The organism is Companilactobacillus halodurans (assembly GCF_009600985.1).
Taxonomy (GTDB): domain Bacteria; phylum Bacillota; class Bacilli; order Lactobacillales; family Lactobacillaceae; genus Companilactobacillus; species Companilactobacillus halodurans.
Genome location: NZ_VDFP01000022.1, coordinates 1 through 44009, shown reverse-complemented (window position 1 = coordinate 44009; position 44009 = coordinate 1). Strand labels below are relative to the sequence as shown.

General features: G+C 36.3%; 37 protein-coding genes and 2 pseudogenes. 15 read left to right on the top strand and 24 right to left on the bottom strand.

Annotation, left to right across the window (positions count from 1 at the left end; all coding sequences use genetic code 11):
• Positions 1 to 151: 151 nt before the first annotated feature.
• Positions 152 to 619, bottom strand: coding sequence for a hypothetical protein (locus FHL06_RS09880; RefSeq protein WP_153386186.1), 468 nt, complete (start codon positions 617 to 619; stop codon positions 152 to 154).
• A gap of 280 nt (positions 620 to 899) precedes the next feature.
• On the opposite strand from FHL06_RS09880, the gene FHL06_RS09875 reads away from it, so the two are divergent.
• Entirely contained in the window at positions 900 to 2303 is a 1404-nt protein-coding gene (locus tag FHL06_RS09875; protein WP_420360967.1) for an Nramp family divalent metal transporter, read from the top strand.
• 160 nt (positions 2304 to 2463) lie between these two features.
• The gene (locus tag FHL06_RS09870) at positions 2464 to 3237 is read left to right on the top strand and encodes a TerC family protein (RefSeq protein WP_153386182.1); all 774 of its coding nucleotides are present in this window, start codon (positions 2464 to 2466) and stop codon (positions 3235 to 3237) included.
• A gap of 14 nt (positions 3238 to 3251) precedes the next feature.
• Here the strand turns inward: FHL06_RS09870 and FHL06_RS09865 are convergent, their stop codons facing one another.
• From FHL06_RS09865 to FHL06_RS09850, 4 genes are all read right to left on the bottom strand, one after another.
• Positions 3252 to 4655, bottom strand: a complete 1404-nt coding sequence (locus tag FHL06_RS09865; RefSeq protein ID WP_162000285.1) for an amino acid permease — start codon at positions 4653 to 4655, stop codon at positions 3252 to 3254.
• Between the two features lie 120 nt (positions 4656 to 4775).
• On the bottom strand, positions 4776 to 6179 hold the full coding sequence (locus FHL06_RS09860; protein ID WP_153386178.1) for an APC family permease: 1404 nt from the start codon (positions 6177 to 6179) through the stop codon (positions 4776 to 4778).
• Positions 6180 to 6317: 138 nt separating this feature from the next.
• Complete coding sequence (locus FHL06_RS09855; protein ID WP_238334012.1) at positions 6318 to 7160, bottom strand: helix-turn-helix transcriptional regulator; 843 nt, start codon at positions 7158 to 7160, stop codon at positions 6318 to 6320.
• Positions 7161 to 7187: 27 nt separating this feature from the next.
• Complete coding sequence (locus FHL06_RS09850) at positions 7188 to 7547, bottom strand: DUF488 domain-containing protein (RefSeq protein ID WP_153386176.1); 360 nt, start codon at positions 7545 to 7547, stop codon at positions 7188 to 7190.
• A gap of 167 nt (positions 7548 to 7714) precedes the next feature.
• Between FHL06_RS09850 and FHL06_RS09845 the strand changes: the two genes are divergently transcribed.
• The gene (locus FHL06_RS09845) at positions 7715 to 8152 is read left to right on the top strand and encodes an Hsp20/alpha crystallin family protein (RefSeq protein ID WP_153386174.1); all 438 of its coding nucleotides are present in this window, start codon (positions 7715 to 7717) and stop codon (positions 8150 to 8152) included.
• A gap of 631 nt (positions 8153 to 8783) precedes the next feature.
• Here FHL06_RS09845 and FHL06_RS09840 read toward each other — a convergent pair.
• The 4 genes from FHL06_RS09840 to FHL06_RS09825 all read right to left on the bottom strand — a co-directional run bounded on the left by FHL06_RS09840 (position 8784) and on the right by FHL06_RS09825 (position 12802).
• Positions 8784 to 10265, bottom strand: coding sequence for a hypothetical protein (locus tag FHL06_RS09840; protein ID WP_153386173.1), 1482 nt, complete (start codon positions 10263 to 10265; stop codon positions 8784 to 8786).
• Between the two features lie 22 nt (positions 10266 to 10287).
• Positions 10288 to 11253 carry a LacI family DNA-binding transcriptional regulator gene (locus FHL06_RS09835; RefSeq protein ID WP_153386171.1) on the bottom strand — a complete coding sequence of 322 codons (966 nt, stop codon included), beginning with the start codon at positions 11251 to 11253 and terminating at the stop codon, positions 10288 to 10290.
• 225 nt (positions 11254 to 11478) lie between these two features.
• Entirely contained in the window at positions 11479 to 12183 is a 705-nt protein-coding gene (ubiE, locus tag FHL06_RS09830) for a bifunctional demethylmenaquinone methyltransferase/2-methoxy-6-polyprenyl-1,4-benzoquinol methylase UbiE (protein ID WP_162000286.1), read from the bottom strand.
• 10 nt (positions 12184 to 12193) lie between these two features.
• Positions 12194 to 12802, bottom strand: coding sequence for a histidine phosphatase family protein (locus tag FHL06_RS09825; RefSeq protein ID WP_153386169.1), 609 nt, complete (start codon positions 12800 to 12802; stop codon positions 12194 to 12196).
• 212 nt (positions 12803 to 13014) lie between these two features.
• Here FHL06_RS09825 and FHL06_RS09820 point away from each other — a divergent pair, with 212 nt between their 5' ends.
• Positions 13015 to 14340, top strand: a complete 1326-nt coding sequence (locus FHL06_RS09820; protein ID WP_238334011.1) for a uracil-xanthine permease family protein — start codon at positions 13015 to 13017, stop codon at positions 14338 to 14340.
• A gap of 211 nt (positions 14341 to 14551) precedes the next feature.
• On the opposite strand, the gene FHL06_RS09815 is transcribed toward FHL06_RS09820, so the two are convergent.
• A complete protein-coding gene (locus tag FHL06_RS09815; protein ID WP_238334010.1) occupies positions 14552 to 16438 on the bottom strand; it encodes a fructose-bisphosphatase class III in 1887 nt (628 codons plus the stop codon).
• Positions 16439 to 16576: 138 nt separating this feature from the next.
• Between FHL06_RS09815 and FHL06_RS09810 the strand changes: the two genes are divergently transcribed.
• Positions 16577 to 17461: an aldo/keto reductase gene (locus FHL06_RS09810; protein WP_153386165.1), complete on the top strand. Its 885-nt coding sequence runs from the start codon at positions 16577 to 16579 to the stop codon at positions 17459 to 17461.
• A 68-nt stretch (positions 17462 to 17529) separates the two neighbouring features.
• Here FHL06_RS09810 and FHL06_RS09805 read toward each other — a convergent pair whose 3' ends face one another.
• The 3 genes from FHL06_RS09805 to FHL06_RS09795 all read right to left on the bottom strand — a co-directional run bounded on the left by FHL06_RS09805 (position 17530) and on the right by FHL06_RS09795 (position 20635).
• A complete protein-coding gene (locus FHL06_RS09805; RefSeq protein WP_162000287.1) occupies positions 17530 to 18321 on the bottom strand; it encodes an FAD:protein FMN transferase in 792 nt (263 codons plus the stop codon).
• A 131-nt stretch (positions 18322 to 18452) separates the two neighbouring features.
• Complete coding sequence (locus FHL06_RS09800; RefSeq protein WP_153386161.1) at positions 18453 to 19229, bottom strand: FAD:protein FMN transferase; 777 nt, start codon at positions 19227 to 19229, stop codon at positions 18453 to 18455.
• A gap of 110 nt (positions 19230 to 19339) precedes the next feature.
• Complete coding sequence (locus tag FHL06_RS09795; RefSeq protein ID WP_153386159.1) at positions 19340 to 20635, bottom strand: nucleobase:cation symporter-2 family protein; 1296 nt, start codon at positions 20633 to 20635, stop codon at positions 19340 to 19342.
• 125 nt (positions 20636 to 20760) lie between these two features.
• Between FHL06_RS09795 and FHL06_RS09790 the strand changes: the two are divergent.
• The 8 genes and pseudogenes from FHL06_RS09790 (at position 20761) to FHL06_RS09755 (ending at position 32640) form a co-directional block, all read left to right on the top strand.
• Positions 20761 to 22196: pseudogene (locus tag FHL06_RS09790) on the top strand (C69 family dipeptidase).
• A gap of 205 nt (positions 22197 to 22401) precedes the next feature.
• Entirely contained in the window at positions 22402 to 23319 is a 918-nt protein-coding gene (locus tag FHL06_RS09785; protein ID WP_153386157.1) for a DMT family transporter, read from the top strand.
• Positions 23320 to 23750: 431 nt separating this feature from the next.
• Positions 23751 to 24743: a ketopantoate reductase family protein gene (locus tag FHL06_RS09780; RefSeq protein WP_153386155.1), complete on the top strand. Its 993-nt coding sequence runs from the start codon at positions 23751 to 23753 to the stop codon at positions 24741 to 24743.
• 114 nt (positions 24744 to 24857) lie between these two features.
• Positions 24858 to 25865, top strand: a complete 1008-nt coding sequence (locus tag FHL06_RS09775; RefSeq protein ID WP_153386153.1) for a D-2-hydroxyacid dehydrogenase — start codon at positions 24858 to 24860, stop codon at positions 25863 to 25865.
• A gap of 247 nt (positions 25866 to 26112) precedes the next feature.
• The gene (locus FHL06_RS09770; protein WP_153386151.1) at positions 26113 to 28533 is read left to right on the top strand and encodes a hypothetical protein; all 2421 of its coding nucleotides are present in this window, start codon (positions 26113 to 26115) and stop codon (positions 28531 to 28533) included.
• Positions 28534 to 29091: 558 nt separating this feature from the next.
• Positions 29092 to 30216: a 5-methyltetrahydropteroyltriglutamate--homocysteine S-methyltransferase gene (locus FHL06_RS09765; RefSeq protein WP_153386149.1), complete on the top strand. Its 1125-nt coding sequence runs from the start codon at positions 29092 to 29094 to the stop codon at positions 30214 to 30216.
• A gap of 237 nt (positions 30217 to 30453) precedes the next feature.
• The gene (locus tag FHL06_RS09760; protein ID WP_153386147.1) at positions 30454 to 30858 is read left to right on the top strand and encodes a YxeA family protein; all 405 of its coding nucleotides are present in this window, start codon (positions 30454 to 30456) and stop codon (positions 30856 to 30858) included.
• A gap of 406 nt (positions 30859 to 31264) precedes the next feature.
• A pseudogene (locus FHL06_RS09755) lies at positions 31265 to 32640 on the top strand (MDR family MFS transporter).
• A 61-nt stretch (positions 32641 to 32701) separates the two neighbouring features.
• Here FHL06_RS09755 and FHL06_RS14940 read toward each other — a convergent pair.
• From FHL06_RS14940 to FHL06_RS09710, 11 genes are all read right to left on the bottom strand, one after another.
• Positions 32702 to 32836, bottom strand: a complete 135-nt coding sequence (locus FHL06_RS14940; RefSeq protein ID WP_272950462.1) for a hypothetical protein — start codon at positions 32834 to 32836, stop codon at positions 32702 to 32704.
• 200 nt (positions 32837 to 33036) lie between these two features.
• Entirely contained in the window at positions 33037 to 34506 is a 1470-nt protein-coding gene (locus FHL06_RS09750) for an MFS transporter (RefSeq protein WP_153386145.1), read from the bottom strand.
• A 168-nt stretch (positions 34507 to 34674) separates the two neighbouring features.
• Complete coding sequence (locus tag FHL06_RS09745) at positions 34675 to 35478, bottom strand: metallophosphoesterase (RefSeq protein ID WP_337692551.1); 804 nt, start codon at positions 35476 to 35478, stop codon at positions 34675 to 34677.
• Between the two features lie 58 nt (positions 35479 to 35536).
• Positions 35537 to 35950: a PHP domain-containing protein gene (locus FHL06_RS14740; RefSeq protein ID WP_238334009.1), complete on the bottom strand. Its 414-nt coding sequence runs from the start codon at positions 35948 to 35950 to the stop codon at positions 35537 to 35539.
• Entirely contained in the window at positions 35919 to 36383 is a 465-nt protein-coding gene (gene hisJ / locus FHL06_RS14735) for a histidinol-phosphatase HisJ (RefSeq protein WP_238334008.1), read from the bottom strand. The genes FHL06_RS14740 and hisJ overlap by 32 nt, the downstream gene beginning before the upstream one ends.
• A complete protein-coding gene (locus FHL06_RS09735) occupies positions 36383 to 37390 on the bottom strand; it encodes an ABC transporter ATP-binding protein (RefSeq protein WP_153386143.1) in 1008 nt (335 codons plus the stop codon). Before FHL06_RS09735 ends, hisJ begins: the two co-directional genes overlap by 1 nt.
• 4 nt (positions 37391 to 37394) lie before the next feature.
• On the bottom strand, positions 37395 to 38171 hold the full coding sequence (locus FHL06_RS09730) for an ABC transporter permease (RefSeq protein ID WP_153386141.1): 777 nt from the start codon (positions 38169 to 38171) through the stop codon (positions 37395 to 37397).
• Between the two features lie 8 nt (positions 38172 to 38179).
• Positions 38180 to 38890 carry an ABC transporter permease gene (locus tag FHL06_RS09725; protein ID WP_238334007.1) on the bottom strand — a complete coding sequence of 237 codons (711 nt, stop codon included), beginning with the start codon at positions 38888 to 38890 and terminating at the stop codon, positions 38180 to 38182.
• A gap of 132 nt (positions 38891 to 39022) precedes the next feature.
• Positions 39023 to 40105, bottom strand: a complete 1083-nt coding sequence (locus FHL06_RS09720; protein WP_153386137.1) for an ABC transporter substrate-binding protein — start codon at positions 40103 to 40105, stop codon at positions 39023 to 39025.
• A 277-nt stretch (positions 40106 to 40382) separates the two neighbouring features.
• A complete protein-coding gene (locus tag FHL06_RS09715) occupies positions 40383 to 41312 on the bottom strand; it encodes a DUF7916 family protein (protein ID WP_153386136.1) in 930 nt (309 codons plus the stop codon).
• A 71-nt stretch (positions 41313 to 41383) separates the two neighbouring features.
• On the bottom strand, positions 41384 to 42028 hold the full coding sequence (locus FHL06_RS09710; RefSeq protein WP_153386133.1) for an SDR family oxidoreductase: 645 nt from the start codon (positions 42026 to 42028) through the stop codon (positions 41384 to 41386).
• Positions 42029 to 42247: 219 nt separating this feature from the next.
• On the opposite strand from FHL06_RS09710, the gene FHL06_RS09705 reads away from it, so the two are divergent.
• Together FHL06_RS09705 and FHL06_RS09700 are read left to right on the top strand one after the other, a co-directional pair.
• The gene (locus FHL06_RS09705) at positions 42248 to 42670 is read left to right on the top strand and encodes a MarR family winged helix-turn-helix transcriptional regulator (RefSeq protein ID WP_153386132.1); all 423 of its coding nucleotides are present in this window, start codon (positions 42248 to 42250) and stop codon (positions 42668 to 42670) included.
• A gap of 12 nt (positions 42671 to 42682) precedes the next feature.
• Positions 42683 to 43621, top strand: a complete 939-nt coding sequence (locus FHL06_RS09700) for a nucleoside hydrolase (RefSeq protein ID WP_153386130.1) — start codon at positions 42683 to 42685, stop codon at positions 43619 to 43621.
• Positions 43622 to 44009 lie beyond the last annotated feature (388 nt).

The window sequence follows — 44009 nt, the reverse complement described above, 5'->3', positions numbered from 1 at the left end:
ATTAAGCGTATCAATCTTCAAATTTTTTGGCTCCGAGCAAGCTCGTCAGCCAAATAAAAAACAGCTAGACCAATTATGATCTAACTGCTTATGTAAACTGCCATCAACTTAATTTGACGAACAGCCGCTTTTTTGATATCAAAATTTATATTTAAATTTGTCCAACTTCAACGGAAGCTTCATTAGATAATTTCTTTTGAAGATACTTTTGCATTTCCTTATAAGAAATATTGAAGTTCATTTCAACTTGTTGTGGTCTCTTCGTATTAAAAATCACGGCAACTTTTGGCCTGCGTCCTTGAATCTCAATGGGAATCAAAGTTACATGAACCACTTGGGCATAATCGAGGACACCTGAATAAAAGCCGTTTAAGACGATTTTCTTTTCGCCAACGCCGCCGACTCCATTCATGATATTAAGCAACATAAACAACGCTACCATAACGATATATGATAATTGTCCAGTTGGTGCCACTAACAACCAAGCGCCAATAAAGGCTGCAAAGATCAGTGACGAAATTTTATAAATCGATCTTATTTCAATTTGTGACTGCCAATAAACATTGAAGACAGCCCCGATTAGAAAGATGATATCAACAATTAATAGTATTACACTCATTTAACTCTATCCCTTTTCTAGTCATTATAATTAAGTAGCTTGATTTTTTCAAAATTAATTCTTACCTATATTGTATCGTACTCACGTATGAAAAACAGGAAGCTGGTCCGAAAGTATTGCCAATTATTATATCAATTTTGACGTTTTGGAGAATTCACGCTTCCTAAATCTATTAGAATATTGATATGCGCTTACATTAGCCTGATTGATTGGTTTATAGAAGACAATTGTTAGGGAGACTTAATTATTTAGTTTATTTCCTTTAAAGTAAGGCTCTAACATGATATTATATGTTGAGTTAAAAAAGGGGGATATAAACTTGAGTGATAAAAAGGAAAAACACGAAGGTCTAATCCATTATGCTAATGGCCCTTCATTGGAAGAAATTAATGACACCGTAGAAGTTCCGACTGATGCTGGTTTCTTTAAAACATTATTAGCTTATAGTGGTCCAGGCGCTTTAGTTGCCGTGGGTTACATGGATCCAGGTAACTGGGTAACATCGATTGCTGGTGGTGCCCAATTTAAGTACAAACTATTATCCGTTATCTTAATTTCTAGTTTAATTGCGATGCTCTTACAATACATGGCAGCTAAACTAGGCATTGTGACAGGACGAGACTTAGCCCAGCTTACTAGAGATAGAACTAGTAAAGTCGGAGGTTTCATTCTTTGGATAATCACCGAATTAGCCATTATGGCAACTGATATTGCTGAAATTATTGGTTCCGCCATTGCTTTAAAATTACTATTTAACATCCCAGTCCTCTGGGGTGTCATCATCACCGCATTTGACGTATTGCTACTATTAGTCCTAATGAAATTAGGCTTTAGAAAAATCGAAGCAATCGTTGCTGCACTTATTATGGTTATCTTAGCTGTTTTCTTATATGAAGTTATTTTAGCCAAGCCAAACATGGGACAAATGGTCGTTGGTTTCGTACCAGATCCAGAAATCCTTCAAAACCAAAGCATGCTTTATATTTCATTAGGTATCGTTGGTGCAACGGTTATGCCTCACAATTTATACTTGCATTCTTCAATTTCACAAGCTAGAAAATATGATCGTAATGATCCAAAGAGCGTTCACCAAGCCGTTAGATTTTCTACTTGGGATTCAAATATTCAATTAACTTTAGCTTTTATCGTTAATACTTTGCTTCTCTTACTTGGTGCTGCACTATTCTTTGGTACTAAGAGTGATTTAGGTCGTTTCGTTGACCTCTTCAATGCTTTACAAGATCCTAAAGTCGCTGGTTCTGTTGCCAGTCCTGCGTTGAGTATTCTGTTTGCCGTTGCCCTACTAGCTTCTGGTCAAAACTCAACTATCACAGGTACGCTATCAGGACAAATCGTTATGGAAGGTTTCATCCACATGAAGATGAAGCTTTGGGCAAGACGTGTAATTACTCGTTTGATTTCCATCATCCCTGTTATTACCTTTGCCATCGTCTTCCACGGTAATGAAGCTAAAATCGAATCGCTACTAACATTCTCACAAGTATTCTTGAGTGTCGCCTTGCCATTCTCGATTTTCCCATTGATTAAGTTCTCAAGTAACAAAGAACTGATGGGTGAATTTGCCAATGGTAAAGTTACCGAATACGTAGGTTACTTTATTGCGATAGTTTTGACCATTTTAAATATTTGGTTGATTTACACAACTATTGTTCCAGGTGCTTAAATATTTATCATTTTACAGTCTATAATCAAATTACGATTATCAGGCTGTATTTTTTTGAAAAAGAAAGCTTTTCGTTAAGTTTTTCAAGACTAATTGTAAATAGATAACACTATCTGTTATTATTTATTCAACAAAACAAATAGAAAGTAAGGAATATTGATTGAATGCACTTGTAAATATGTACGGCCCGTTCTTTGACCTTAATAACTGGGCAACCGTGATTGAATCGGGGGAAGATTGGCTAGTTATTTTATCATTGGTGGTCATGGAATGTATTTTATCTGTAGATAATGCGGTTGTTTTAGCCGCTCAGACACAATCATTGCCAAATAAAGTGGAACAGGAGAAGTCCTTATTTTATGGCCTCTTCGGTGCCTATATCTTCAGATTCTTGGTTATCGGAATTGGGGTCTACCTGATTGATTTCTGGTTGATCAAAGTCTTCGGTGCTTTGTATCTCTTCTATCTTTTCATCAAACACTTCTTCTTAGATCGCAACAAGAAAGTTGAAGTCCCTAAGGAAAGAAAGAAGCCTGGCAATGCGCTAGAAAGACATTTGCACATTTCTAATTTCTGGCAAGTAGTTATTTCCATTGAATTGATGGATATTGTTTTCTCAATTGATTCAGTTCTAGCTTCATTGGCTGTTTCCAGTAACCCTGTCATCGTCTTGATCGGTGGTATGATTGGTATCTTAGCCATGAGAGGTATCGCTGAACTTATCATGGGCTTGATGAACAAGATTCCTGAATTAAACGGAATGGCTTACTTCTTGATTCTATTCATCTCAATTAAATTGTTCTTATCGATTCCGGCAATTGATATTGAAATCCCTAATCTCGTCTTCGTTGGCGTATTAGTGGCAGCAATTATCGTTACCTTGATAATTCACCAAATTAATAATAATAAAGCTCCTAAAAGCAAAAAAAAGTAATCTCTTAATTGGGATTACTTTTTTTGTTGCAGTTTCGAATGTTTCAAACCATATGTAAAGTAGACGATTACTCCGATAATTAGCCAAATAACGACGGTGATTTTTGATGATTTAGGCAACATCAACAAGAAATACAAACTCGCTAAACCAGCAAAAATTGGTAAAACTGGATAAAGTGGCATTTTGAAACCGTCATTTGGAATATCTTTTCTTCTTCTTAAAGGAATGATTCCAAAGGATATAAAGATAAAAGCCAAAAGCGTTCCGGCATTGATTAGTTCAGTCAATTGCGTTAATGGAACAAGACCAGCAAAGAACGCTTGAACGACTGTAGCTACAATAATGGCGTTACGAGGGACGGAGTATTTCATATCGACCTCACCCATTTTTTGAGGTAACAAACCATCGCGGCCTAAAGCGTAAACTAGTCTGGAACCACCGAAGAATAACGTTAATAAAGCGGTAAAAATTCCGACTAAAGCGCCGATAGTAATCAACTTATTCCACATATTAAGGTGAATAGTTTTTAAAGCAAAGGCCGCTGGATCATCGACGTTTAGCTGTTTGTAATTGACTACTCCAGTTAAGACTAACGAAAATGCTACGTATAAAATAATCGCTATAACGACGGTCCCGATAATTCCTTTAGCAACATCTTTTTTTGGATTGATAGTTTCCGCTGAATTGGAAGCTAAGGCATCGAATCCGATAAAAGCAAAGAAAACTGTTGCTGCTGACGTCGAGAGTCCGCCTAAGCCAAAGGGTGAAGAATGAAATTCTTGGGGGTAAAAGGGAACATAGTTGCTCGACTTGATATAAAAGGCCCCAACAACGATAAATAAGACGATGATTGTAACTTTTACAACGACTGCAACATTTTCAACCTTCTTAGATAAGCTCGTTCCATGGGCGATGACAAAGGCAATAATCAAGACTATCAAGGTTGCCGATAAGTTGATGCCGCCACCTTCCATCGGCCCCGCTAAGAGAAATTTGGGCAGATGAATCCCAATCGCTCCTAGAATATTATTGTTGAAATATGAAGCAAAACCTACTGCTTGAGCTGATACGGACAAAAAATATTCCAAAATCAAAGCCCAGCCTAAAATCCAACCGACTGATTCGCCATAAATAACTGATCCAAACGAGTAAGCTGAACCGGCAACGGGCATGGCAGATGAAAATTCCGCATAAGCCATCCCCACAACTCCAGCTACAATTCCTGAAATCAAAAAGGCAATGGAAACTGCTGGTCCGGCGTGCTGAGCTGCTTCATGTCCTGGTAGGATAAAAATACCAGTTCCGATAATGGCACCGATTCCTAATGCCAATAAATCCCGAGCTGTCAGACTTTTGGTCAATCTGGCATCTGTTTTTAAATAGTTATCTACAGATTGCTTCTTAAAAATATCTCGCACGACAAGGCTTCCTCTCAAAATGGACTTACATTAAGTGAAAATTTTACTACTATTTTTCTAATAAAAAAAGAGATTTTCTAATAATAAAAAAATAGAGCTGGCAATCAATGATTGCTAACTCTATTTCCTATTCTGTAATTTTGAATGTTTTAGCCCATAAGTTAGATAAACGATGATTCCGATAACTAACCAAACTCCAACCGTAATCTTAGAGATGCTTGGCAGCATTAGTAAGAAATAAAGACTGGCTAAACCAGCAAAAATTGGTAGGACTGGATAAAATGGCATTTTGAAACCGTCGTTTGGAATGTCTTTACGTTTACGTAAGGGAATAATCCCAAATGAGATAAAAATAAATGCTAAAAGCGTTCCGGCATTGATCAATTCAGTCAATTGCGTCAATGGCACTAACCCAGCAAAAATTGCTTGAACGATTGTTGCGACAATAATAGCATTTTTAGGGACCGAAAACTTTTCATCGACTTCACCCATTTTTTCGGGCAACAATCCATCTCTCCCTAAGGCATAAACTAGCCGTGAGCCACCAAAGAACATGGTCAACAACGAGGTAAAAATACCCACTAATGCTCCAAGCGTAATCAGTTTATTCCAAGTATTCAGATGAACGACTTTCAACGCATAGGCAGCCGGATCGTCAACATTGAGTTGCTTATAATTAACGATTCCTGTCAAAACAAATGAGAAGCCTACGTACAAGATGACAGCGACGACGACGGTTCCTAAGACTCCTTTAACGACGTCTTTTTTTGGATTAACGGTCTCAGCTGAATTAGCTGCTAAGGCATCAAAACCGACGAAGGCAAAGAAGACGGTCGCTGTAGCTGTGGACAAGCCACCTAATCCAAAGGGCTTAGTTTGAAACTCTTTAGGATAAAATGGTACATAATTGCTGCTCTTGATATAAAAAGCACCGACAACGATGAACAAAATAATTATCGCTACCTTAACTAAAACAGCCACATTCTCAACTTTTTTGGAGAGACTGGCTCCATGAGAAATAATCACGGCAATCACTAACACAATTAAGGTGGCCGAAAGATTGATTCCACCACCTTCTAAGGGCCCGGCTGACAAGAATTTTGGCATTGTGACGCCAAAGGCCCCTAAAATATTGTTGTTAAAATATGAAGCAAATCCAACGGCCTCGGCAGAAACTGTCAAAAAATACTCCAGAATCAAGGCCCAACCAAGGACCCAGCCGACAACTTCGCCGTAGATAACTGCCCCAAAAGAATACGCTGAACCAGCGACTGGCATAGCTGAGGAAAACTCTGCATAGGCCATTCCTACTAGTCCCGAAACTAACGCCGCAATCAAAAAGGCAATGGCAACTGCTGGTCCGGCATGACGAGCTGCTTCATGTCCCGGTAAAATAAAAATACCAGTCCCAATTACAGCCCCAATCCCAAGTGCCAACAAATCACGTGCTCCTAAAGTTCGGGTTAGTCTTGAGTCAGCTTTTAGATAAGTATCGACTGACTCCTTTTTAAAGACATTTTTCATTAAAATCTCTCCTTAAAAATGCACAAAAAAGTTCTAAAGTACACTAAGTTTAAAGTTTACTACAATATTTTGCACAAAAAAAGTAATCTTCTAATATTGCTATCAAAGATTACTAGTTATAAATACCTATATAATTATTTATTTATTGCTTCCTGTTCGATACTTAGTGGGTGCGTACCCAGTGTATTTCTTAAACGTCTGACTGAAGTAGCTTAATCTCGTGAATCCTAATGCTTCAGAAATCTTTTGAACGCTTTTATCAGATTCCTTTAAAAGGAGCATCGCCTTTTGAATTTTACGTGCGTTGAGATAAACTGAAAAACTCAAACCAGTTTCTTTTTTGAATAATTTACTAAAATAATAGTCAGACAAATAAACCTTTCCTGAAACTTGGTCGAGCGTTAAATGTTTATTTAAATTATTATCAATATATGAAATCGCCGAAATAATTGAACTATTGGCAGTCGACATCCCTTTGATTTTTTGAAGTGCACAACCTTCACTTTCACTTAACTCGCTAATCGTTTCATTGACATTATAATGTCTAATAAGAAAATCATCGATTCCACGATCTTTAATTATTAATTTTGAAGCGCTTTCAATCAACTGACGCAAAAAAGCAGCATGTTTTTGTAAATGCTGCATCAAGCAAAGGTGTTCTGGACCCGTTTTAAATTTCACATCATGGGCTACGCAGACTTTCCCTACTCGTTGATTTATCGAAGCTATTCTTAAAGGCTCATCAGAATATTCGATATTATATTTAAATTTATTAATACTTAATTGAGATAAGTCAAATTGATCATTTATTTTTAGCAAGGTCTTTTTTTCTAATAAGTCGCCAAAAATATCCGTCTGCAAATGATCATCATTGCTCAAAACAAAAACGGCAATCTCATTTGTTTTAGCATAAGACTGCAATAGACGGATTAAAGTTTTATCATCACTAGATATTAGAGAACGTAGATCGAATTCTTCCATAACCATTAGCCAACCAATCTAAAATATTTAAATTTTTGAATTTAGATATTCCATCAGGACAACTGCATCATTGTGTTCCTCATCTTTGGCACTATATAAAATCAAAACATCTTGCTTTTTTAAAGCAGCAGTTATATCGTTTAAAAATTCTTCCGTATAAGGATTATCCTTAATTTCGGTCAAGTACTTTTCTTTAAACTCCGCATATTTATTTGGGTCATGACTAAACCACTTACGTAGTTCAGACGTTGGAGCAATTTGTTTTGCCCAAAGATCCAAATTGGCTCTTACTTTAGACATGCCTCGTGGCCAAAGACGATCTACTAAAACACGGTAGCCTGCTGGTAATTCTTTGTCATAGATACGCTTCAAAATCAATTTTGTCATTTCAAAACCTTCTTTATTCAATTTTAATTGTATCACACCAAATACCGTTATTTTTTACTTATTTTTTGAGGAATTTAGCACTCGACAATTAAGAGTGCTAAATTCTTGAACTTTCCATCTGAGGGGTCTTATAATGTATTTGTAATGAGGGAAAGGAAGTAAATAATATGGCAAATGATATTATGGATCGTAACAATTTGATGAGAAACTGGTTCAATAATGATTCTTGGATGAATGGTGTTCCATCCATATTTGACAACAATTTCCCAGAAGATTCAAATCTAAAGACTGATATTAAAGAAACAGATAAAGATTATGAAGTTCACGTCGATATGCCGGCTTTTGATAAGAAGAATATCGACATCAATTATGAAAACGATGTGCTCACTGTTAGTGGTCACCGTGATAGTTTCAATAATCATAACGACAAGAATGGCGATATGATTATGAGCGAACGTTCAAGTGGCCGTTTCATGAGACAATATCACCTCCCTGCAGTTGATCAAGAAAATATTCAAGCTTCATATGATAAGGGTGTCTTACAAATCACACTTCCAAAATTGGAAGATAAAAAAGATTCTGGACACCACGTTGATATCGATTAATTAATATCACGATAGATCCTATCAATTAAATATAGACTTACAAATATTCTAGAAAGCAGTATAAACATACTCAACTTTCCAAAGCTCCAATAGCCATGACGATTATTTTTAATTGTCATGGCTATTTATTTCTCTTAATTTTGGAAAGGCTTTTATTATTTCACAAAATCTTCACATTTTATAAATATATAATTCATAAAGATTAAGTAACATAGTATTTGTAGATGAGAGATATAAATAATCCCTTTTCTCATCCCCCCTATAACATATATATATTTAATCCCCTAATTAAAAAACACCTTTCCCCGAGGTGTTTTTTTTTATGTGAATTTGAGCATCTGTCGGTAGTAGTTGAATTAAAAATAAGCTATACTAATAGTTGCAGAGTGGAATATCTCTACTCTGATGGGATGTGGCATTTTGCCACAAAAGGACAAAGAATTTATAAAATTTAAAGACTTATCAAACTGGGCTATCCAGGTTTCGTATAGTTAATAATTAAAAATAAAAATTTCATGATAAGCCGGAAATATAAACTGTTAAGAGTGCAAGCTCTTTTCGTATCCCCCCTATAACAATATTTAATCCCCTAAAAAAGGACATCCTTCCCCAAGGATGTCCTTTTTGCTTGCTAAATTCTTTGTAAAACTTCTTGAACCGAGCTTTTTTTCAGATATTTAATCAATTCTAAAATAAAATTTAACGAATAGAAACTATCGATTTGATAGCCAAACTTCTCAATTTCCCACCAATCATCAGCGGCTTGGATTTCAGATTGATCTTTCACAAACTGATAAGCTGTCAATTCATCAGTAATCAATTTAGATTTTGCCTTTGGATAATTTAGACAAACTCCTAATTTCGTAATGGAATAAGATTGAGCATTACCAATCAACTCAGGAATTACTTTCACGTCTGTTTCAATATTTTCTAGCATTGTATCTAAGATAAATGGTGGCATCCTTCTAGCACTTTGGCGACCAACAGGAATCAAAACATTGTCCCAGTCGTCATCACCTAAAAATTGTTCAAAGAAAACTTGAGTAACTGCATTTACCAGCGAGGAATTTCCCGTTATTTTTTGATGACCTCTTTTTTGGAGTTTTCGATCAAGCATATTTAAATATTTTGAAGTTGGTTCATCGCTTGATCGTATTTTTTCAACACTATTACTTTCATTAATAAGTTCATTGTTAATCTTTTGAATGGCATGTGGCGTATATTCTTGTGTCCAAGCAGCTACACTGGCATATAACTCATCAAGCTCTTCTTCAGTATTTTTGGAAAAAATCTCATAAAAACTCTCAAGATAACCATCCAAAACGCCTAAGGCAATCTCACGATATAAATCTTTTATTTCATCATCGTCAGCATCGATACCATCTACCTGTTTGACTCGATTCAGAGTTTGACTTTTATTCAAATTGGAAATTTTAACATTCAAACGCCAACGAATTTTAAATAAATCAAAATTCATAATGCCTTTTTTAAAATCTGCCTTCTCAAAAGCTTCAGGAATATTTTGACTAGATGGAACAATAATTTTTCTATCTGCTAAATCTTCCACCACCTGCATGGGAAAATTTCCATAAGTTAACCTAAATGGTCCAAAGTCATCGAAATTATTAATTGAGAATTCTTCTAAAAGTGCCGCTAATTCAATTTTTCCTTTTAAATTAATTTTCTCATATATTACGGGTCTGATTTCTTGATACATTTTTTCTAAATCATTTTGAAAATCAATTCGTTTAGCCTGACAATTAGGGCATTCACAAATCGTATTATAATTATATTCTGCAAAAATTTGATGACCACAACTAGGACAAATCTTTGTCCCATTTTGAAGACTGCTGCTTCTCGACGGCAAACGTTGCAACATTTTGGCTTTATCATACGGACATGAAACATCTGTCTTAAAATAAGGCAGCGCCAGTGATAAATCACGAGCTCGCATATTTAATTGATGATAATTAATCACTGAAGAAACAGTCTGTTCCTTATCATAGTAATCACTTAACAATTCAATCAATTTATCATGTGGATAATTTTGGAGGGGACTATCATTTAAATAAATGAATTTACCATCGTCGATAATTCGTTTCAAATCACGCATAAATTTTTCTCTCAATCTTTTATTATTGTTGTTGGCTTTGCTTTTCTAAAATACCGCGTTCAATAAAATCAGACGTTATCATTTTTTTAACGATTCCTTTTTCAAAGACAGACCAAAAGGCATATTCACCTATTTCTGTTAGATGGTGGTCCACTGTTGAAAAATCCATGAGTTTGCTATAATCAAGATTTTCTTGACCTACTACTGGCAATTCAATATTCATTCTTTGAAATTGTCGAATCAAGCCTGCAGCGACTTGGTCACTATTCGCAAAGACAATTTCTAAATTGGGGTCTGCTTTTATCAACTGCTTAGCAGCATCGGCTCCCTTTTCAAAATCTAGTACCCCTTTAAAAAAATGATCTTTATCGACCTCTTTTTTAAAGACCTTGCAATAAGCTGATTTTGTCAGCCTAGTCGTTGGACTAGATTCTTCATTTCTACTAGCCGTAACGCCGATATGCCGATAACCTAAATCCTTGATGATTTGAAAAGCATTAATATAGGAGGATTCACGATTAGTGAAGGCGCATGAAATGGGATAATCAAAAGTATCTTCGCAACAAGTAATGTTGCCATATTGGCGGTATTCCAAAATTTTCTCAAATGAAATGGAACGAGAAGTAAAAATCAAACCATCAAAAGCCCGATGCTTCAACATTTCTAAATAATTAATCTCATTTTTCTTATTATAATCTGACGGTAATAAAGTTACTTGGTAATTCTCCTTAAAAGCAACTTTAGTAATCGCGGAAACCAACTTTTGGAAATAAGGGATGCTTATATATGGTAAAACTACTCCAACTGTATGAGTTTTGCCAGTACTTAGTGCTCTAGCCACATCATTTGGATGATAGTCGACTTGTTCCATGGCTTTTAAAATTTCTTGTTTCGTTGTCTTTGAAACATATCCACGGTGATTGATCACGCGTGACACTGTTGAAACTGAATGACCAGAAAGTTTTGCAACATCTCGAATATTTGACATTTAACCACCCCTATTTGACAATTGTTAGCTTGCTACAAATAATATTATCAATAAATATTAATCTTCACACTTTCTTCATATTTTCAAAATAATTGGTTCACACTTCTTAAGTATAGTATTAGTTGTAGATGAGAGATAGAAATTCTCATCTCATCCCCCCTATAACATATATATTTAATCCCCTAAAAGTAAAAGAACACCTTCCCCGGGTGTTCTTTTTTTATGCTATTTTTCTGCTGAATGGATGGCTGCGGCTTTAAACATCAAGTCATCAACTTGAATATTTTTAAAGCCAACTTCTTGCATCATTTCAGCTAATTGTTTGATACTGACGAATTTATTAACTGAATCATCCAAATATTGATATTCCGGCTTACTTTTAGCAAAGACTTTACCCATTAATGGCATTATTTGATTAAAGTAAACTTGCCAACCTAATTTAACGACTGGCGTTTCAACTTTGAAAGCCTCTAGGCAGATCAATTGCCCACCTGGTCTTAAAACTCGATAAATCTCACTCAATACTTGTTTGGCATCAGGCACGTTGCGTAAGCCAAATCCTATCGTTATAACGCTGAATTGATTGTCAGGAAAAGGTAGATTCATTGCATCGCCACTTTGTAAAATAACATTGGTGACTTGATTTTTACCAACCTTTTGTTGCGCAATTTTCAACATTTCAGAGCTGAAATCAAGTCCGATAACTTTTGCATGGAGATACCTTTTAGCTAACATAATCGTCCAGTCAGCCGTTCCACAACAAAGATCTAAAATTTCGTTTGGACCATTAACAATCCTTTGCGTAGCCTTTTGACGCCATTTTTGATGAGTGCCAAGACTCATGATCGAATTCAATTTATCATATTGATTCGCAATTTTATTAAAAGTTTTTTGAACATCTTTTTCTGGAACTTTATTAGTTAGACTCACATGTCCACCTCTAATCGATGTTGTTCACACGTCCATAGTAGTTGATATATTTAGTGCCGCTCTTTGAAATGGTGTATTTTGAAACTCCACCGTTATCAGGTTGAATGATACGTGAAATATCATCTGCACCAGTGACAACTTTTAAGAATGAACGACTAACGAATCCGTGACACACGACCATAATCTTCTCGTCGCCCTTTTTTCCCATATCGTCCATAAAATCTTCAACACGTTTGTAGACGTCAGCATATTCTTCGCCATTTTTAGCGTACTTCGTATAGCTTGGCAATAAATAGTTATTCTCATCGAAGGCATCAGGATACTTATCAACCAAGTCTTCTTCTCTAATGCCATCCCATGAACCGTAATCAGCTTCATAAAGTCGTTTATCTTGTTGGACTTCATGTACGCCTTGATTCAAAATTTCAGCAGTTTGCATTGCTCGTTTCAATGGACTTGAATAAACCTCATCAAATTTATTAATATCAAGATGCTTTTTTAATTCTTCAATTTGCTTGATACCATTGGCATTCAATGGCATATCTGTCGACATTCCGTTGATACGATTTTCATAATTAGTATCAGTTTCTCCATGTCTGACAATATATAGTTCGACCATAAAATTTCTCCTCTGTGTTAGCGCTTTAAAATTACAACTCTAAGTATTTCATTGTTGACTTTAGTTTGCAACTCAATTATAGTTAAAGAAATCAAATAGTCCTTTAAATCTTGGTCCCGTGAGGCTAATAAGGAAACACGTTCAGTCTTTTATTTCGCATACACGGGATAGAGGGCTATTTTTTTGCAATAAAACGTGGGGAGATGTTCATTTTGGACACAAATAATAAGCAGTATCGCAATCCAGATGCAGTCTTAGATGTCTATGAAAAACCACCACTTAGCAGTTGGGCCTTCTTATCATTACAGCACTTATTCTCAATGTTTGGTGCCACAGTCCTCGTTCCGCTATTGGTTGGACTAGATCCAAGTATTGCACTTTTTAGTTCCGGTGTTGGAACTATCATTCATATTTTAATTACTCATCGTAAGATTCCAGCTTACATGAGTTCTAGTTTTTCATTCATTGTGCCGATGGTCTCTTTGATGAAAACAGTCGGTTATCCAGGTGTTGCTCAAGGTACTATTGCCGTTGGGTGCGTCTACTTAATCGTTTCACTTATCGTTGGTTTTATCGGTTCTGATTGGATCGACAAAGCTTTGCCACCCATCGTCGTAGGACCAATCGTTATCGTGATTGGGATGTCAGTTGCTGGTTCAGCTGCTGATAACGCCATGATGAATGGGTCGCATTATGACATCAAATACTTTGGTGTCGCCATGTTCACCCTCTTTTTAACAGTTCTTCTCAACATGTATCTAAGAGGATTCTGGAGTAATATTGCTATTTTACTAGGTATCATTGGCGGATACGTTTTAGCATTAGCCTTAGGTATCGTCGACTTCTCCAAAGTAGTCTCCACGCCTTGGTTCAAACTACCAGCTTTTGATACGATGTTTATCAATTACATGCCCAAGAAAATTTATTGGGGCGCCATCCTGAGCTTTGCGCCGATAGCCTTTGTCACAATGGCAGAGCACTTAGGCCACATCATGGTGCTTGATGAATTGACCAACCGTGATTTCTTTAAAGATCCCGGCCTCCATAAAACTTTAGCCGGTGATGGTACAGCCTCAATCGTAGCTGCCTTCTTAGGTGGTCCTCCTGTCACATCATACGGAGAAAATATCGGCGTTATGGCCGTCAATAAAATCTTCAGTGTTTACGTAGTCTTAGGAGCAGCCGTCTTCGCCGCTTTGTTTGGATTCGTCGGCAAATTAAGTGCCCTAATCCAAACCGTCCCCGGACCAGTAATCGGCGGAATCAGTTTTGTCTTATTCGGAGTAATCTCATCCAGTGGTTTGAGAATCCTAGTAGACAACAAAGTCGACTTCAACGAAAAACGCAACCTAATGATAGCCTCAGTTATCTTAGTAATAGGAATCGGAAACGCCTATCTACAAATAGGAAGCTTCCAATTCACAGGAGTCGGAGTTGCCACTGTAGTTGGAATTATTTTGAACCTAATTCTACCTAAACATGCTTTATCAGAGAATTGGGACGAAGATAAAGACGAATGGAAAAACAAGAGAGCGTAAGTGGGGCGGTCAGCTCCCGGAGCCTAAGACAATTTCACAGCTTGGCTGCGTAGCAGACGAGATGGGAAATAGCCTTAGGTGCAGGGAGTTGCCCCACTGGAGCTCGTTTCCACTATAAAACATAGAAGCGTTCAGTTCACCGAAACAAAAAAGGAGGAACAATCCTCTAATCAATAGAGACCATTCCTCCCATAAATTAATCATAAATAATTCAATCATCCAACCGAGCAGATAGAAATTCTATCTGCTTTTTTATATCCTCGCCATATTCAGTATCGCCAATAGTCTTCCTTTCAGAAGAATACTCAACAACATCCCTGTCCTCAGTAATATCAGCCATATACTTAATGACTTCCTCACGAGAAGTAAATGGCTTAAGCGTCTCCAACAACATCCCATAAGAATCAATCAACAAAGCATAATTCTTCACATCAGCACCAACTTTTGACTCCGACATTCCGTTGACCATGATAAATTTTTGATTGGCCCGAACTGGCGGCACCTCTTTTGCAGGCGTATGTCCATTAATAATATGACCACGCCGACCTAAGCCGAACTCCTTTAATACTTTGTCTACGAACCATTCTTCATGACTTAATTTGAAAAATGGATTGTGATGTTCTTGCTGTAATTTGTCATCACTAATAAAGTAACGTTCAAAAGTTCTCATCTTGTCTTTAGCGAATAATGGAGAATTAGCGCCCTCCCAAAGATACCAGATCACGTCCGAATTCCAGCAATCGCCTGTTGTTGGATGTCTCAGTCCATCTTTCAAAATGAATTCAAAGTAATCACTCAATTCTTTACCAGAATATCTTTGGCCATCCAAAGTCATCTCTACAAAATTACCCTGATTATCAACTGGTATGCAGCCATGAAATAAAAGATTGTCGTTATGCTTGGCATACATCGAACCATTATTGGCCATAAAACGCATATCTTGATTTAATTTCTTTGATTGCGTGAACTGATTGATCAAATCTATCAAAACAACTCGTTCACTATTAGTGATTTGATAAGGCTTAGCTGGATTAACGGTTTGGAAACAACCATTTTCAATTGAATAACTCTTCCCATCTATCGTAACCTTCTTACGATCTGAACTCAGTTTATCTAAAAACAACCGATCATCCATTTTAAATTCTGGACGACGCTTGATGGCTTGACCTTCTAGCTTAAATTGCATGATAGCTGCCGCCTGCTGAACACAGTTATCAATATTTCTTTCATCGTCTGATTCACCATCAACGACCACTTTGGGTTCAAAGTTTGGCAGTGAAATATAACGATTGAGCGCATATCTAATCAATGAAGTTAAATCAATGCCATAAACGTTTTCTAGCAATCCCAAGTTATGGTAGCGCGCACTGATGCGAATCAAATTAAGCATGCATAATTTCGAACCGGCGACGCTTCCCATCCACAAGACATCATGATTGCCCCACTCGAAGTCAAAGTTTTGCCAACTATTACCTAACTGCTTAATTATCAAATCTGGATGAGGTCCAAAATCATAGACGTCCCCTAGAATATGAATCCGTTCAATAGCTAATTTTTGGATGGCGTGACAGATGACTAAGATAAAATCGTTAGAAACATTTAACTTAATCAAGCCCTTAACGATTTCTTGATAATACTGACGTTTATCCTCAGCATTCAAGTCATTAAAAATTAATTCTTTAACTAAATCCTTAAATTTTTTATCTAACGCTTCATTAATAATGTGCTCGGGATGTTTGTTAGAAACATACCTTAAGATTTGAATCAATTCGTTGATGGTACCAAAGTACCATTGTTCTTTATCATTATCTTCATTAAACTCAGCAATCACTTTTTTGAGAATTTCTTCAGGATAATAAATCAAAGAAACTAATTTTTTCTGATTAATTGTGGTCAATTGGCCATTAAAAAGTTCACTTACTTTACGACTAATATTTCCAGCACCACTACGAATGATATTTGAATACTTTTCATCATGTCCATGAATGTCACTAACATGGGCTTCGGTCCCCTTAGGCAATTTTAAAATTGCTGATAAATTTATTATTTCAGATTTAATTTCATCGTCATTTGTGAATTCTTTATCCATTTCCATCATTGTGTGATACACCTTCCCCCAAATACGTTAAAGTCCTTAACTGACAGCGTATACAAATAAACAATACCAAATACCAAGTTTATTTCCAAGTATCCCAATAATATTTGCGTTAAAATTATAATTATGGAGGGTTAGAATATGAATTTAAAATTGGATTCTACAGTAACTTTGAATAATGGCGTTGACATGCCTCAATTAGGAATGGGTGTTTGGAAAGTTAACAATTCCGGTGCATCCCAAGCTGTTCAATGGGCATTGAAACACGGATATAAAGCTATTGATACTGCTAAACAATACGGTAATGAAACTGGTGTCGGTGAAGGATTACAAAAAGGTTTTGCAGATAATGGTCTCAAACGTGAAGATATCTTTCTAACAACAAAAATCTTTAATGGCGACCAAGGCTATCAATCAGTTCTCGACAACTTCGAAGGCCAACTAAAGAGATTGCAAACAGACTATGTAGATCTACTCTTGATTCACTGGCCAGTTGATGGCACATACATGGACACATGGCGCGCTCTTGAAAAGATTTATAAAGAAGGAAAAGCACGTGCAATTGGTGTTTCTAACTTCAATATTGAAAGATTAAAGGATATCCTCAAGCACGGTTCAGTTAAACCAGCTGTTAACCAAATGGAATTCCATCCACTTTGCCAAGAAGTTGATATCAAGAACTTCTGTGATGAAAATGATATCTATCTTGAAGCATGGTCTCCACTTGGTGGCGGTTCTGTTCTTGGCGACAGTCGTTTGAAGAAGATTGCTGACAAATATAACAAGTCAGTCGCTCAAGTTATCCTACGTTGGGATCTTCAAAATGGTATCATCACAATTCCTAAGTCAGTTCACGAAGAAAGAATCGTTCAAAATTCCGATGTCTACGACTTTGAATTAAGTGACGCCGACATGAAAGAAATCAACGGTTTTGATACAGATAAGAGAAGCCTTTGGTATGGTGACTTCTTCTGGAGCGGTAATCCTGATGGTTACAAAGATGAAGTTGAAGACTGGGACGATTAATTTTACATATAAATAATTTTTTAGAACGTTAAAAGGCAGAACAATCAAAATTGATTGCTCTGCCTTTTTTATTTCGCCATTGATTCTGCTTGAACTATTGAACCATCATTGAAATTCAAAGTTTCATTTTCCTTATTAATCAATAATCCGGATAAATTATAGTGTTCGACAAAGGATATGAAATCCGAAGCCTCGCTAAAAGTGGCAACTAGAGCCCAAACTCCAGCTTCAACGGTATTATTTCCTACGATGATAGCTTGCTTGATATCACTTTTTTGCTTGTGTAGATTGCTATCAAAATCATTTTTTTGCTGCGATATAACGCCGTTTTGTAGATAATAGGTTGAAATAACCTCGCCACTATCTAAATCATGGACATCAATTGACCAATTGAAGTCACTTTCTTGTTTAGTAGCGACCTTAACTTGTTCGTCATTACTTAACCAGACGCCAAAAATTTCTGGATTCTTTAGCAACGGTACCAACTCATCTTTGAAAACTTTGCCTAAAGCCCAAGTCTCGACAATTTTTCCAGGTTCATACTTACCTGCAAAGTATGGTGAAAAAAGTCCATTGGTCATTTGCTCAGCCAATGTAGCGGTGTTATAAACCATCTGAAAATCCTTTGATGACTGTAATAGTCGACGGTCGCCACGTTGAAACCTAGAAACTAACGAATCATACGAGAATTGGGAAAATTCATGATCGATATCCTGCAGCTTTTGATTCACCCTCTGCGTTGCTACCTTTAACTGTTCAGTAACAATAATGTCTGGATTAGTTGTAGCGATTTTTAATTCAAATTTCATATTCATTTGTTTAATTACTTTTTTAAGAAAAACATATTTTTTAATTTGCATAATGTACCTCATTGAATTCATATCAAATAATCATTTTTGATTATATAAATAACTATAATGGTGATATTTGAAGTATTTATGACCAAATTTAGAAAAAATGATGCACAAAAAAATGAGATTATGAACTAATCTCATTTCTTCATTGCTATTTTATCCGAAAATCCATCTCGGAAATTTATTAAACCACTGTCTTTATCAACAATCATGCCCGTCAAACTGTATTTAGCAATAAAGCTAGGGAACTTATTCGTTCCGGCTGAAATGCCAGCTGACGACCAAATATTGGCATCTAGAGCATTGTTGCTAACAATCGTAACTTGCTCAATCTTACTTTTTTCATTTCGCAAACTCTTCATCTCGTTAGAAGTTGAAACAGCCCCATTTTGTAAAAAATATGTAGCCAAGAGATTATTCAGGTTTCTTGGATCCTTGATTGCTACTCGCCAGCGAAAATCAATATTAGGGCGACTAGCTAGACGAACTTCCTCGCCACATCTAAGTGACACGCCATCAATACCATCAACGCTTAATAATGGTAAAAGATATTGATTGAACAGTTTGTCGATTGTCCAACCATTCAATAAGCCAATCGGATCATATTTCCCATTATAATAGGAACTAAAATAATGCTGGGTCATTTGTTCAGCCATAATCGTTTGTTCATAGACCTCTTTGAAGGGGTCCGAAACAATCAATGCTGTTTCATCGCCATTTTGGAATTTATATAGAAATGAATTTTTATTTTCAATTGAAAATACCTCATCGTATTCTTCAAGTCTCTTTGTGATTTGAGCGGTCGTTTCATCAATCAACTTTTGATCAATCGATGACTTTGGAGTAGCTAGCTTTACCTCTAGTGGCAAGTTAAACTTATTGATTACTGTGGTGATATATTTATATTCAATCATTTCATTCACTCCTTCGTCGAAAAAAAATACGTACGCTTATCTTATTTATTGATAAGTATACGTACCAAATGTGATGAAAATATGACCAAACTTTGTGAATGAATTGAAGCTTATTTAGCGGTCTTTTTAGAAGAATTTAACAATAAATTAAGAATAATTGCTGAAAAACTACCCACTACTAAACCATTATTTAAAATTGTTTGAACTGTTGAAGGCAAGAAATGCAACAGAGTTGGCTCAACAGTAACACCAAGGCCCAAACTGATTGAAACAGCCATAATCATAATATTATTATTACTCATTTCAACTTTTGACAACATTTTAATACCTTCGATACCGACAGTACCAAACATAATCAACATGGCTCCGCCTAAAACAGCTGATGGAATCAATTCAGCGACGGCACCAACCTTAGGAATCAATCCCAAAATAATCAATAAGAAAGCTGAGAAATAGACTGGCTTATTCTTTTTGATACCAGACAATTGGACAACCGCAACATTTTGAGAAAAGGTTGAATATGGGAAAGTATTAAAGATACCACCCAAGATAGCAGCTAGACCTTCTGAGGCATAGCCACGTTGCAAGTCATTTTCTGACAAGTCACGCTTAGTCAATTCAGCTAAGGCGTAATAAACACCAGTAGACTCAATCATACAAGTCAATGATGCCAGTAGCATAATCAAGATTGAAGACCATTCAAATTTAGGAGTTGCAAAATAAAATGGTTGTGGAATCTGGAACCAGTGAGCTTGTCCTACACTTTCAAAGCCAATTTGTCCCATGCCGATACCCAATAAGTATCCGGCAACAATCCCGATTAGAACCGCAATTTGTTTAATAAAGCCGCGACCAAAAATACTGACCAAGACAATTATTAACGCAGTTGAAAATCCTAAAATCAAATTAGAATAACTACCAAAACTTTTGGCAGCAGCATCCCCACCACCAATATTAGTAAAAGCAGTCGGAATTAAAGTAAAACCAATCAAAGTAATTAATGAACCAGTAACGACTGGAGGAAAAAATCTTTTTAATTTAGCAAATACTTTTGAAATCAACATGATGAAGATACCCGCAATGATGATGGCACCATACATATAAGCTATCCCAAAGTGATGACCAATATTTTGTAACGGCGTTACGTACTCGACAGCTGAGCCAAGTACAACTGGTAAGCCGATTCCAGTTAATGGTGTGCGTTTTATTTGAAGCAACGTTGCCACACCACACATAAATATGTCAACTGAGATTAGGTAAGTCATTTCCTTGGCATTAAACCCTAGAGAAGCACCAATCAAAATTGGAATTAAAATATCCCCTGAGTACATGGCCAATAAATGTTGAAAACCTAATAGCAAATTCTTTAAAAAAGAATCGCTTTGATTTTTTGTATCAAGATCCATTATTGTCCTCCCATATTTAGAAAATTATAGCATTATTTATAAAAGATATTAAAGAACAAGTTTGGATAACTAAGCAGATTAGATATGATAGAATGGAATCAATATAGATAGGAGGAGTTCTTAAAATGAATAAGAATCATTTGGATGACGCTTGTACAACTATTTTAGTTGGTAAAAACGCCAGTTTAGATGGATCAACAATGATTGCTAGAAACGACGATACATTTTTTGCCGTTGCTCCACATAGCTTCGTTTTGAATCCAGCCGTTACCGGTAAAAAAGGCCGTAAAGTTAAGTCATGGCTTAACGGTTTTGAATCAGAAGTTCCAGAAAATGGCTACAAATGGCCTGCAGTTCCTAACGTGGACTACAAGAAATTTGGTTACTATGATGAAAGTGGTATTAATGGTAAGAACGTTGCCATGTCTGCCACAGAAAGTACTTACGGTAACGAACGTGCTTTAGCCTTTGATCCATTAATTAAAGATGGTATGGACGAAGACGTTATCGTACGTATGGTTCTTCCTTATGTCGACTCAGCTAAGGGTGCTGTTAAACGCACTGGCGACCTTATCAAAAAATTTGGCTCACCTGCTGGAAACTCATTACTATTCAGTGATAAAGACGACGTTTGGTACATGGAAATCGTTACTGGACACCACTGGGTAGCTCAAAGAATTCCTGATGACAGTTACGCTGTTTGTGCTAACCGTGTCTCAATTCAACAAGTTGATTTCAACGATAAATCACAATTCATGTGGTCTGATGGTATTCAAGAATTTGTTGAGAAGAACCACTTGAACACTGATAAAACTGGTTTTAACTTCAGACACATTTTTGGTACAGATAACTTGAAAGACCGTCACTATAACACTCCACGTGTTTGGTTCGGTCAAAAGTATTTCAATCCCGAAATCAAACAAGACCCAGAAGACGGTGAACTACCATTCATCATGAAGACTGAACACAAGATTTCAGTTGATGACATCGAATATGTTTTGGGTTCACACTATAATGAAACTCCATTTGATCCATACAGTCCTTACGCTTCAGATGATGACAAGCACCGTTACCGTCCAATCGGTTTGAACAGAACTCAAAACTCGCACGTTCTTCAAATCAGAAACGATGTTCCCGAAGAATACGCTGCATCATGTGGTTATGTATCGGTTTCCCAACATTTACACCTTACATTCCATTCTATACAAATATGAATGAAACAGATCCTTCATATAATGATGCTTCTCTCAAATTTGATTTCAAAGATGCTTACTGGATGTACAATGCCCTTTCAGTTCTAGTTGAATCAAATTACAGTGAATTCATTCAAGATGATATCGACTATTTAACAGATATTCGTCAAGAATTACGTGCTTTCGTTGCTGAAACAGATAAGTTAGCTGCTGACTATTCAGGTGATGAATTAGTTGAATTCTTAACTGATCGTAACCAAAAGATCGTTAAGAAAATGCGTGATAAGACAACTGATTTCTTTGGTGAACTTTATACTAAGGGTATCAATTTATCAAAACTTACATTTAATATGGATGAAAACTTATAATATTGCATTAAAGCCGAATGAAAATTCGGCTTTTTTTATTTATAAAAAATTAAATATGGTATATACCATCGGGTAAAAACCCTTTGTTCACAATACTTTTGTGCCATACCTTTTTATGCCAAACGTCATGATATAAAAAAATAATAGTCAAAAGCGAATGTTCACAGGTATAATAAGCCTATTAGTTTTTTTAGGAGGATTTTTCATGGACGAGAGTAAAAAACTAACCAAGCAAACTCTTAGCAAAGGGTTCTGGTTAGCATTTTGTGCGTCTGCTCTTTGGGGTATTTCAGGTACTGTTTTACAAATTGTCGCTAAGAACCTGAACATCCCTGCGATGTGGTTTATTGCCACTCGGACGACAGTTGCTGGTATCATTTTGTTGGTCGTCGGTTTGATTGTTTTACCTAGCAAAGATTTCTTTGCTGTTTTCAAAAATTGGAAAGATTTATTAACGTTAGTCGCATTTGCTATTTTTGGTTTACTAGCTAACATGTTTACTTTCTTCCATGCCATTAAAACAGGTAACTCTTCTACCGCTACTATTTTGCAGTATTTATCACCGCTATTTATCATGGTCGGTGCAATTCTTTTTACAAAGAAGAAGACTTCACGAGTTGATGTCATTTCATTTATTTTAGCTTTAGTCGGAGTGGTTTTGATGATTACCCGTGGCGACATCGGTCACTTATCTATCCCACTCGTTTCAGTTCTTTGGGGTGTTGGTAGTGGTATCACAGCTGCCTTGTACGTCGTAATCCCACAATCATTGATTGCTAAATATCATGGTATCTTAATTACCGGTTGGGGAATGCTGATTGCTGGTATTATTTCTAATTTCTTTAGTCCCATTTGGGTCAATCCACCAAAAATGGATACAACTAGTGTCTTAGGAATTGGAACTGTAATTCTTTTGGGTACTGTTTCGGCCTTCTTATTGATGGTTCTAAGTACTAAATATACTACTGCCGCAATCATCAGTATCACTGATGCGGTCCAACCATTTACAACTTTAGTTTTGAGCATTATTTTCTTGCACTACGTAGTAAATTTTGCTGAAATCATTGGTGCTATAATCGTTGTTCTAGCAATTTATGTCTTAAATCGCTATGATACAGAATAATATATTTTAAAAAAGGGCTGCCAAGTCGAATAAATCAACTTGGCAGCCCTTTTTGATCCCTTTATCAATCTCTCACGGGTATCACAAAGTCCAAGTTGATATACAAAATAATGACGACGACAATAATAATCAAATTGTTAAGCATTGTGATGACCCCTTTTCATTTCAAAAATTAGAATAAAATTAAATTGAGTTCAGAATACTATCAGATCAATCAATTGTCAATAACTTTTTATTTTTTAGTAAAGCGATTTTTTCAATCGCAAAATCACTGATATAAAAGTTTTTAAAAATAATTTATGTAATTAAATATACTATTTAAGGGCGTGAAAAAAGATTACTTTATGTCATTAAATTTGATTAATTTTTAGTTGACTTTTTCTAATTATCGTCTAATAATGCAGTTACAAAAAATTTTGGAGGCGGTATTTATGAAATACGCAGTATTAGGTGCAGGTGCAATGGGTTTACGATATGGTGTTCTTTTGCAGGAAGCAGGCTTTGATGTCGACTTTGTCGAGATTTGGCAACCACAAATTGACAAAATTAACGAACAAAATGGCGTCTTTGTTTCCCGTGATCACGTGAATAAGCATTTGGTGCCCGTCAACATTTATACCCCCGAAGAATACAACGGTGATCCTGACGTGTGGATTGTCTTTACTAAGCAAATGCAATTGGCCGATGCTTTGAAACGAACAGCACATGCCTTTAAAAATCATCAATATGTCGTTTCACCAATGAATGGTATGGGACATATTGAAAAACTCAATCAATATTTTGATAAAACTAGAGTCATCGGAGCTACCGCTTTGATTGGTACTGTTTTGAATGGTCCTGGGGATGTTGATTTCATTGGAGCAAAAGGTGCCGGTAGTATGAATATGGCTAACGAAACTGAAAAACCTGATGAAATGACGCATAAAATTTTTGATGATTTCAAAAAATCCGGCTTGAATCCTGTTTTGACAACTAACTTCTTGGGCACTTTGATGGCCAAAGTTATTTTCAATTCAGTCGTTAATACTTTGTATACGATGTTTGAAATCCAAATGGGCGAATTCATCCAATCACCAGTCGCTAAAAAATTGAGTCAACAATTGATCAATGAAGCCTTTGACGTCTGTGAAAGAGCTGGCATCACTTTGTTGAATACTCGTGAAGAGGAAATGAAATCAGTTGAATATGTCAGCAGCGTTTCCAATCCTTTGCACTACCCTTCGATGTACCAAGATATGTCAAAGGGTCGTAAAACTGAAGTCGACTATATTAACGGCTATATCTATCAATTAGGATTAAAATACCATTACGAAGCTAAAACACACGACTTCTTGCGTAATTTAGTTCACCTGGCAGAATTCTCGCGTGATTTCGATGTTGACGCCTTAGAAAAATCTGTCCTTGCAACAGAAATGGTAAAATAAATTCAAATTTTCCCTTTCTTTTCTTTTTGATTGAGTTAAACTAAATAACAATCAAATTATTAAAAATAACTAATTTGATGAATAATTTTTAATAAATCAGAAAGAGGGATTGAAATGAAAATTTTTCTATACGGAATTCGACCAGATGAGGCAGAATACTTAAAACAGTGGAATGCCCTTAATCCGGATATTGAAACTGACTACACAGACCAAATATTTACCGACGAGACAGTCGATTTGTCTAAGGGCTATAACGGCGTTGTACTCTTGCAAACGCAACCCTATACACGAACAGCCTTGCAAAAGTTGCATGATTTTGGCGTAAGTAAAATCTCTGTTCGTAACGTTGGTTTGGACGGCTTCGACTTTAAGGATCTCCGTGACTTAGGATTTTCATTGACAAGTGTCCCTGTTTATTCACCCAATGCGATTGCTGAACACACAACTAGTTTGATTCTGAGATTGCTCAGACGTGTCCCAGAATTTGATAAGAAATTCGCTAATGCCGACTTCCGCTGGTTCCCTACGATTGGTGAAGAAATCAATGGTAAAACAGTCGGTATCGTAGGTACTGGTCATATTGGGTCAGTCGTTGCTAGACTTATGATGGCTTTTGGCGCTAAAGTCGTTGCTTATGATATTAAACCTAACCCTTATCTAGAAAACTTGGGAATTTATGTCGACAGTCTCGATGAAGTCTTGAAACAAGCCGATATCATCACTTTGCACACTCCGCTAGCAAAAAGAGATATTCATATGATTGACGAAGCCGCTTTTGCAAAAATGAAGGATGGCGTTATCTTTATCAATGCTGCCCGTGGTGGCTTAGTTGATACTGATGCTTTGATCAAAGCCTTAGACAGTGGCAAAGTTGGCGGTGCTGGCTTGGATGTTTTGGAAAGTGAAAATGACGTCTTCCAAAAGAAATTTGATAAGATTTCTGACGTTAAAGATCCTCAATTCCAAGCTTTGCTCAATCGTGACAACGTCATTATGACTCCTCATACAGCCTTCTATACTACGACTGCTGTTCATAATATGGTCTTTGATTCTTTGAATGACAATGTAAAGATGCTGACCGGTAAAGCTCCTAAATACCCAGTTGATATCAGTGAAAACTAACAATAAAAATTTAACGGTCGTACTAGTTCTTAAAAGAATTAGTGCGACCGCTTTTTTGTTCTTTTTATAAATATAGTTATCAGGCATATATACAATGAGTATAGAATAATATATCAAAAAACAATATTTTAATTTTCGATATAGGCTTTTTTAATATGTAATCAAGCTATAATTAAATCGTCAAAGAACCATTAATTTATGTAATGGCTTTCATTTTAAATAACTATAAGGGAGGTAGTTATTAACTATGAAAATAAAATTACTCATCGTTTTAACTAGTTGTTTACTCTCTTTAATTTTGCTTAAATTTTGCGATAGTTATAATTTTGTTTTAGCAGATGATACTGATGAACAAAGCGCCATTGATTCTGCCCCCAATGGACTCGACATTAAAAATTACTTTTCCGACATTGTGAATCCTAAAATGAATGGCAGCAATTATCGTGATCCATTCACTGAAAATAATGCTCACATAAGAAGCAAAACTGGTAGTTCTACTCAAAATACTATTTTATCTTTAGCCAGTGAACCTAGTGATACTGGAGCAATTTGGTCTGATCCAGATACAGGAAATGCTTTTGATATTTCAAAAAAGCAGATTATTTCTGCTTGGTTATACTTTGGTCCTTATAATATGGATAAAAATAAAGAGGGCGAAGGCATTGCACTTGTTCTTCAAAATGATCCACGTGGTGCCTACGCTATGGGAGCTGGTCGTGAAGGACTGGGAGTTGATGGTTACGATAAAACAACTTTTGTAAAGGGTCTCCTAACTAATTCCGTTACTTATCCTACCTCTCAATATTTAGTTAATACCGCTGTTTCTAACAGTGTTGCGCTTGAATTTGACAGCCACACTAACTCATCGAATACAAAAGACAGTGCTCCTATACGATATAAATCAGGAGTCTATCTTAATTATGATTATTCTTTAGATGCTTTCGACACTACTGATTTAACAATAAAAGCTCCAGCAGGTTTCCCAGCTAATACAAGTTTAGGTGCTGGAGATAGCGGGTTTGGTCATATCTCTTTAACATTCCCAGGAACATCTGAATCCTATGCTTTTACAAATCGAATCACTAGTGAAAATAATGATTATCAAAATTTTGAAAAAGCAACTTCCCTATTTCACACTGAAAATACTCCAGCTTATTTGATAAATGGTACTGACTCTCAGGGAAATACAACTTATTGGCATCATGTCACTTTAACTTGGACTCCTGAAGATTCAAAGCTTCATTATGCCTTTAATGATAAAGACATTGATGGTACCACCGTTCCTGAAGGTGGTGGCGGAAAACTTTCTAAACGGATAGATAAGAATATCCAACTAAATCCAGCAATTTTTAATTTACCTGCCGGACAATCAAAAATTCGTTGGGGTTTTACTGGTGCCAATACAGCTACAAGTGGCGTTCCCAGCAAATTAGTCGTCCTCGAATCAATTCCCGCTTTGTTAAACGCTACAGCAGATTCCACAATTTACGATCAAACACTCGATAAAACGATTACTAACGATTCAACTGATTATTTCGTTAATGATGGCGATAATGTCGATTTGAATTACAACTTAAAATACGATATTGGTAATATCAGCTGGCAAGGAATCACCGCTACAATAACCTTGCCGCCACACTTTACGCCCATTGCTGGAAATATTGGCACCATCACTTATGGAAACGGCACAGTTGAAGATTTAGCAGACAGCGATATAAAAGACGGTGTTTTGACTCACAAATTAACCAAACCCATTGATACCAACGCCAAAATCGTTATTCATGGCAAAGTAGATAACAAAACTTTGACTGATTACCATATCACGTCTAAACCTGCCAAGTTTGAAGGAACCAACGATATCACCTCGACTGCTACGCCACCGTTTACTATCATGTTCATTCGGACATGGAAATTAAACCTCAAGCAACAAAATCCAATTGACCTGCTCTATCAAGAAGAAAACACCAAATTAGATTTACCCACCGATTTATCCTATGATGAGGATCACAATTTCCTAAAAGATGACCCAATTCATTATGATATTAAAATAAATAACTACGATTTCACATATGATGCTACTGCTCAATCTGAAACGAGTACTTCTAATACTCCAATTCCATTAAAGCAGGTCATTGATGCAAAGGATAGCAATCTCTTTTGGAATATTTTTCAAATGAATACGACACAAACCATTTATGTGACGGCTAAAGACAAAGACGGAATAACTTCAAACACCATTCCCTATACTGTCAACGTTTTACAAAACCATCTGTTGAAACTCTCCGTATCGCCGAACATTGATTTTCAAACCATTGTTCAGTCCAATTCAAAAAAATTAATCAAACGTCAAAATAATAATTTTAATTTATCCGTTATAAGTTTAAGAGAGCCCTGGCAACTAACCGCCACCGCAACTTTATTAGCGGACAACAAGACAGATTTTAAAGGCAATCTCGTTTTTAAGAATAATCAAACTACGCAAAACCTCTTAAATTCCCCTATTGATATTTACGAAGATTCCACCTCAAGCGATACTGAAAAAACAACCAATATATCAGGAAATTGGAGTAATGATTCTGGCATTCTTTTAAAGCAAACAAATCAAAATGAAGCCGGTCAATACCAGGGAACAATCACTTGGACATTGGGTGATTATCCAGTGTTATAACGGTGCAATCATTATAAAAAATCAAAAATTGAGTTTGACAAAATAAAAATCAGGGTGTAAATTAGCACCAATCAATAATTAAAGAGTATTTAATCTAATTAGACGTAGAAAAGAAGAGTAAATCAATTAGTAGTTTGAAAAGTGACTGTCAGATAGTGAAAAGGCAGAACCAACGTTGATTGAAGATGAGCTTGGAGTCTTACCTAGGTGCAAGCCAAAGGTACGCAAGGATGCGATATCATCCCGGACATATTAGTGTCGTTGAGGTATTTTGTGAGAGCAAAGTATAAATTAGGGTGGTACCACGGTGATCGTCCCTACATTGCAGAATTATTCTGTATATGTAGGGACGATTTTTGCGTTCTCTTAGTGGTTTCACCACTTAGAGAACGCAAACGGGGGCGTCTAAATGACGCCCGTGAATCATATTTTATAAAATCAGTTCCCATGCCCTTTGCCCCTTTCACTCCTTAACCCCACCTACCACATAAAAATCCCATCCCACTCTCCCAAAAACCAATCCAGATTAAATAACCAAAATCAGGAGGAATTATAGATATGACAGTAAAAACAGCAAACAAAATCGGCTTTCAACATGTAGGAAGCTTCCTAAGACCAGACGTATTAAAGCAAGCTCGTAAAGACTACGCAGCTAAAAACATCACCCAAGAAGAATTAACAGAAGTTGAAGACGAAGCTATCAAAGATCTCGTTAACAAAGAAGTTGACGTTGGACTAGATTACGCAACCGATGGCGAGTTCCGTCGTTCATATTGGCACCTCGACTTCTTCTGGGGACTTGAAGGCGTCGACCACATTCATTATGGTGAAGGCTACCACTTTGCTCATGAAGAAACTCGTGACGACACCGCAATCCTTTCCGGAAAAATCAAATTCAATCCTAACCATCCATTTTTAAGACACTTCGCTTACTTAAAGTCATTAACTGATCAATTGGATATTGAACCAAAGCAAACTATCCCTGCCCCTTCACAGCTCTATATCGAATTGATTCGTGGCACTAATGATGAAAAAATCAAAGAATTCTATCCTAATCTAGACGATTTATATAAAGATATTGAACAAGCCTATCACGATACGATTATTGCCCTTTACGACGAAGGAGCACGTGTAATTCAACTTGATGACTGCTCTTGGGGACTTTTCCTAGACGATAACTTCTTAGCTACACCTGATGGCAAAGCCTATGCAAACTCTGGTATCCAAGATCTTCTCTTGGAGCTCAACAACAAAGCTATCGAAAATATTCCGGCGGATTTAACTATCAATACTCACGTCTGTCGGGGCAACTATCATTCTGATTTCGCCTTTTCTGGAGGCTATGGTCCAGTCGCTGACACATTATTCGCCAAAGAAAACGTCGAAACATACTTCCTAGAATACGATTCCAAACGTGCTGGTAATTTTGAACCACTAGCCAAAGTCTCTGGTGATAAAAAAGTTGTTTTGGGCTTGATTACGACTAAGTCAGGTGAACTCGAAAATCGTCAAGATATCATCGATCGAATTCACGAAGCTAGCCAATTTTTGCCACTGGATAGACTTTGGTTATCAACTCAATGCGGCTTTGCATCTACCGAAGAAGGCAATGTCCTAACTGAAAAACAAGAATGGGACAAACTCAAATTAGTTAAGTCGATTCAAGACGAAGTTTGGGGTTAATAATAATTGATAGCGCTTTCAAAACGAACTATAATATAAGTAGAAATAAAGTTTATAGAAAGTTGGAGGCGCTGATCATGATGAAACTTATCGCGGCATTATTCAACAAAATTGTAGACTACACATTGAATTTCGATTGGTGGTAAGCCGGCTTACAAATCTGTAAGAATAATGTAAGTAGAACAAATGTTGAAATATCAAGAAAACTCTTAAAATACTTGTCAGGAGGTAATCCAAATGAGAAGTTATTTAAGGGTTTTTCTTTTGGGGATTTTTTTATTGGGATTAGGTTATTTAGGAGGTTGTTTGTACGCTAAAAACAATACCAGTGAAGTAGCTCAAATATTCAACAAATTCAATATTTTAGCAAAACGAGAATCAAGATACGTTAGAATCGACAATAAAAACGCTAAAGACAAGGACGGTTATGGAAACTACACCTATAACCTTAAAAGCTATGATAAAAAAGGAAAAGAAGCTCCCATTTCATTCACAGGAATGGGAAAATTGAAATCCGGCCATTATTTGAAGATTGATACTAAAGGTAGTTATGTTTATACCTATAAAGAAGTTTTTAAAAAAGACATTCCAAGTAATATATTTAAGAGAGTGCAGATGGGACGCTCAGCTCACGAAGACTAAGACAATTTTACGGATTGCTCGCGCACTTTGCGAGTGATTTGTGAAATAGGCTTAACCGCAATGAGTTGCTCCACCGGAACTCGTTTTAATCAGAGAGTGGAACAGGGGCGCTCAGCTTCCGGAGCCTAAGACAATTTCACAGCTTGGCTGCGAAGCAGACGAGATGGGAAATAGACTTAGGTGTAGGAAGTTGCCCCTGTGTAACTCGTTTCCACTATTCCGCAAAAAAACGTTTCCTTCACAACAACAATTATAATATCCACCAATCCTAGGCGACCTTAATCCAACGAAGATTAAAGTCGCCTATTTCTATACGTATATCCCAACTAAATTTGACCGAACCAAGTTAAATAACTAAAATAAATAAGTTAATACCATATAACAAATATATTTAGGAGCACCATATATGTCGAAACAAATCAAAAAATCACTTTATATCATGGTCTTCGGAACCTTTTTCGGCGTTTTGTGCTCAACTTTAATGAACACTGCTTTACCAACTTTCATGCGCGTATTCAACGTCAACTCGTCAACAGTTCAGTGGCTGACAAATGGATACACCTTGGTAAATGCCATTATGATTCCAACAAGTGCCTACTTTATCAAGAAATTCTCCTTTAGACACCTCTTCATTGCCTTTAGTTCAGTCTTTCTAATCGGAACTATTTTAGGAGCAGTCGCCAATTCATTTATGCTCGTTATTATCGGACGAATGATTCAAGCTATCGGAACTGGTATGATGATGCCTCTAGTCAACGTCTTGGCCATGCAGTATACGCCAAGAAACAAGCAAGGAGCCATTATGGGAATTATTGGATTGGCCCCTTTAACTTCTCACCCATTATTGGCCCAACGCTTTCAGGAGCCATCTTACAGTACTTCCCTTGGCAATATCTTTTCATTATGATTTTGCCTTTTATCATTGCCGTCGTCTTATTGTCGATTTTCTTCTTGCCACAAGTCGAAACCAACGAAAATCCCAAATTCGATACGCCTAGTCTGATTACGATCAGTTTTGGCTTGCTCTTCTTGCTAACTGGATTCTCCAATATCGGTCAAGCTAACCTCTTTACCTTCAACGTTTTAGGCTACACAGCTATTGGATTAATTTTAATCGCCATTTTTGCTGTTATGGAAAACAGAACAGCTAATCCGATTATTAATTTCGAAATTTTTAAGCATTCACAATTTACCTTTGCAACTGTTATCAATATGTTAATTGTTTTAACGATGTATGGTAACACAATCCTTTTGCCATTGATGATTCAGAACATTCTCCACAAAAGTCCATTAGTATCAGGATTAGCTCTCTTACCTGGAGCTGTTTTGACAGGATTCATGTCACCTGTCAGTGGCAGATTCTTCGATAAGTATCCCATCAAACGAATCGTTGTTACTGGTGTGTTAATTGATTGCTTCGGTACCTTTTTACAAGCTGTCATCGATGTTAATGCTTCAGTTTTAATGCTGACATTAGGTCAGACAGTTCGTCAATTAGGACTAGTCTTAATTTTGATTCCTATTCAGACCCAAGCTTTAAGCGACTTACCTAAGAAATATATTTCTGATGGCGTAGCTACTTTCAATACTCTCAGACAAATCGCAGCATCTTTTGGAACAGCAATTATTATCGCCGTTATCACTTTAGCTGATAAAATTGCAACTGGCAGTACGGCTAATCAAGCTATCGGTATTCAAGCCGGATTTTTAGCCTGCTTAGGATTTTTGATTATTGCTTTTATCCTAACTTTCAAGTTGCACCGTTCTGATTTAGTTGATTAATAAATTCAAAAAAAGAGCCAGCAGAAAAATCTGCTGGCTCTTCGTTTATATTTATCTAAAATTACTTAGATTCTTTAGTTTCACGGCTCTTCAAGAAATCAAGAACAGCTTGTGTGTTGGCACGCTTTGTGGCACCATTTTTTTGGTTTACAGGACGGCGGTGGCCAGTCATACCTTTATGTGTATTTTGTGACATCTAAAAAACCCTCCTTCCCGTTATGCAATTTAACTTATTTTATTAACCCTATTATTGTAAAGGAATCAAAATGATTTTTCAACCTATATTTTAAGTTCTTCAACATAACTTTTTCTAATAAAAAAAGCCAATCAATTATCATCTTGATTAGCTTTTTTTTCGTATCAATTGCTTTCTAACTGAAGAACTACGCGATTAGTTTATTCAGTTACAGTACTTTCATCTTTAGCTTTTGAAGATGCAGTTTCTGTTTCTTTTGCACTAACTGTTTCTTTGCTCTTATTATGCACGCGGAATGCTAATATGAATCCGAAAACAGCTAATATTAATGTAAACACAAATCCGTAGTGAGCGCCATTGGTAAATGCCAATTTGGCAGAATTTCCACCATTAGCAAAGTAATTAGCTTGGCCGGTACTCAAAAGAATTGTAGCAATACCAGTTGCGACGGCACCAATAACTTGTTGGAAAGTATTGATGATAGCTGATCCATCAGCTGACTGGAATGCATTTAATGAATTTAAACCATATGTTTGTGAAGGTGACATAGCAAGTGGAACACCAATCATCAACACAATGTGAGCGGCAATGATGTAACCAATAGAACTATTTGAACTACTGAAGATAAACATTGCAGAACCAATAATTGAAATCAAAAATCCTAAACGTGACATTAATTTAGCACCGATTTTATCGTATGCACGACCGGCACCAAATGATACGACCGCATTGATAACTCCACCTGGCAACATGATGATACCAGTTAGAGCAACAGCTACGCCAAGACCATTTTGTAGGTACATTGGCAATAAGTACATGGCCGATAAGGTAATACCGAAGTTGATCATTACTAGAACAGAACCAGTAACGAATTCAGGTTTCTTTAGAACTGTAAAGTCCAAAGTTGGAACTTCTGCATGAAGCTGTTGTCTGATGTAAACAACTAAGAAGACCAATCCCACAACTAGGGAAATTAACGCAATCGTCATATTCTTACTTAAGAAACTAATACCAAAGACAATCAAACCAAAACTGATAGTTGAAAGGATAATTGCTAACCAATCAACTTTTGGCTTTGTTACTTCAAAGACATTAGTCAAATTCTTTTCCATGATAGCCCAGCCGATAACTAGGAACACAATAAATGATGCGAAAATGAATCTCCATGAAAGGACACCCAGGATAATACCAGAAATTGTAGGTCCAATGGCTGGTGCAAACATAATAACTAAAGCGGCCATACCTAAGGCTCCACCAAGTTTGTTAGGTGGGAAAATTCTCATAGCAATCGAGAACATTAATGGCAAGATAATACCTGTGGCAATACCTTGAATCATACGTCCGACCAAGAGAATTGGGAAGTTCATCGCAATAGCTGAAATAAGTGAACCAACGATGAAATCCAAGAGACCAAATCTTACCAACCCACGAGTTGTAAAGTGTTTAGTCAATAAACTTGAAAGTGGTAGAACAATCGCAATTACAAGCATATAACCTGTAACTAACCATTGTGCAGTGCCTGTTTCAATATTAAATGCTTTCATAATAGATGGGAGTGCAATATTCAATGAAGTTTCACTGAACATTCCAACAAATCCACCGATCAGAACACCCAATAATGATAACGTTGGATGAAGAGGTTTTGTATTAATTTGTTGAGCTTTACTCATAATTACCTCCGTTTTGTTGCAACAGTGAATTAATATACCAGAAAAAAAATTAATTCGTAAGGCTTTTTCAGAAATATTTTTATATTTTTCAAGTAGATTACACAAAAAAGACTGAAATCAGTGAATAGATTTCAGTCTTTTCCTATTTTATTGTCGTTACATATTGTACTAAAAATTGATAATTTTACGTTCAATTTTATCGTTATACAAGTCGATTTGTAGCACTCCTCGTTCTAGATGCCCGTATGTATTATAACCTGTAACGTTACCATAATTTAGAGATACGTTATTCCAAGTACCCGAGAAGTTGTTATCGTGATCATGTCCTGCAAACAAGGCTTTTATTTTTCCAAAATTAACAATTTCATAAAATAAGCCTGAATTAATATCTGCAGAGCAAACTTTCTCATCATAACTACCTGAAACTTGTTCTTTATCAACTTCTTTATACTCTGGCAATGGAATATGCATGAAGCCAACGTCAAAAGTTCTATTCGAATATTTTTTTGAAGTTTCAATATACCAATCAATTTGATGACGACCGATTGCTGCATATTGACTAACTTTTGGGTCTTTAAAATAGTCGCCACTATCCCAAACGTACAAGACGTTAACTAATTTATCGGTTTCTTCGTCGAAAATATTCAAAGTATAATTCTCGCGGTCATTAACGATATATCTATTATCGCGAACAGCTAGATGCTTCAAATGACTTTCAAAATCACGTAGATACTTGCGGTTATACATCCCTTCGGTATCATGATTTCCATAAGTGATTGCGACCGGAACATCAAATGTATTCAACAAATCATACAGTTCTTTGAGACTATCACGAGGAGCTTCATTTTCTTTGCCCCAGATCAAGTCGCCAGTAATCATGATTAAATCAAATGTATTCTCGCTCAAAACTTTTTTGATTCCAGCAAGAGTCTTTAAATCATTTTCTGTCAGTGGATATTCGCCTAAATGAATATCAGTCAGCTAGCAAATTTTAAAAGCCTTGTCTTTACTAGTATACAAGTGCATGTGGTTAATCCCCTATTTCTAAAAATTCTTGGTATCCTTGTGCAACGTTGATTGATTCATGAACATCAGCTCCATAAACTAAACGGATATTTTTTGATTTGGCAATTTTAATAATTTCCATGTATGGCGAAGGTTCTTGTTGCGTCTTGCGATTGATTCCAGACATATTGCAATCTAACAGCTCATTTTTAGAAGATATTAGATTTAAAATTTCATCAATCAGTGACTTAGTTACATCATCTTCCCAGACAGTATTTTCAGGAAGTTTCTTAATCCATTTACGATAAAGCGTGATATGACCATAGCGTTTTGGCTTATAAGCACTTTCCCACTTGATAGCTTGCAAAACCATTTTTAAATAAGCGTTAGCCAATTTAACAGGTGTTTCATATTCGTATAAGACACCCAAAACTATCATCAACGGCTCTTAAACCATGATCAGTGGGCAGAAAATGAACAGACAAAATAGCATCATCAATTTCATCGGCGTATTTTGCTAGCATCGATTCGGTCCAATCACGAAATTCCTCAAAATAATCTACTTCAAAACCAATTAAAATCTTGATTTTATCGGCATATTTAGCTTTTAAATAATTCATCTTTTCAAAATACGCTGGCAATTCTGAAAATTGCATTGCTGCAGTTTCAATGGCATGTTTTGAACCTGCAACATTTTCATAAAATTCCTTTGGCATGGGAAAATGTTCGGTGATGGTATAAGTTTTAAAACCACTTTGAATGGCTTGTTGGATAAACAGCTCCGTGTCTTCTCTTGATCCGTGAGGGCAAAATTCCGTATGAGTGTGTCCGTTCCAAGTTTTCAAATCAGTTGGCAAGTCTTTATCAAACATTATGGTTCCACCTGATAAATATCTTGCTTATTGATATAAACAGTTGTTTTCATACCTTTTTCAAATGGTTTATTTTGATTGAGCGCTTCGATTTTTAATTCAATGTCGTTCACTGAAAAAACATACTGCACTCGATTACCCAAATTGACTACTTCAACGATTTCACCTTGGCATTTAAGATTATCGCTTGCATCGTCAGACAATTGAATTGCTTCTGGTCTAATCAAATATTTTTTATCTGTAGCTAAATCCTTCATCCCCAATTGTTCTAATTGTTCTTTGGAGAATAAATTGTGCTCACCGATAAAGGTTGCCATAAATTCATTGCTTGGCTTCTTGTAAATTTCATCTGGTGAACCTTGTTGTTGGATTTTACCGTCAGAAATCACCACCACGTTATCGGCAATTGCCATTGCTTCAGATTGATCGTGCGTGACAAAAATCATCGTAATCCCCAGTTTTTGTTGATACTTGCGAATTTGATTACGTAATTCCACTCTTATTTTTGCATCTAAGGCACTTAAAGGTTCATCTAAAAGCAACAATTTTGGCTTCATAATCATCGAACGAGCGATGGCAACACGTTGCTTTTGACCACCAGATAAGTCATCAGGATAACTATTAGCCTTTTTATCCAAGTCAACTAAAGACAGCATCTCTTTAACCCGTTGAATGATTTCTTTTTTGGCAACTTTTTTAGCGCGCAAACCATAAGCAACATTATCAAAAACCGTCATATTGGGGAACAAAGCATACGATTGGAAGATAACGCCGATATTTCTTTTATTAACGGGTAATTGTGAAATATCTTGACCATCTAGCAAAATTTTTCCAGTTGCGTTCTGGTTCAATCCTGAAATTGACCGCAGAACTGTCGTCTTACCACTACCACTGGGTCCCAAAAAGACCGTGATAGCATTCTCTGGAATCGTCAAATTTAAATCGTCGATAACAGTGTCTTTTCCAAATTTTACTTGAAGTTTTTCAATTTTTAAAAATTCACTCATGAATTTAACCCTTCTTAGACTTACGTGTCGTTTTAATCAAAATCAATGAAAGAACGCTTAACATAATGAAGTAGATGATTGTCAAGACGCTTCCAGCATTACCGTTGACTTGCATAAGTCGATACATATAAATTTTTAATGTTACGTAATTTCCACCTAAGAAGAGATTTGTCAAAACGAAATCTCCAAATCCGGTAGCAAATAATAATAAAGTAGCAATTATCAAGCCTGTCTTGATATTAGGCAAAACAACATTGATAAATGATTTCACAGGACCGTATCCCAAAAGTTGCGACTGCTCAAACATCGACTTGAAATCTTTTGAAATAAAGACATTTGATAAACATTGATAAACCAAAGGCAAACTCATAACGGACAATACCAAAATCAAAATCACGATTTTAGGAACTGGCAATTCGCCGTATAGTTGAATCAACCCGGTTACCAAGATGATTCCCGGAATGATAAATGGAAGCATCGTAACAAATCTCATTTTTGATTTTAACTTCTGATTGTAGACGCTCAAATAAAAGGTCATCGGCACAAAAATAGCTAAACCGACTATTGTCGTTATTACCGACAAAACTAATGAACGAAAGATTACCATTAAGAATTCTGTATTGCCGACCAATTGAACGTACCATTTTAATGTCAGACCTTCAGGTAACAATGTATCTACCCAAGAAGTCGACAACGAGTAAACTAATGTTGCAAGTATTGGCAATAACAGATAAACGAATATTATTCCTAAGATTACTCTAGGAAGAGCTTTTTTCATCATTTCTTAATTCACCTTTCCGTAGAGGTCCGTTTTTTTACTACAAGATTACCTAAAATCACTAAGATGACCATCGTTAATCCAAAGACGACTGATAAAGCACAAGCTAAAGGAACGTTTGAATCTAATTCGCCACCGATTAATGATCCGATAATCGTTGAAATCAAAGTTATCTTATTTCCCGTTAAAGCAAAAGCTGTTTCATAAGTTCCCATCGCATTCGCAAAAAGAATCAAAAGCGTTTCGATTAATCCTGGCAAAAGAATTGGATAAATAACCTTTTTAATGAAGAACCAGTTGCTAGCTCCTAAGGTTTCTGATGCCTCTTTCCAACCGTTATCTAATTCTTCAAAAATTGGATACAAGAACAACATCCCCAAAGGTATTTCAAAAAACGAATAGGCAATAATCAAGCCGACCCACGAATACAAATTAAGCGAACCGGTCAAACTAAAGTGCATCGCTTTAGAAATAGCATTGATGACACCTGAATTCCCCAACAAAATAATCAAAGAGAAAGCCAAGGGTACACCAGCAAAACTGGAAGCTAGATTCAAAACTGTTACTAAAGATTCTTTAGCTGAATCAGAAATTTTTGTTAACGACCACGCACCAATAACGGCGACAATTTCACTTACTAAAGCGGCCGTCATTGATAAAAGCAAACTATTTGAGATTGCTTTTTTATAGTAAGGGTTAGTAAACAATTCTTGATAATTCATTACCCCAAATGAACCATCCTGAGAACTAAAACTAGATAGGATCATGACTCCGATTGGAAAAATTAACACTATGCAAATTAGTAAAACAAACAGTAATAAAAATCTGTTTTTTAAACTTAATTTCATCAATGATTACCTCTTGCTTTGAACGTCAGTTTGCCACAATTGTCCAATTTTTAAAGTTGTCTTATTCCAAACATTGTTGTCTTTTACGTGATAGATATGTTTGTAGGCACTATCTGGCAACAAGTTGTTTTCAACTTCTTTTGGCAATTTAACATTTTCACGAATTGGTCTTGCGTATCCTTTGGCTAAGTTAGTTTGACCTTCATCTGAAAGGATGTAGTCACGAGCTAATCTAGCAGCGTAAGGATGTGGAGCATTTTTATTGATGATTTGTGAGTAGCCACTCATAACGCTACCTTCACTAGGAATAGTTACTTCGTATCTCTTTTCATCGATTAAGTGACGATAGTTCAAGGCATTGAAGTCCCACATGATAGCAACGTCTACTTCACCTTTTTTCAAGTTTTGAACGTTAGCTTCAACTGTTGATAGACGGCCTTGCTTGTTCAAATCAGCAAAGTATTTCAAACCTGGTTTAATATTCTTTTCATTACCACCCATAGTTGAAGCAACAGCCAAAATAGCGTATTGACTTTGAGCACCACCAGTTGGATCACCTACGGAAACTTTATATTTTCCACTCTTGATGTCAGCCCATGATTTTGGTGCATCGCCTACTTTAACATTTTTCTTGTCGGTAATAAAAGCAATTGTTCCTGTATATCCAGTTGACCAATAACCATCGTTATCTTTAGCCCATCCTGGAATATCCTTCCAATACTTACCTTTATACTTAGCTAGAACACCTTTTGATTTAGCTGTTGGTGCCACGTTCATCCCTACGTCACCAATATCAGCTGTCCCTTTTTTACCTTCTGTTTTGAACTTTTGAATTTCTTCAGCACTGTTCATATCAGTATCAGTTTGTTTGACACCATACTTACTCTTAATATCTTTCCAAGTGCCAATCCAGTTAGCCCAAGTGTCAGGCATACCAACGGATGCCAACTTACCCTCTTTTTTAGCTTGCTTTTCAATCGTTGCCCAATCGTCAGAAACAGCAGCTTGTTTAGTATTTGAGCAACCTACCAAAGAAGTTGCAACCAATAGTAAAAGACTTGATAAAATTACTTTGTTTTTCATTTTCATTCCTCCGTGAAAAAGAATTTACCAGAGGGTTATGTATTTTTTGTATACAGATTTTGATTAATTTAACATCTACATTTTGAATTTATTTAATTAATAGAAAAATTTATATTTCTTCTTCGACAAATATCCAGAAGCATTAAGTAAAGTTTGTGTCATTTTGGTAACTTCTGCCATTTTCGCTTGCTTTTTTAAAAATGAACTATATTTTTTTATTTTTATTACTAAATTAATCGCAAAATAAAAAAACACCCACTTTTCAGAAAGTGGATGTCTTTTTTTATCGATTTATTGACCTGGCCATCCGGGCAATCGCATGCCGTTCACCACGAATAGTTTTGCTTAAAGCATAGATATTCTCAAATGGAGATTGAATTCCCCAAGCGGCGTCACCGATATGTTGAATATCAACTCCGGCAATTTTATTCCTAATTGCCACGTTTTGTATGAATTCTTTGCCTGAACCTTCTTGACTAGTTCCAATCGTACTCATCACTAAAGCACCTTTTTTATGAGCTAATTGAACGATTTTTTGCAATTCATTATCACTAAAACCGGGCACTGTTCCGACTGCTGGAACTAAAATGACATCAGCACCGGCTTCTAAAAATTCATGTACTGAATCTTCACTGACGACAGCTTCATCAACGCCGGCCCCATGCATTTTACCAGCAATTATTAATCCAGAAAATACTTCTTTAGCAACCTTGATATTTTTAGCAATCTGTTGATTCGTCACGCCAGTCCCAGGATTACCAGTCAAAACGACAAAATTAAAGCCTAAGTTCTCAGCCTCTTGTAAAGTCCTTTTGCTTGCCATGCGACCTTCTGGAATAACGGTTTTGTCTTCTGCCATTTTGGCATCTGGATCAACTGGTTCTAAGTTGACACCAATTGGACGACCAACTAATTTTTGGAGTCGTTTGATGCTTTGACCATCATGGTGAGCTTTAGCTGTTTGCAAATTATTCTCATCTGGATAAAGACCTAAGATTATTGGATTTAAAACGTCTAAGGCATTTAGCAATATTAAATCTGCCCCAAAACTAGCCGCAATTTCAGAAGTCGTAATGCCATCGAGTGGTTCATGTAAAGCCACATTTTCACTTAAGACTACTCGACCCTCACTAGCTTTGATGCTTTGTTTCAACTGTGAGCCATTCATTTTTAGCATCTCACTGGTATTAGCGCTGATCAATCGTTTAACCATTTTATTTTCTCCTTTATATAGGAAAAAGGATGCATACTATTTGTAAACATCCTTTTTCAAACTATCAAAAATTAATACCAAGCTGGTTTGTCGCCATCAGTATTAGGCTTGTTAAGACCAATTGATTCTTTCTTATATTTATCAGGATCTTGTGTAATATCAACGACGACTTGAGCAACTGACCTTCTTGAAACTTCAGTTCCCTTGAATTGTTCGCCTTTCTTAGTTACTTCGTAGTCAACTTCTGGCTTATCAGTTAACCAAGCTGGACGAATAATGGTGTAATCAAGATCCGAATCCTCAATTACCTTAGCGGCAGCTGCGTAATTTGTAATGTAGTCGCCTAAAGTCTTCTTGTTCCATTCGCCAAATTTACCGGGTACTTCATCATAAATACCCAATGTTGAAATCCAAATCAAACGAGTCTTATTTTCAGCATGCATTGCTTCAACAACAGCATGAGCTTGAGCTTCGATATTGCTGCCAGCCAAATTAGCATAAACAACATCAACATCTTTCATTGCTTCAATCAATGTTTGAACATCAGTAGCATCGCCTTCAACAGCTTCAACTAAAGTGTGCGAATCCGCAAAATCTCTTAGACGGCCAGCTTCTCTAAGATACAAACGTAAATCAGAATCGGTCGTATCTACAAAAATATGTTCAGCTAGACGAGCAATTTTTCCATTAGCTCCTAAAATTAAAACTTTAGCCATTTATTTTTCCCCCTGTGTGTAGTTTATATAGTCAAATATAAGTGAGTTTTAGCTTTTATACAAAGAATTCTCCTCACTAACTCCGTGATAATTATAACGCTGATAAAAAGATAAAAATCGAACAGGGTTAAATTGACTTTTAGTATTCACGCCAGGACTTATTCCATCAAGACATAATGTTATAATTACTTTGTATCAATGTGCTCCAAGGAGGTTTTTATGACGAGTGACGTAGCCCGTTTGATTAAAGTGGCGTCAAATGAGATTTCTCGCGACATCAATAAATTTGCTAGCAAGTATGGATTGACTGGCAATCAAGTTCAAATCATTTACTACTTAGCTAACTCTAAACAAGAGAATTCTTATCAAAAAGATATTGAAAAAGAATTCAATATCAGGCGTCCGACAGCGACCAATATTTTAAAGACTATGGAAAAAAATGGTTTGATTTTGCGCCGTTATCAAAAAAACGACTCACGTTTAAAACAAATAACTTTGTCTGACAAAGCTAAGGAAATGCAGACTGCAATCGAAAATTTTATGGATGAGAACAATCAGAAAATTCTTTCGACCTTAGGTACTTTGGAACGACACAGCTTTGTTCACGCTCTGAAAAAAATTCCCCAAAAATTAAAAAAGTGAGGTAAGGATTTAATGACTAAAGTAATTATGGATTGTGATCCTGGTATTGATGATGCGATTGCATTGACAGTTTTACTTGCACATCCCGAAAAAGCTGACTTGATTGGTGTAACGACCGTCGGTGGTAACGTGAAATTGGACTATGTTACTAAGAATGCTCAAAAACTCTTAACATTTTTAGGTTCCCACGCACAATTGGCATCTGGCCAAGCAACCCCACTAGTCAAACAAATACAAACAGCTAGTCACGTCCATGGAAAAACTGGTATGGACGGTTTCGACTTCCCAGAAAATAGCGCTGACTATCCAATCGAAAGTCATAACGCCGTTACATACATGTACGAAAAGATTTCTCAAAGCGATGAAAAAATCAATCTAGTCGCTACAGCACCACTAACAAACGTCGCTTTGTTATTGAAGACATTCCCTGAAGTCAAAGAAAACATCGAACACATCTACATCATGGGTGGTTCAACTCTTCAAGGGAATATCACTTTAGCTGCTGAGTTCAATGCTTACGTTGACCCCGAAGCAATGGATATCGTCTTTAACTCTGGCGTTCCCATCACGCTTTCAGGTTTGAATTTAACTGAAAACAAGGCCTACTTGACAATGGATGAAATTTCTAAGATTAAAGATCTTGGCCATGTCGGCGTTATGGCTAGTTCAATCCTTGATATTTATGCCGGCCACGAAAGCTCAATCGGAATGACTAAAATTCCTATCCACGATGCCTGCGCTGTTATCAGTTTGATTGCTCCAGAATTATTCACCAAGAGCACAAACTATTCCATCGATGTTTCATTAACTAATGATCAATATCGTGGTATGACTTATCCTGATCGTCGTGTCGACTCAGAAAAGAAAAATAATATCAAAGTACTTGAAGACGTTGACCGTGAAGCATTTGTGAAGTTCATCTTTGATTCAATTCAAAGTTATGACAAATAATTATTTGACAAATCATTAAAATTAATCTAATCTCAAAACATAAATTACGGAGGAATCAACTATGACAAACACAATTTCAATTCAATTAAACAGTTGTTGTTGTGGAACGCATCTTATGCGGTCCACTGGTTTGTCTGCCTTGATTTCGAGGTAAAAACTAAATCAGAATATCGTGTAAGGTGCAGATTCTCTTAATAGAGTCTGCACCTTTTTTGTATCTAATTTAGAAATGGAGAAGAGAATATGCTAGTAAAAAACATTTGGCGAATTTTATAATCAAGTTAGCCACTTTCAATAAAATTCCAAAATAAAAACACCAAGACGAAAAAATCAGGTATCATTGGAGTTCTCCACAAACAATGAAAGAGGTTTTTCGTCTTGATGCAAG

Coding starts and splice junctions, on each gene's coding strand:
- FHL06_RS09880 (WP_153386186.1), bottom strand. CDS start 619: ATGAGTGTAATACTATTAATTGTTGATATCATCTTTCTAATCGGGGCT.
- FHL06_RS09875 (WP_420360967.1), top strand. CDS start 900: ATGATATTATATGTTGAGTTAAAAAAGGGGGATATAAACTTGAGTGAT.
- FHL06_RS09860 (WP_153386178.1), bottom strand. CDS start 6,179: ATGAAAAATGTCTTTAAAAAGGAGTCAGTCGATACTTATCTAAAAGCT.
- FHL06_RS09855 (WP_238334012.1), bottom strand. CDS start 7,160: ATGGAAGAATTCGATCTACGTTCTCTAATATCTAGTGATGATAAAACT.
- FHL06_RS09850 (WP_153386176.1), bottom strand. CDS start 7,547: ATGACAAAATTGATTTTGAAGCGTATCTATGACAAAGAATTACCAGCA.
- FHL06_RS09845 (WP_153386174.1), top strand. CDS start 7,715: ATGGCAAATGATATTATGGATCGTAACAATTTGATGAGAAACTGGTTC.
- FHL06_RS09840 (WP_153386173.1), bottom strand. CDS start 10,265: ATGCGTGATTTGAAACGAATTATCGACGATGGTAAATTCATTTATTTA.
- FHL06_RS09835 (WP_153386171.1), bottom strand. CDS start 11,253: ATGTCAAATATTCGAGATGTTGCAAAACTTTCTGGTCATTCAGTTTCA.
- FHL06_RS09825 (WP_153386169.1), bottom strand. CDS start 12,802: ATGGTCGAACTATATATTGTCAGACATGGAGAAACTGATACTAATTAT.
- FHL06_RS09815 (WP_238334010.1), bottom strand. CDS start 16,438: ATGATGGAAATGGATAAAGAATTCACAAATGACGATGAAATTAAATCT.
- FHL06_RS09810 (WP_153386165.1), top strand. CDS start 16,577: ATGAATTTAAAATTGGATTCTACAGTAACTTTGAATAATGGCGTTGAC.
- FHL06_RS09805 (WP_162000287.1), bottom strand. CDS start 18,321: ATGCAAATTAAAAAATATGTTTTTCTTAAAAAAGTAATTAAACAAATG.
- FHL06_RS09800 (WP_153386161.1), bottom strand. CDS start 19,229: ATGATTGAATATAAATATATCACCACAGTAATCAATAAGTTTAACTTG.
- FHL06_RS09795 (WP_153386159.1), bottom strand. CDS start 20,635: ATGGATCTTGATACAAAAAATCAAAGCGATTCTTTTTTAAAGAATTTG.
- FHL06_RS09785 (WP_153386157.1), top strand. CDS start 22,402: ATGGACGAGAGTAAAAAACTAACCAAGCAAACTCTTAGCAAAGGGTTC.
- FHL06_RS09780 (WP_153386155.1), top strand. CDS start 23,751: ATGAAATACGCAGTATTAGGTGCAGGTGCAATGGGTTTACGATATGGT.
- FHL06_RS09775 (WP_153386153.1), top strand. CDS start 24,858: ATGAAAATTTTTCTATACGGAATTCGACCAGATGAGGCAGAATACTTA.
- FHL06_RS09770 (WP_153386151.1), top strand. CDS start 26,113: ATGAAAATAAAATTACTCATCGTTTTAACTAGTTGTTTACTCTCTTTA.
- FHL06_RS09765 (WP_153386149.1), top strand. CDS start 29,092: ATGACAGTAAAAACAGCAAACAAAATCGGCTTTCAACATGTAGGAAGC.
- FHL06_RS09760 (WP_153386147.1), top strand. CDS start 30,454: ATGAGAAGTTATTTAAGGGTTTTTCTTTTGGGGATTTTTTTATTGGGA.
- FHL06_RS14940 (WP_272950462.1), bottom strand. CDS start 32,836: ATGTCACAAAATACACATAAAGGTATGACTGGCCACCGCCGTCCTGTA.
- FHL06_RS09750 (WP_153386145.1), bottom strand. CDS start 34,506: ATGAGTAAAGCTCAACAAATTAATACAAAACCTCTTCATCCAACGTTA.
- FHL06_RS14740 (WP_238334009.1), bottom strand. CDS start 35,950: ATGATAGTTTTGGGTGTCTTATACGAATATGAAACACCTGTTAAATTG.
- hisJ (WP_238334008.1), bottom strand. CDS start 36,383: ATGTTTGATAAAGACTTGCCAACTGATTTGAAAACTTGGAACGGACAC.
- FHL06_RS09735 (WP_153386143.1), bottom strand. CDS start 37,390: ATGAGTGAATTTTTAAAAATTGAAAAACTTCAAGTAAAATTTGGAAAA.
- FHL06_RS09730 (WP_153386141.1), bottom strand. CDS start 38,171: ATGATGAAAAAAGCTCTTCCTAGAGTAATCTTAGGAATAATATTCGTT.
- FHL06_RS09725 (WP_238334007.1), bottom strand. CDS start 38,890: ATGAATTATCAAGAATTGTTTACTAACCCTTACTATAAAAAAGCAATC.
- FHL06_RS09720 (WP_153386137.1), bottom strand. CDS start 40,105: ATGAAAATGAAAAACAAAGTAATTTTATCAAGTCTTTTACTATTGGTT.
- FHL06_RS09715 (WP_153386136.1), bottom strand. CDS start 41,312: ATGGTTAAACGATTGATCAGCGCTAATACCAGTGAGATGCTAAAAATG.
- FHL06_RS09710 (WP_153386133.1), bottom strand. CDS start 42,028: ATGGCTAAAGTTTTAATTTTAGGAGCTAATGGAAAAATTGCTCGTCTA.
- FHL06_RS09705 (WP_153386132.1), top strand. CDS start 42,248: ATGACGAGTGACGTAGCCCGTTTGATTAAAGTGGCGTCAAATGAGATT.
- FHL06_RS09700 (WP_153386130.1), top strand. CDS start 42,683: ATGACTAAAGTAATTATGGATTGTGATCCTGGTATTGATGATGCGATT.